Source organism: Chloroflexaceae bacterium, from assembly GCA_025057155.1.
Taxonomy (GTDB): Bacteria; Chloroflexota; Chloroflexia; order Chloroflexales; family Chloroflexaceae; genus JACAEO01.
Genome location: JANWYD010000004.1, coordinates 230687 through 288357, shown reverse-complemented (window position 1 = coordinate 288357; position 57671 = coordinate 230687). Strand labels below are relative to the sequence as shown.

Sequence of the window (57671 nt, the reverse complement as noted above, 5' to 3'; positions counted from 1 at the left end):
GCACCGCGAGCGTGCGCCGGAAAACCCTCCACCTGAGAACCCCTGGCAGGAAGGTTTGAGTGGATAGCGCGCGAGCGGGGTGCGGGCAATGGGCCCGCACCTCCTGGTTTTGTCAGACGAACGGGAGGCAAGCAACCTCTACCTGGCGCGCCTCCGGGACTAGACTGGCCTTAGACGAACGGCCGACAGTTCTGGAGGAGACGCCTGATGAACCTGCAGACGACCATACCCTCGCCTGAGACGAGTTCGATCCCCTCCACCGTCGCGCAACTCGATCTGATGGATCTGCCCAGCCTGGCCTGCCGCGCCTGGCGAGAGAGCCAGCGCTTTTACCGGCGCGAAGAATATGACCAGCGCTACGCATACGAGTTGTTCCGCCGCGCCCTGGTTGAAGGCGATAACGCCGCATGGGGCTGGATCTTCGAGCATTACACCCCCCTGGTCGAGCACTGGGTGCGGCGCACCGGGGCCTTCACTGTCAGCGGCGAGACGAGCGATTACTTCGTTGGCGCGGCCTTCATCCGCTTCTGGCGGGCCATTCCGCCAGAGCGCTTTAACACCTTCCCCACTCTGGCGGCGTTGCTCAACTACCTGCGCCGGTGCGCCGCCTGCGTGGTGATTGACGCGGCGCGCGGCCAGTCCTTTGCCGACGTGTTGCCCGAAGAGCAAATCAACTGGAACCAGCAGCGCCTGGGGCATATTGATGAAGAAGCCACCGCACGGGTCAGTCGGGAGGAGTTCTGGCAGTTGATTGATGGGCTGCTGACCGGCGAGGCCGAACGGGTGGTGGTGCGCTGCTCGTATCTGCTGGGCATGAAACCGGGCGAGATCTATGCCCGCTGGCGGAATCTCTTCGCCAGCGTCGAGGAGATCTACATTCTCAAGCGCCATATTCTGAGCCGGCTGCGCCGCAGCCCCGAGTTGCAGCAGTTGTATTCAGGCGCGGTTGCGATGTGATCTCCCGGGCCGGGGTATGAGGAAACCAGCTTTCCCAACGTTACTGAGGAAACCCGCCTTCCCCGCCTCCTGACCGGTAGTGGAACGCCTCACTCCTCGGCAGGGGCGTGGGGAAACTCGGTTTCTCCACATTTTTGTCGGCAGCGCAGCGTGCTACAATACTCAGGGTATTCATCTGCTGGCGGAGCAGCGCATGGCACAGGGAAATGGAGCCGCCCCGCTCATTGAAGCCACAGGCCTGCAAAAACGCTATGGCACAACCTTTGCCGTTAAAGGCGTTGACCTGGCCGTGTACGCTGGCGAAATTGTCGGCTTTCTCGGCCCAAACGGCGCGGGTAAAACGACCACAATCAAGATGCTGACCGGCCTGTTGCGCCCCAGCGCGGGCATTGCGCGCATCGGCGGCTTCGACATCCAGCGTGAGCCGTTGCGGGCGAAGGCGTTGCTCGGCTATGTGCCCGACCAGCCCTATCTGCCCGAGAAGCTGACCGCTCGTGAATACATCCAGTTGATCGCCGGGCTGTACCGCCTCGATCCGCGCCAGGCGGCGCAACGGGGGGAGGAGTTGCTGCACCTGTTTGGCCTGGCCGAACGCGGCGACGCATTGCTCGGCAGTTACTCCCATGGCATGCGCCAGAAAGCCGTGGTTATCGGCGCGTTGTTGCATAACCCGAAGGCTTTTTTTCTTGACGAACCCACTGTGGGTCTGGACCCGCGCAGCGCCCGCTTGATTAAGGATATCCTGCGCGAGACCGCCCACCAGGGCGCCGCCATCTTGATGTCTACCCACATTCTGGAGATTGCTGAACGCATGTGCGATCGCGTGGTCATCATTAATGAAGGGGTAATCGTGGCGGCGGGAACGCTCGAGGAACTGCGCGCTGGCGGGCAGGCTTCGCTCGAAGACATTTTTCTTGCCCTTACCGGCGGGGCTGAGGCGGCAGCCATCGCCGAGGCGCTCGGTTGACTCCGGGGAAAGGGACTTTCCCCATACCTCTGCCTGTGCACGCAACCTTCCAGGTTGCGTGCACGGGGAGAACCATGGCGCCCCTCTCGCATAGTATCCGGTGACGGTCATAACCATGCTCCAGGCCATCTGGGTGCTAGCGCGCGCCCGGACGCAGATCTGGCGCAACACCTTCTGGCGCGGGCGCCTCGTCAGCAAACTCGGGCTTCTCGCGCTGGCGGCGCTGATCAACCTGGCGGCGCTGGGGTTGTACAACTTCACCCGCTTTGTCATCGGCGGTCTGCGCGACCCGCAGTTTGTTGAGATGCTGCGGCAGGCCGCCGCGGAGAACCCGGATCTCCCGGCCGATCCCATGCCCGTGCTCACGGCGCTGCCCGGTCTGGCCTTGCTGGCGGCGCTCACGCTTCTGATCTTCTCCAGCTTCGGCAGTCTCCTCGCATCGCTCTACCTTTCGGGCGACCTGGATATGCTCCTGGTTGCCCCGATACCGATGCGGGCCGTATTCGTGGTCAAGTTCTTCGGCGGCCTGCTGCCTCAGTATCTGCTGCTCTTCGCTTTGCTCGGCCCGGTCCTGCTCGGCTATGGCCAGGGCATGGGCTACGGGCCGGGCTACCACCTGTGCGCAGTACTGGTGGTAGCGCTGCTGCCCCTGCTGCCCGCCGGACTGGGCGCGCTACTGGTGATGGCCGTGGTGCGGGTATTGCCCGCGCACCGGGCTCGCGAGATTGTGAGCGTGCTGGGCGGGGTGATCGCCGTAGCGTTTTATGTATTGAGCCAGTTCGTGGACGTCTGGATCCCCCAGGTATCCACGCCCGACACGCTGGCCGCGCTATTGCGCGCCGAGCTGCCAGTGCTGCCGTCAACCTGGGCCGGGCGGGCGCTGGTCGCCGTGGGTGAAGGCCGACCGGCGCCGGCGATCTTCTACGGAGGTCTGTTCGCGACGCTCTCCGTAGCCGTGTTCACGGCCTGTCTGGTGGTGGCGGAACGACTGTACTACACCGGCTGGAGCAACCTGGCCATCCAGCGAGGGCGTCCGCGGCGGCGGCGCGGGGCGGGCAAGGGAGAGGGCCGCCTTGCGCGCGTCCCCCGGCTGCGTGTTGTCGTCCCCCTGCCTCCGGAGGCCCGCGCGATCCTGGCGAAGGATGTGCGGCTGTTCTTTCGTGACCTGAGCAACCTCCAGGCGCTGATCTTTCCGATCGCCTTCGCGCTGATCTGGTTCTACCAGTTACTCGCAGACCGTCCCGACCCCCGGGCATCCGCCGATGGTCCGGCGTGGCTCGGGGAGACAGGCGGCATCGGCATGCTGGCAATCGTGTTCTTTATTTGCCTCAGTCTTTCCAGCGCGCTTGCCGGCGCGGGCATCAGCCGCGAGGGCCGGGCGTTCTGGATGCTCAAGATCGCGCCCATCAGCCCGCTGAACATCCTGCTGGGCAAATTCCTCCTGGCCTATCTGCCCTTCCCCACGGCCGGTTCGTTCTTCCTGATCGTTTTCGCTATAGCGCAGGGTAGTGATCTGCTCACGCTGGCGCGGCAGTGGGCGCTGCTGATTGTGGCCGGGTTGGGGTGCGCCGCCTTTGGCATCGGAGTGGGGGCGGCCTTTCCCCGCCTGAACTGGGAAAATCCGAAACAACAGCGCACCTGGGAGAGCGGCTGTCTCGGAGCCCTGTTTTACCCGCTCTACCTGGCGGTGGTCGTCGGACTGGTCATCGGCGCGGCGGCCCTGGGAACGCGTCTGACGGGCGCGGCGGGCCTGGGAGTCCGTCTTGCGGGCTGGACCGGCGCCGTGCTTGTTACCGGCGTCGTGGTCTGGTTAAGCGCGCTGATTGGGGTGCGCGGGCTGGAGCGGATTGAAGTGTAGGAACGAAGGGTTCCCGAGCAAGGGCGCCAGGAAAGCCGGTTTCCCATCGTTACTTCAGGCTAAACGCATCCACCTCCACGCCAGCGCGGGTTATAAAGCGGGCATGCAGGGCGGACCAGTCGGCTTGAACCAGCATAGCGCCGTGATCGGCATTGAAGAAGATCCGGCTGCCTTCGAGGCCGGTGAAGCCCCGGGCGTAGCGCGCGCCGCCGCCAAGGCCGTTAACGATATAGGTGATCCCATCACGCTCGACGCGCTCGTAGGTGTGGTCGTGGCCCCCCAGCACCAGATGCGCTCCCCACTCCGCGAAGGGCCAGCGCATCCAGGTTGAGGAGCCGTGGTGACCCGAGGAGTAGGGCGAGTGGTGCAGCGCCACAATGTTCCAGCGGGCGGTCGAGGCGGCAAGTTCACGCCGGAGCCAGTCGGCCTGCACGGAGTCGGCGCTGACGCCATCAGGTTCGCCGGGCATGCTATCGAGGGCAAAGAGACGCACCGGGCCGCGTTCGACGCTGTAGTAGCGCTCGTTGCCGGGCAGGCTGAAGTAGGCCAGATACGGCTCGGGATAGCCGACGCTCCAGTCGTGATTGCCAAGCACCGGCCAGAAGCGGTTCTCCGTGGCGCCCGGGCCGTAGGCCCCGCGGTAGGGGGCAATAAACTGGCTGTAGTACTGGCCGATGTTCCGGTCAATCGTCTCGGCGCGCCCGTCGGGGTAGTTGTTATCGCCAGTCGTGACAACAAAATCAGGCGCCCAGCCAGTGACCAGGGCAGCCACGGCCGCTGCGGCTTCGCCAGCCAGTCCGTAGTCGCCGATCACCGCAAAGCGCGTGGGCGGTTCGACCGTGGGCCGGGGCTCAGCCGTGGCGGTCGGCGCTGACGTCGGGGACATGGTTGGAGCCGGGACAGGTTCGGTCTGGGCCTGCAATGGAACGGACACGGGTTCGGTCGGACGTGGCGGCTGCCAGCGTGAGAGTTGCCGTTCTTCGGCGGGGGGTTGCAGGCCACAGGCAGCCAGCGCCGCGCTCACAGCGGGCAGGCCCAGGCCCAGGGCCAGGCCGCGGGCGATCAGCTCGCGGCGGCTGAGGCGCCGATGCAGCCCCTCTTCCACCAACCGGGCCAGGCGCTCAATCTGGTCGGGAGCGTCGCTCATAGGTTATCCCTGCCGCTGCCGATCAGTCTCATCCAGGGGAACCAGGCGCTCGCGAAGGGCGAGCAGGGCGGCCTGGGTGCGATCCTGCAAATGCAGCTTGGAGAGAATGTTGGAGACGTGGGTTTTCACCGTGCGCTCGCCGATAATCAGATGTTCGGCGATCTCGGCATTGCTCATGCCCCGCGCAATACAGGCCAGCACCTCGCGCTCGCGCTCGGTGAGCAGGTCGAGGGGAGAAGAGCGGGCGCCGCTGAGTTCCTGCATCAAGCGCGAGGCGACGCTGGGGTGCAGCGTCGCCTCGCCGCGGCGGGCGGCCCTGATGGCCCGCACCAGGTCATCGGGGCCTACGTCCTTAAGGAGGTAAGAGAGCGCGCCGGCTTTGATCGCCGGGAAAATGCGCTCGTCTTCGCTGTAACTGGTGAGCACAATCACCTGGGTGCTCGGAGAGACCTGCTTGATCTGGCGCGTGGCTTCAATGCCGTCCATTTCGGGCATTACCAGATCCATCAGGGCCACATCAGGAAGTACTCTGGCGACCAGGGCGACCCCTTCAGCGCCGCCACCGGCCTCGCCGACCACCTCGATTTCGGGGTAGGTGTCGAGAAAGGCCCGCAGTCCCTTGCGGACGACGGCATGGTCGTCAATCAACACAATGCGGATCGGTTCATTGCTCATAAGGGCTTCTCCAACGGAAAGGCTGCAGGCTTCTCGGCGACGGGCGCGCCATCACGAAAGCCTTCGCGCCGGGCGGGCAGGGTTACGGCGATGGTTGTGCCCTGGTTCGGGGCGCTGCGGATGGCGATCCGCCCGCCGAGGGCCTCGGCGCGTTCGGTCATACTGTGGAGGCCAATGGCGCGCGGGTTGCGCGCGGCGTCGGGATCGAAGCCGCGCCCCTCGTCGCGCACCTCAAGGGTCACCACATCGTCATTGTAGTGGAGAACGACCTCAGCCTCGCGCACGCCGCTGTGGCGGGCCACATTTGCCAGGGCTTCCTGCACAATGCGGAAGAGGGCCTGTTCGTGTTCCAGGGGCAGGGGGCGCTCGCCGGTAATGCGCAGCGTGACATAGAGACCCTGCCGCTCGCGCAGGGCGGGCACCAGGTCGCGCAGCGCCGGCGCCAGACCGCGCCCATCGAGAGCCGCGGGGCGCAGGGCGAAGATCAGGCTGCGCGTCTCCTCGAGGGCGCGCCGGGCGGACTCCTCGATCTCAACCAGGCGATCGAAGGTGAGATCGGGCCTGGTCTGGAGCGTGCGGCGGGCGGCGGCGGCGAGCATCGTCAGACTGAAGAGCTCCTGGCTGACGCTATCGTGCAACTCGCGCGCGAGGCGGTTGCGTTCATCGAGGGCGGCGAGCTGGGCGGCCTGTTCGGCCAGTTGAGCATTACGGTCGGCCAGGAGCCGCAGGGAGCGCAGGCTCTCGGAGAGTTGATCGGCCATGGCATTGAACTGGCGCCCGAGCTGGCCGATTTCATCGCCCGAAGGATCCTCGATGCGCCGGCTGAGATCGCCGTCGGAAAGATCAATGCTGGCCTCGGTGAGGCGGATGATGCGCCGGGCGAACCCGCGTCCGACGATCCAGGAATAGAACATGCCGATAGCGCCGCTGATCAGCAGCCAGGGCACGATGAAGCTGACCAGATAGGGCGCCAGGCTGGTCAGGATCAGGCCGATGGGCGGGAAGGAGGTTAGTTTCAGGAACAGGACTCCAGCCACGGCGCCATCGGGGTCAAAGACGGGGGCGGTGGCGATGGGCTGATGGTCAGGATGGCTCCACGCCGCCAGTTGCTCGGTATCGGTGATGCCACGCATCGCCCGCAGCACCAGTTCACCGGCCGGCCCGGGCTCGTTGAGCGGCTGTCCGGGCACATGGTCCTGGAGGTGGGTGCTGGTGATCACGCGCCCCTGAAGGTCAAGCAGCGTGATCAACACTTCGTCGGAGAGCTGCAGGGTTTCGGGCGCGGTTGTCTCGCTATCGCCGATGCCTGAGGCGTTGCTCGGGTCGTCCCGTAAGGATTGCGAGAAGTGTTTAAACTGGGCGATCAACTGATCGAGATCACCCTCAGGATCGGCGATTTCCTCGCTCACGATACTCGCCAGGTCGCGGGCCGACTGGGCGATAGCGCGGGGAATGAAGGGGGCATTGAAGATGTACACCAGCCCGGCGAGGAAGACAACGATCATCGTCAGGGCCAGCAGCAAGGAGACGGCCAGAAAGGCGCCGGTGAGCTTCCAGCGAATGGTCGAAAATCGTTTGCGCAGCGCCGATAGCACGAGATGTCTCCTCACGCGGAACTGAAGGCCCTTTCCGCCTCTGCCGGTTGTCAGGTTCATTATAGTACGAGCGGAGCGTTCCGGGGTGAGCATAGAGGGTCGGCAGTCCTCACCCGCCGGTCTCTCCTGAGCGCCCTTCTCCCAAATTTATCCACATGATGTCAACAATTATTCGCGTGTTGACATGGCGCTATGTCCGTGCTATAGTGCTCCCATCGCCAATAGACCAACATTTAGTGGTCAACATAAGAGATCGTTCCTATATGTAGTAGACAAGCCTTCCTGAACGACTATTTCGGAGCAGGCGGCTGCTGTCGCCAGTGAGAATAGCTTTACACAGATGGCAGGGCTGCTCTTCAAGCGGCCCTGCTGGAAGCAGGGGCCGGGGGAAACCAGGTCTCTCAAGAGTATCTGGTCACGGGAACGCTAACTGATTCCGAAAGGAGCAAGACCAATGGCCCGATCAACCGCTGATGCGCCAGCGGCACTCACTGAGATCGCCAGGACGGTGCTCAAGAAGCGTTACCTGATCCGTGACGAGCAGGGCAACGTGGTTGAGACGCCGGAGACGATGTTTCGCCGTGTGGCCGACACCATTGCGGCGGTGGAGCAGCGCTACGGCGCCAGCGACGAGCAAGCGGCGCGCTGGTCTGACACATTCTATCACCTGATGACCCAGGGCATCTTTGAGCCGAACAGCCCGACCTTGATGAACGCCGGGCGGCCACTGGGAATGCTGTCGGCCTGCTTTGTGCTGCCGGTGTACGATAGCCTCGAAAGCATCTACGATACGATGAAGCACGCCGCCCTGGTGCACCAGTCGGGGGGCGGCACAGGCTTCGCCTTCAGCAACCTGCGCCCGCGCAACGACGTAGTGCGCTCAACCATGGGCGTGGCCTCCGGCCCGGTCAGCTTTATGGAGGTCTACAATTATTCCACCGAAGCGATCAAGCAAGGTGGCACGCGTGGGTCATAGACTACGGCGCGTGTAAAATCTCGCGAATTGCTGGGACGCCCTGAGAGCTCTCTTGCCACAACGTAGCCGGCAACGGCAGGCGTGACGGCTGGAAAAGTAGAGAGATTGGGTTATCAGCAGCCAAGCCTCCGGGGCGACCCGGAGGAAGGTTCAGAGACTACCGAACGCCAGTGGGGTTGCCTTGCAACCAACGGAAGCTCCACAAGCCAGTAGGACTCGGTGAGGAGCAATCCTGCCGGGTGGCGCGAGACGGGGTCCATCGAGGGGCTCCCTGTTCATCACTCGATGGGCGCTGATGAGAGAGTCCGACCTCGCACCGAAAGGGCGAGAGCCAGGCAGAAATGACCTGGCCCCGCAACGGCGGAGTAACAAGCCGGCGTGGCGCAAATATGGGCATCCTGCGGTGTGATCATCCGGATATTCTGAGTTTCATCACATGTAAACTCGATATTACGAAGATCACAAATTTCAATATCAGTGTCGCGATTACTGACGCTTTTATGGACGCGGTGAAGAACGATGCCGTGTACGATCTGATTAACCCACGTACCGGCCAGGTGCATATCGCTTCCCGCGAAGGGCTGAAACACCCCCTCACCGGTGAACTGCTGGTCCCGCCGGGCCAGCCGATGCGGGTGCGCGCGCGGATGGTCTTCGATCTGATTGTGCAGTGCGCTCATGCCACCGGCGAGCCGGGGTTGTTCTTCATTGACCGGGCCAATGAGTACAACCCCGTGCCGCACATGGGCCAGTACGAGGCCACGAACCCCTGTGGCGAGCAGCCGCTCCTCCCTTACGATGTGTGCAACCTCGGTTCGATCAACCTGGGCAAGTTTGTTACTGCTCAACGAACAATTGACTGGGATGCGCTGCGCGAGGTCGTGCATCAGAGCACCCGGTTCCTCGATAATGTGGTGGATGCGAACAACTACCCGCTGCCGCAGATTACCGAAGTGAGCCAGCGCATTCGCCGCATCGGCCTGGGGGTGATGGGCTGGGCCGATATGCTTGTCCGTCTCGGCGTGCCCTACAATTCGAGCGCGGCCATCGAACTGGGGCGCGATGTGATGCGCTTTGTTGACGAGGAGGCCAAGGTCGCCTCCGAACAGCTCGCCGCCGAGCGGGGGGTTTTCCCCGAATGGGAGCGTTCCATCTGGGGCCCCGACGCCACCTGCGCCCGGCGCCCTGATGGGGCCCGCGTGCGCCCCGAGCGGCGCCTGCGCAACTGTAACATTACCACCGTGGCCCCCACCGGCACGATCAGCATGATCGCCGGTTGCTCGTCGGGCATCGAACCGCTCTTTGCCATCGCCTTCTGGCGCTACCAGGCCGAAACGCGGATGCTCGACGTGAACCAGGACTTCGTGGAGCAGGCGCGGCGCGAGGGCTGGTACAGCGAGGCGTTGATGGAGCGCATCGCCAATACCGGCCATATCCATCACCCCGAGGTGCCCGCCGAGGTGCAGCGGGTCTGGGTCACCGCCCACGACATCAGCCCCGAATGGCACGTGCGGATGCAGGCGGCCTTCCAGGAGCATACTGACAGCGCGATCTCGAAGTGCATCGCCGCAGGGACGCTGATCCCCACCTCGCAGGGGTTGATGCGCGTCGAGGAGTTTGCCGAGACGATGCAAGCCGACACCTTTACGCCCCTCGATGGTACGATCCTCACTGCCCAGGGCCACCGGATTACCCGGCACTACCATGCCGGCTACAAGCCTGCGGTCACGATCACCCTCGACAACGGCGCCTCGCTCACCGGAGCAACCGGCTCCCACCGTGTTCTCACTCCCGGCGGCTGGCGCGTGATGTCGGAACTGAAACTCGGCGATGTGGTGCTCGGGCGGCTGGCGGCCTCGCACGGTCCCGGCGGCGCGCCCATCGGGGGGCCAGTCAGGCCCTTCGCATCCGCCAACGGATCCATCCGGCTGCCCGAGCGTATGAGTCCCGATGTCGCACTCTTCCTGGGCATGCTGGCCGCCGCCGGCCACATCGTTGCAACAACCGGTTTCATTGGCCTTGCCTGCGCCGACGAGGGAGTCGAGCGAACTTTCGGCGAAGTGGTCGCGCGACTGTTTGGCGAGGCGCTCCGGGTGCTCGAAGACCGGCGCGCGGGGAGGCGGGCGCTTTACCTGACTTCGCGCGAGCTTGCGCGCGATGTCGCCAGCCTGATCGGCGACGACGCCAACAACCGGCGCATCCCCGACCAGATCCTGGTTGGCAGCGCGGGGGAGAAGCTGGCCTTTCTTGCCGGCCTGTCGCTGGGCGGTTACCTGGAGCCGCGCACGAACGTGCTCTACGTGTACGATGGCACATCTGAGCGGCTGGGCTATGAGGCGGCCGAACTGTGCCGCAGCTTTGGCCTGCCGCTGGTGCGCCAGAGGCGGCTGGAGGTTCCGGGGCAGGCGGTGAGGCACGGTGTTGCGGTCTCCAACGAGTTGCAGGGAGTGATCCGCTGTGTAGAGAGTCACAAGAACGCGCCAAAGCCAGCCGATCAGGAGTACATGGTGTTTGTGGGCGATCGGGCCAGTGCGCCGATTGCCGCCAATCACCCCGCCTTCGCCGCCATACAGGCGATGCGCGAACGTGGTTATAGCTGGTGCAATCGGAGCGTGGCCGAGCGCATGGGCTGGCCGACCGATGTGCTCGCCTACAGCGTAACGGCAATCGAGGACGCCGGTCTGGTTGATCTGTACGACATCGAGGTGGAGCAGGCGCACGAGTACGTGGTCAACGGGATCATCTCCCACAACACGATCAACTTTCCCCACGACGCCACGCCCGAGCAGGTGCGTGAGGCGTATGAACTAGCCTACAGCCTGGGGTGCAAAGGCATCACCGTGTACCGCGACGGATCGCGAGCAAACCAGGTGCTCTCGACCGGCACCACCACCACCCCGGCTCAGCAACCTGCCGTTCCGGCGCAACCGCCCGCCGAAGCCTCTCCAGCGCCCGCGGCGCCACTGGTGCTGGAGCCGCGGAAAGTGCCCGCCGAGGGCCTGCCTAGCCACTCCTACCCGGTAGTGACGCCCCTGGGCAAGCTGCGGCTGTTCGTCACCGAACTTGACGGCCAGCCGTTCGAGGTCTTCGCAATCATCGGGCGCGCCGGGAGTGATGTGCTGGCCTTCACCGAGGCGATCGGGCGTCTGCTCTCGCTCTCACTCCGTTGCGGGGTGCCGGTGAAGCTGCTGGCCGAGCAACTACGCGGCATCGGCGGGGCGCGCTCGGCCGGCTTCGGCCCTGACCGGGTGCGCTCGGTGCCCGACGCTATCGGCAAAGTCTTGCAGGACCACTACGTGCACAATGAAGAGCCCCGCGGCCCCAAACCCCTCAAGCCAGGGGTAGGCGGCGTCAGAGAGGCGACCAATGGCCATTATGGACCAGAGGCTGCCTCATATACGGAGCCTGGCATGCACACTGAGGCGGTCGCTACCGGCGAGATCTGCCCCGACTGCCAGAACGCCACGCTATTCTACGAGGAAGGGTGCCGTAAATGTTATACGTGCGGGTATACCGAGTGTTGAGGTGAAAGTATCCTCCCCCTCTCTCCCTGCCCCCTCCCTCTCCACAGCCGTGGAGAGGGAGGGGGCGGCGCGCCGTCCGGGGTTTCGGAGGAGACCCTACGTTCGCGAAGCGGCCAGCATGCTCGCCAGCATGCCCCCGGCCCGCTGGCGCGTCACATTCCACGAGGCGCGCAGGAAAGCAAATACGTTCACCGTCGCCATCAGGGCGAACTCTTCGAGCAGGGTCGTCTCTTCGTCCAGGAAGCGCAGCACGCGCTGCGGAGCGTTGCGGCTGAAGAGTTGCTCGAAGAAGGTGTGACCTCGTTCCAGACCCTGGTCAAGCACGTGCAGCAACACGCTGTCCATCCAGGCATGCCGGCTGAGGGGAGGCTCGGAGTAGAAGGGCTGTCCGGTGTGCCGGAGGCTGGCGGCAATCCGCGCCGACTGCCGCTGGATGCGCTGGAAGGTGTAGCCGGTAGAGGCTTTGGTCATGCCACCAGCAGTGCCGATGTTCATCACATGCGGGCTGGGCCGGCGCTCGAAGGGAATATCGGTCATAGGGATGACACCGTACTCTATGTGCTGGATAGCGTAGCTCTCAACTCCCAGTTGCTGGCTAATGTAGCGCTTGAGTCCGGTATCGTAGACCTCTTGCGGCTCCAGTTCAGGCGAGAAGAGAGTGTACTCCACCAGAGCCGTCCGCTCGTCATAGGGCAGGACATAGACAAACCGCACATCATTGCGCTGTTCCACCCGGAAATCCATAAAGGTTGCTGCGCCGGGGTCAAAGACCGGATGTGAGGTGGTGATCACCCAGCCTTTGAAGTGTTGGAGCCAGTAGGTGTGGCCAGGGGGACGCGGAGCGGGGCGGTAGATACTGTTGAAGGCCCAGGTCCCACGGATCTCCTCCCCGTCCACCCAGACCGCTACGCCGCCGGGGACCTCGGCGATCCGCTCAACCCGGCCCTGCAGGCGCGTGATGTTGGGCCGGGTAGCGATCCAGTTGTGCATGAAGCGGTAGAAGTCTCCGCCCTGGATCATCTTATAACGGTAGGGTCGAATGGCGATCCGTTCCGAGTAGCGCTCGCTGTGGAACCAGAGTTGATCCCAGCTTCGCGCTACCAGGGCTTCGAAAGGACCCGGGCCGACTTCCCAGAAGCACCAGGTGCGATCATTACGCTGTTTAGCGTCCTGATCAATGATCAGAACCCGACGATCGTGCAACCCCGCCCGATCCAGATGGTACGCAAGGCTCAATCCGGCCGCCCCACCGCCGGTAATGATATAGTCGAAGTGACTCACCGTCGTCTCTACCCTTCATCAATCCTGTTCCCGTGAGCAGTGTAACACAGGCTTCAAGCCATGGTTGAGGGGCGAGCGTCCCGTTCTGAAAGCTACGCCTTGCGTTTGTGGGTAAGGCGAGAAGGTAGAGAGGCACAGCCAGCACCAGCGAGCGCGGTTCGAAGGTAAACAAGATTGATGGTCCGGCGCTCACCTCCACATCTCCACTGCTCAACATCTCTACAGAAACCGGTCCATAGAGCCATAGCAGTTTGGGGCGTCTCTCCTCAGCAGGAGCGAAACGCTGTCCGACGCCGGGATCAGGTCCCGGGCGCGTGCAGGGCCAGATTCTCCAGCACCAGGTTGGGATTGGCGTTGTCACGGAGGTGCTGGGCCGCCTGGCCCAGCCGGGTGACGAAGGCGTAGATCTGGGAGAGGGAGTGGCGCCGCGCAATCCGTTCCAGGTCGGCCCGGCGGTCAATATTCACGACCCCTTCGGGGTTGCCAGCGGCGACGAGCAGCACGTCGCGCCACCAGCTTTGCCACAACTCCAGCCAGGCGAAGACGCTCTCCTGTTCGCCGCCACGGTACTCTCTGGCTCGTTGCTCGGCCCAGCGCATCGCCTCGCTGCGTCCCTGATCATGGACGGCGAGCAGGGCAGCGAGTTGCTCGTTGCGCCGGGCGAGCGCATCGGGCGTCTGCAGTAATCGCAGCGCCTGACCGATACGCCCGCCGCTCCAGGCAGCGAGCAACGCCGCAGTATCAGGATCGGCGCCCCGGCTAAACAGCGCCGCGACCACCTGAGGCCGGGGGAGCGGGCGCAGACGCAGGGTCCGGCAGCGGGATACGATAGTGGGCAGCAGATCGTGACTATCGGCCACCAGGATCAAGGTGGCGTAGGGCGGCGGCTCCTCAAGCGTCTTGAGCATGGCATTGGCGGCCTCGTCGCTGAGCCGCTCGGCATCATGGAGGATGAACACCCGACGCCGGCCCTCATACGGTCGGAGAGAGATATCGCGCTGCCATTCGCGGATGGTGGCGATCTTGAGTTCTTTCTGGCGGGCAGCCTCTTCCGCTTTGGCAGCGGCAGCCTGGCTCTCCATACTGGCAACGCGCACATCGGGATGATTGCCGCGCTCGATGCGCCGACAGGCGCGGCAGGCCATGCACGGGTCGCCGGCCCCGTGCTCGCAGTTGAGGGCCTGCGCCATCCGCAGCGCCAGCAGGCGCTTGCCCACTCCAGGCGGGCCGCTGAAGAGATAGGCATGGGCGTCGGCGCCGAAGCGGATGCTGATTCGCAGTTGCTCGACCGCCCATTCGTGACCGATAATGCCCCAGGGCATCCCACTACACCTTTCGCAGCACCAGCACCGCGTTCACGCCGCCAAATCCAAACGAGTTGGAAAGGGCGATCTGCACTTCAGCAGGGCGGCTGACATTGGGCACATAATCCAGGTCACACTCCGGATCCGGCTCATCGAGGTTGATCGTTGGCGGAATGCGGCCGTGGCGCATAGTCAACACCGTCGCAGCGGCTTCGACCGCGCCGGCGGCGCCGGTGAGGTGCCCGATCATAGACTTATTTGCACTGATTGGCACGCTGTAGGCGTACTCGCCGAAGACGAGCTTGATGGCGCGGGTCTCGGCCAGGTCGCCGGCCGGGGTGGCGGTGGCATGGGCATTGATATAGTCCACCTGTTGCGGATCGATGCGCGCATGATGGAGCGCCAGACGCATCGCCCGCGCCGCGCCAAGCCCCTCGGGGTCGGGCGCGGTGATGTGGTAGGCGTCGGCGGTGGCACCATAGCCGGCGACTTCGGCCAGCAGGGGCGCGCCGCGACGCCGGGCGCTTGAGAGGCGTTCCAGCACCAGCACCGCTGCCCCTTCGCCGGGCACAAAGCCGTCGCGACGGCGATCAAAGGGGCGCGAGGCCCGCGCCGGGGCAGCGTTATGGCTGGTGCTCAACGCGCGCATCACACAGAAGGCGCCCAGACCCAGTTCGGTGATCGGCGCCTCAGCGCCTCCGGCAAGCATGACCTCGGCGTCGCCGCGCTTGATAATCTCCGCCGCTTCGCCGATGGCCTGGGCGCCCGCCGCGCAGGCCGTGCTGATTGCCGAGGTGTAGCCTCGCAGCCCCAACTGGATGGCCACCTGACTGGCCGGCATATGGGGCAACGCCGCGGGGATGAAGAACGGGCTGATCTTCATGCCTCCCTGCCGCGCCAGGGTGAGCGCGGCCTGTTCCGCGTCGGGCAATGAGGTAGTGCCGCAACCGATAAGCGTGCCAATCCCCTCAGAGGTGCCGGCGTCAATGCGCAATCCAGCCATCTCGACCGCCATGCGCGCCGCGGCCACTGCCATCTGACTGGCGCGCGACATGCGCCGCGCCTCGCGAAGCTCCATAAACTGCTGGGGATGGAAGTTCGGCACTTCTCCGGCGATCTGGCAGGGGTAGGCGCTCGGATCAAAATGCGTGATGCGCCTGATCCCGCTGTGACCGGCCACCAACCCCTCCCAGAACGGCTCGATGCCGACACCGAAGGGCGAGACCACGCCCAGGCCAGTGATCACGACGCGTCGATCATCCTGTTCCTCATCAACGGACAGGGGCTGCGGCGCGGCGATCGGCGCCTCGTGGAGCAGGACGTCGGCAAGCAGTTCATTAATCTGCGCTTCGAGATCGTCAGTCTCGAACGCAGGGAGCAGGCCAAGCAATTCTCCTCGCGGAGCCGCCAGGGGGCTGATCGCCGTCCGCGCCATACGGATCTCCTTGGCATTGATTGGGCGCTATCGGCGTATAATAGCACGGCCTGGCGGCGGTCGCAATAAAGGGCGCGAAAGGGCAGCAGGCCCTCTCAGGCCTCCTTTTGCGAATAGGCGATATACAAGGCCCTCGGCTAAAAAAAGCGGTTTTCAGAGGAGCTTTGCTCCTCCGAAAACCGCTCATCTCGTATTAGACGCTCATTCGAGGGGCGCACACCGCCACGATGAAACCGCTGACAGCCGGCTATCGGCCAGTACCACATCAGCCCCCCAGTTCCGACATGCCGCGCAGGGTTGGCAGCACGCCTTCGGGCAGACCATGGCCCCAGGGCTTCAACTGCACCGCGTGGCGGATCAGTTGCTCCACCTCGGCCTGCGTCGCCCCGGCGCGGATGGCTGCCCGCAGATCCACTTCGTCGTCGCGGAGCAGGCAGAGGTGCAACCGCCCGTCGGCGGTGAGGCGCATGCGGTTACAGGTAGCGCAGAAGGGATCGGTCACGGCGCTGATAAAGCCAAGCTTGCCCGGCGCACCCGGGATGCGGTAGCGCCGCGCCGGGTCAGAGGGGTCCTGACCATAGGGGATCAGCGGGCCGAAATGGGCCTCGATGCGGGCGATCAGTTCGGCAGTGCTCACCACGCCCTCTTCGGCCAGGCCAGCCACGCCGGTCAGCGGCATCACCTCGATGAAGCGGAACTCCCAGGGGTATTGCGTGGTCAGGGCGGCCAGTTGCACCACCTCATCATCATTCATCCCGCGCACCACCACGGCGTTGAGCTTGATCGGGTGCAAGCCCGCCTCATCGGCGGCCTGAATGCCCGCCCAGACCTCATCGAGATTGCCGCCGCGGGTCATCTGGCGGAACTTTACCGGGTCGAGGCTATCAATGCTGATGTTCACCCGATCAAGCCCGGCAGCTTTGAGCGGCGCGGCAAGGCGCCGCAACCGCAGGGCATTGGTGGTCAGAGCGATCTGTTCGATGCCGGGGATGGCCTTCATCGCGCGGATCAACTCGACCAGATCCTGGCGCAGGGTCGGCTCGCCGCCGGTAAGGCGCAGCTTACGGAAGCCGGCGGCGGCGGCAGCGCGCACAACCAGCAGCAACTCGTCGTTGGTCAGCAACTCGGGGCGGGGCTGGAAGCGCATCCCTATCGCCGGCATGCAGTAGACACAGCGCATGTTGCAGCGGTCAGTGAGCGAGACGCGCAGGTAATCAATACGCCGGCCAAAGCTGTCGTGGGCGGGAACATCGGTCGGATAGCGCGGAAGGCGCTGCGGCTCGTAGAAGCTAATGGGGATGACGCCCTTCATCGGGTGTTCGTTGGTCATGGCACGCCTCATTGCGATGGGAGGTGTGGAGGTGTGGAAATGTGCAGGTGCGGGCGTTCCCCTGTAACTCCCCGCACCTCTACATCACATCGCTACAGCTCCACACCTCTACACCTCCACAGTCCCACAAACTACCTACGCAGCGGCGAACTTGAGTACACTGATCCGCGCGGCGAGCTGGCGCGCAATCTGGCGGAAGAGATCGGCATAGGCGTCGGGGGCGTCGCTGATCACTGCCGGCACGCCGCTGTCGCCACCCTCGCGCACGGCGATACCCAGGGGGATCTGGCCCAGCAAGGGTACGCCCAGGCGCGCCGCGAGGCGCTCGGCGCCGCCCACGCCGAAGATGTCATAGCGTTTCCCTGTGTCGGGGGCGACGAAGTAGGCCATGTTTTCGACGATGCCCAGCAACGGCACGTTCACTTTCTTGAACATCTCCATGGCCTTAATAACATCAGCGGTGGCCACGGCCTGCGGCGTGGTGACAATCAAGCTGCCGGTGAGAGGCAGGCTCTGCGCCAGTGTTAACGCCACATCGCCGGTGCCGGGCGGCAGATCGATGATCAGGTAGTCGAGGGGCGCCCAGGCCACGTTGTAGAGGAACTGACGGAGCAACTGGCTCACCATCGGTCCGCGCCAGATCACCGGCTGGCTCTCGTCAATTAGAAAGCCCACCGAGATCAGCTTGATGCCGTGGCCCTCCAGCGGGATCATCATTGCCTCGCCCTTCTCGTTCTGAAAGGCTTCGGGTTGCCCGCGCACCCCGAACATCAGCGGCATGCTGGGCCCGAACACATCGGCGTCGAGCAGCCCGACCCGCGCGCCCTCCAGGCCCAAGGCTACGGCGAGGTTAGCCGCGATGGTGCTTTTGCCCACGCCGCCCTTGCCGGCGGCCACGGCGATCACATTCGCGACGCCGGGAATGGGGGCCTGCTCAGGGATGCCCGCCGGGCGGCGCGTGTTGGAGGTAAACTCGATGCCGACCTCTTCCACCCCTGGCAAGGCCCGTACCGCCGCTTCGGCCTCCGCGGCGATCTGATCCTTGAGCGGGCAGGCTGGCGTGGTGAGTTCGATAGTGAAGCTCACGGCCCCGCCGTTGATCTTCACGTCCTTGACCATGCGCCGTGAGACAATATCGCCGCCGAGCTCCGGCTCCTGTACCTGGCTGAGGGCGGCAAGCACCTGCTGCTCGGTAATCTGGGGCGAGCCGCGCGTGAAAAGGCCCATGGACGTACTCCGGAAGTCTTGCTGGAGGTATCCGTTCCTGGCGAAATGGGATTGGCCGATTTCTATTATACCAGAGATTTATGAAAGATAAACCTGTCGAAAGTCTCGGGGCCGGGCTGGCGCTACTGCGCCTCTAGTAATGGATGTAGGACGGCTACGCCGCCGACCAGAACCCGGAGTTGAGAGCTTGCGCAGGATGATGTCGAACCAGCTCGGTGTCGTCTGGCGACCTCACGGGGCTTCAGGAGCAGCGAGGTCGTCACGCACAATTACCACCGCCTGTTCCGGGGTTACGTAGCTATAGCGACGGTTGCCGGGCTGCACCAGCAAGTTCGGGCCGCGATCGCAGCGGTCCTGGCACCCGCTGAGGTGCAGTTCGACGACGCCGTGCAATCCGGCTTCCCACAGAGCATTCTCAAGCGCTTCACGCGTGCCCGGGCCACGCGCCGCGCAATGAGGACCGGTGCAGAGGTACAGGCGGCAGGGCATGACTGCTTTTCTGGCGGGGAGCAGGGAGTGGGGAGCGGGGAATGCTAGAGGCGTCGTTCCACCTTCCTGCTCGCTACTCCCTGCTGCCCACTCCCCGCCCCTCGGTCGCTCTCAGGCTCGATATGCCTCAGGCTCGGTGCGGCCACACACCCAATGAGAGGGGCGGCGCCGCCAGAGACACCACGTTTTTGCCGCGGTAACCACCGGACTCGTAGGCGATCTTGCCGATGGGAACGGTGTTCGTCATAGTAGCACCGCAACGCGCGAGATTCAACTTCCCTTCACCTGTTAACGGTCGTGCAATAATCGTGCAAAGGCCGGCGCGATGCATGGGACGCTCCCGAGGAGTCAGGCGCGGAGAGATGAAGCCAGGAGCAAGAAGTTCTGTATGGGCGCCCCGGGATCCCAACCCGTCAGTGAGGCCGCTACCGCCAACTGACAACCTGGAAGCGGCGGCAAAATTTCAAGCCGCCGTGACCTGCTCGCGTTGACGCTGCCTCTCCGCCGTGGTACAATTGACTGCGATCGTCGGGGTAGCTCAGCGGTAGAGCAAACGGCTCATAATCGTTAGGTCGCGGGTTCGAATCCCGCCTCCGACACCACCGGGCGAGTGACACCAGCAGGTTGTCACTCGTTAGTTTTTTTCTGTACGATGAACGATCTCCTTTCACACCTCCGCGCGGTGCTGCAACGCCACGGACTGCTGCGTCCCGACGCCCTGATCCTGGCAGCAGTGTCGGGCGGCCCCGACTCGCTGTGCTTGCTGCATCTGCTCTGGCGGCTCCGCGCTGCCGACGGCCCACGACTGCACGTGGCCCATTTCGACCACGGGCTACGCCCCGAGTCGCTCGATGAGGCGCGTTACGTCGCCGATGTGGCAACGGCCTGGGGCGTACCGGTGAGCGTCGGGCGAAGTGACGTGGCCGCGCTGGCGGGGGCCAGCGGCGACAACGTGATGGCGACCGCCCGGCGCGCCCGCTACGCCTTCCTCGCGGCCACGGCCCGCGCCATCGGCGCCTCGGCGGTTGCGGCGGCCCATCAGGCCGACGATCAGGCCGAAACGGTGCTACTCCACCTTCTGCGTGGCGCTGGCCCTGCCGGGTTGCGCGGCATGCGCGAAGCGACTCCCTGGACCGAATGGGCGGTCGAGACCGTCAAGGTCCCGTCGCCAACCTCTCTCCACTCTGCGGGTGCACCTCCGCCAACCCTTGTTTCTGCCGCTGAAATCGCAATCCAACCGCCAGATCTCACGGGACCAGCGGCAACTCCAGGGCCGCCACTCGTACGACCCCTGCTTGGCATCACTCGCGCCGCGATTGAAAGCTACTGCCGAGAACACAACCTTGCGCCGTTAGAGGATCCCAGCAACCGGGCCGAGCGCTACGCTCGCACGCGCGTCCGGCGGCTGCTGACCGCCCTCGCCGCCGAGAACCCGCGCATCGTGGAGACACTGGGCCGAACCGCGGCAATCTGCGCCGCCGACTATGATTTTCTGCAAGCTCAACTCGACGCCGTCTGGCCGACGCTTACCGTGGAGACCCCCACGGCGATCATCCTGCGCCGCTCCGCGTGGGAGCGGCTCCATCCCGCGCTGCGGCGCTACGCAATGCGGCGCGCGGCGGCGCGGCTGGGCCTGGAGGAGGTAAGCCAGCCGCAGATCGAGGCCGCCTGCGCTCTGGCGGCGCATCCCGGCCGGCGTTTGCGCCTGGGCGCCACCCTGCGTCTGGAGGTGGAGCAAGAGCGCCTGATCCTGGCCCCCCTCTCCGTCTCTCCGCCCGGCGATGCGCCGCAACTGGCCGTGGACGAACTACCTATTGCGTTGCCAGGGCGTCTCGACCTCGGGGGAGGCTGGATGTGCATCGCGCAGACCGAGCCGCCCGTCACTCCTTCTGCCTGGTGGGTGGCCCTCGATCCGCAGGCTCTCGACGGCCCTCTGGTGCTGCGTCGCCGCCGACCCGGCGACCGCTTCCGGCCCCTCGGCGCGCCCGGAAGCCGCTTGCTGCAGGATTTCTTTGTGGATCGCAAAGTGCCACGCGGGCTGCGCGATGCCTGGCCCCTCCTTGCCACCCCGACCGCGGTGGTCTGGGTGCCAGGCCATCGCGCCGACCGGCGTTTCGTCGCCACGGAGCGGAGTCAGGGTACAATCTGGATCGGGATGATCACGACACGGGAACCATCAGCGCAACCTGGCTGGCGGCGGGGTCAGCGAGCAGTAGAGGGGCGTATGCACCGAGATATCGCCAGAGTGCTCATTTCGACGGAGGAACTGCAGACGCGCATTGCCGAGTTGGGGGCGCGGATCACCGCCGATTACGCCGAGGCGGGGGATTTGCTCCTGGTTGGAGTGTTGAAAGGCTGCGCCATGTTTATGATGGATCTGGCCCGGAGCATCGAACTGCCCGTGGCGATGGATTTCATTGCCATAGCCAGCTATGGCGCCTCGACCGAGTCAAGCGGCGTGGTGCGGCTGCTGAAGGATCTGGACACCGACATCGCCGGGCGGCATGTGCTGATCGTTGAGGATATTATTGATAGTGGCCTGACTCTGGCCTACCTGCGCGGGCAATTGCTTCGCCGCAACCCCGCCAGTCTGCGTATTTGCACCCTGTTGAACAAACCTGAGCGTCGTGTTGCTGATGTGCCGGTGGATTACCTCGGCTTTGACATTCCCAATGAGTTTGTCGTCGGATATGGCCTGGACTATGCCGAACGCTACCGAAATTTGCCCTACATCGGCATCCTCAAGCGCGAGGTCTACGGAGCATAGCATTGGTGCAACGCCCCAGGCGTAAGGTTGCCCCTCACCCATGCAGACATCTCTGGCAGAGGGAAGGGGGCAGGAAATCCATGAACTTCCAGCAACTCCCCGTTTGTGAAGTGAGCCAGATTACAATCCACGTGTGATCTGGTTCCCTTGAAGGGGGAGATCGCATTTGGTATAATTTAGCCACGGCGTCCGAATGCGCGGCGCTAAGGCGGTGCATTCGCGTTGTCTATAGACGCCGCCCCACGTGCGTTCCCCGAGCGCAGCGATGAATGCGCTTATGGCCGCTCCGCACTGCTGTCGCTTTCAACCCGTAGTAGAGGGACAACCCTAGAGGGATGGACACAACGAATGGGCGATAATCGCTGGTTAAAGAATAGCTTTGTGTATCTGATCATCCTGGTCGCCGCGCTTGCGCTGTTCTTCCAGTATTTTGGGCAAAACTCGACCCAGAGTAATGAGAAGGGCATCGCTGAGGTCATAGCCGACGCAAAGGCCGGTCGGATTAAGCAAATTGCTGCGCAGGCCGGCGATGAGCAGATCATCGTCACCTACACTGATGGCACCGAGTATCGTTCACGCCTGGAGTCGAACGATAGCGTGATGGGTCTGCTTGCGGATTGGGGTGTGCCGCTTACGTCCTCTGACGGCAAACAGCTTATCAATGTCCGGGTCAGCCCTGCTCCGGCATGGGGCGGGCTGTTAAGCATCTTCACCATCCTGTTGCCAACCCTCTTGCTGATCGGCTTTTTCGTCTTTTTCATGCGCCAGGCCCAGGGATCGAACAATCAGGCCCTTTCCTTCGGCAAGAGCCGTGCTCGCATGTTCTCTGGCGATAAGCCGACGGTCACATTTGCTGACGTGGCCGGCCAGGAGGAAGCCAAGCAGGATCTGACGGAGATCGTTGAGTTTTTGAAGTATCCCGACAAGTTCGCCGCCCTCGGCGCGCGCATTCCGCGCGGCGTTCTCATGGTTGGCCCGCCCGGAACGGGTAAGACGCTTCTCTCCCGCGCCGTGGCCGGCGAAGCGGGCGTGCCCTTCTTCAGCATCTCCGGTTCTGAGTTCGTTGAGATGTTCGTTGGCGTGGGCGCCTCGCGCGTGCGCGACCTCTTTGACCAGGCCAAGCGCAACGCGCCCTGCATCGTGTTTATTGACGAAATTGACGCTGTCGGTCGCCAGCGCGGCGCCGGCCTGGGCGGCTCCCACGATGAGCGTGAGCAGACCCTCAACCAGATCCTGGTGGAGATGGACGGGTTCGATACGAACACCAACGTAATCGTGATCGCCGCTACGAACCGCCCCGATGTGCTCGATCCAGCACTGGTGCGTCCGGGCCGGTTCGACCGCCAGGTGGTGCTCGATGCGCCCGACGTTCGCGGTCGGATTGATATTCTCAAGGTGCACACTAAGGGCAAGCCGCTGGACGAAGACGTCAATATTGAGGTTATTGCGCGTCTTACACCGGGCTTCTCCGGGGCCGATCTGATGAACGCCGTGAACGAAGCCGCCATCCTCGCCGCCCGGCGCTCGAAGAAGAAGATCAGCATGGCCGAACTCCAGGATGCCATCGAGCGCGTGGCTCTCGGCGGCCCCGAGCGGCGCTCGCGGGTCATGACCGACCGCAAGAAGCTGGTCGTCGCCTACCACGAGTCCGGTCACGCCATCACTGGCGCGGCGATGCCGCGGGCCAACAAGTTGCAGAAGGTGACGATCATCCCTCGCGGACGGGCCGGGGGCTACGCCCTGTTCCTGCCTGACGAGGACAACCTTGGCCTGCAGAGTCTGGCCTACTTCAAGGCAGAGATGGTGGTCGCCATGGGTGGCCGCGCCGCCGAGGAAATCGTCTTTGGCCCCGAGGAGATCACCACCGGCGCCTCGCAGGATCTGGTCTCGGTGACCCGTACCGCCCGTGCGATGGTGACGCGCTACGGAATGAGTGACAAGCTCGGCCCGCTGGTGTTCGGCGAGAAGGAAGAGTTGATTTTCCTTGGCCGTGAGATCAGCGAGCAGCGCAACTACGGCGATGAGGTTGCACGCCAGATTGATGAGGAGGTGCATCGGCTGGCCGTTGAGGCCTACGAGACCGCCATGCAGATCCTGATCAACAATCGCGCGGTTCTCGATGATATGGCCAATGCCCTGCTGGAATTCGAGACCCTCGAAGGCGAGCAACTGGCCGAACTGCTTAGCCGCGTCAAGCCGCTGACGCTTGATATGAGCCGCAACGGCAAGACTGCCGAGAAGCCGGCTTTGCCCACGCCTCCGCCAGCGGCCGGGCCGCTGCCGGCTTGATACGCCGATTGCCAGACCAGAGGGGCGAGCCACGCGCTCGCCCCTTTGCTGTCAGGTAAACGGTCAAGCCCTAATCCGCATTATCAATCTGCGCCCGCTGCAGCGTCCCGCTGTAATCTACGTATACGCTCTTCCACTCGCTGAACACGTCGAGCATCGTGGGCCCGGCCTCGCGATGGCCATTACCCGTGGCTTTGACCCCGCCGAAGGGCAGATGGATCTCCGCGCCGATTGTGGGGGCGTTGATGTAGACGATTCCCGCTTCGAGTTCGTGCATCGCCCGGCAGGCGGCGTTGATGTCGCGGGTATAGATTGACGCCGAGAGACCATAAGCCACGTCATTCGCCACTTCCAGAGCTTCGTCCAGGCTGGCTACTTCAATGACGCTCAACACCGGGCCGAAGATCTCCTCGCGGGCGATGCGCATCTGGGGGGTGACTCCGGTAAAGACGGTCGGCTGCACGAAGAAGCCATGAGCGTAAGCGCCTTCGATCAGGCGCGCGCCGCCGCAGCGCAGGGTCGCGCCCTCGCGCTGGCCAAGCTCGATATACGCGAGGACGCGCTGGAGCTGCTCCTCGTTGACCAGCGGCCCCATTTCCGTCTCGGGATCCAGTCCATTCCCGATGCGCAGGCGGGTCGCCCGGTCCACGATGCGTTCGACCAGGGTCGCCGCGACGTTGCGATGGACGATCAGGCGGCTGGTGGCGGTACAGCGCTGCCCGGTGGTGCCAAAGGCGCCCCAGATCACCCCCTGCAGCACCAGGTCGAGATCGGCGTCGTCCATGACGATCAGCGGGTTCTTGCCCCCCATCTCCAGACTGACGCGCTTGAGTTGGCGCGCGCCCAGTTCGTAGACCAGGCGACCCACCTCGGTGCTGCCGGTGAAGGAGATCACCGGCACGTCGGGATGCTCGACCAGCGGCTGCCCGGCGCTCGGCCCGAACCCGGTGACGATGTTGACCACGCCGGGGGGCACGCCGGCTTCGACCAGGCACTCTACCAGGTTGTAGGTGCTCACCGAGGCGTCCTCGCCGGGCTTGATAACCACGGTATTGCCGCACACCAGGGCCGGGAGCATTTTCCAGGAGGCGATGGCCATGGGGAAGTTCCAGGGGGTGATCAGTCCCACCACGCCGATGGGCTGGCGGATGCTCATCTGGAACTTGTTGGGCAACTCCGACGGCGTGGTCACGCCGTGCATGCGCCGGCCCTCGCCACCGGCGTACTGGGCCATGCCGATGGCCTCAACGATGTCGCCCCCGGCCTCGAAGAGCGGCTTGCCCATCTCGCGGGTCAGGTCGCGGCTGTAGCGCTCCTTGCGCGCCTGCAACAACTCGGCGGCCTTGAGCAGGATCTCGCCGCGCCTGGGAGCCGGCACCCGACGCCAGCCCGGATAGGCCGCCTTCGCCGCGGCCACGGCGTCGTTCACGTCATCGGCGTTGCTATCCTGAAAGATGCCAACAACCTCACGCTGATCGGCGGGATTGCGCCGCTCATAGGTCTTGCCGCTGCGGCTGGCAACGAATTCGCCGCCGATGAAGTTCTTAAAGATCCGCGCGGACATAGCCGTCCTCCCTTCCCCGGTGGGGCAGGCTGGCAAGGTTGCCCCACGCGTAAAAGTCTCACGTCCTTCCAACCGGCTGTTCCACGTGAAACACATGTTCGGATTTAAATTGCCCTACCAGGATCAGGCGGCGCCCCCCGGTTCTCCTAATCAAGCGACTATGTTCATCTCAGAGAGTTGCGCTTGCAGGCCTTGAGTCGCCGTGCCAAAACCCGGCGAGCCTGTCACCATTGTAGCGCATCGAAGGGGGAAAGGACCGGTCAGTCCTGAGGTTCGCGGTTGGCGGGCGTTGATTCATATATCAAAGGACCTGTCCACAGATGCGGATGGCGTCTGGCAGGATCGGCGCTGACACCGCGCTCTTCCAGAACTTTCAAGAATGCTGCATCACTCATCCTTGCAATCAATTCCAGATTGTCAGACTGGCCGAGCCACTGCGCTAACCGCGTGCGTTCTTCGGGGGTAAATCTAGCGCGGCGCAGCGAGCGTTCAAAAGTCCATTCCGAAATCGGCAGGCGAACGAAATCGGCATTCTTATACCTGAATAGGCAGAGCGTGCGAGGTAAAGGGATATTATCCGATTGCAGATCGATCAGATACAGAAGGCGCCGGTTCAGACGACTACTCTTGATCCATTGCGCAACTACTGGGGAGCGATAACGGGCGCCTGCCTGCTGCACCAGATTGACCAGCGGCAGCCATCGCATTTGTTCAGGCGAGGGTCCGGCTGCCTGGAGTCTGGATAGTTGGTTTACCACCTGCGTGCGAATGGCTGCCAACTCATCCGCCATAGCCGTGTCCTGCTTCTCGAGCCAGCCTGGTTCCGCATCGCCTGCCTGACCTGCGACACGTTCGATCCCGTTCCAGAACTGCTGGATACGTCCAATCAGCGTCTCCTGATCCCTGGGAAAGAGCCGTTCCCAGAGCCAGGCCAGGCTAAAGAGCAGCGCTCCAATAATGAGGATCATTACCGCGATGGCTACGATGATCATGGTCACTTGCTCTACCGTGACGAGTGGAATGATAGCCTGCAGCCACGCAGGATAGGTTTCTTGATTGATTACTGAACCAGGAATGAATTGTGGCAGGGCGATGACCAGGGCAGTAAGGGCCGCCAGGGCGCCGAGAATGCGGGTCCAATATTCCAGGCTTTCGCGAGCGATCCGGTCGGTCTCCGTGAGCAGCGTTTCGAGGGCATTTGCCACTCCGGCGATGTTTTCGATCAGCACTGGCACCTGTGACCGCAGTGATTTCATCGGCTGTTGCAGGTAGCTATACGGGTATGCTGCCATAAGCGCCTGGTTCAGACCGATCGTCTGACTGTTCAAGGGTTCGGAAATAGTGAATTGACGCCGGAAATAATCATCGGCGCCGTCAATATACCCTTCGAAACGGCTCTGCAATTGCTCCGTCCGGCCGCTAAGATTAACCATGCGTCCCTGCAACTGAGCTACCGGCATCTTAATCGCGCGTAATTCATGGGTGAGGCGCTTCTGGTCGCCGCGGCTCAGGGAAGGCAGGAGTGCGACCATCCTTGAGAGATCGAGACTTAATGAGTCGACGGTGCCGCCCCACACCGCGCGCAAGTGGGCCAGTTCCTGATAGTCGGTGTGGATGTCGCGCGCTTCGTTCGAGATTGAGAACTCGAGGAAACTGAGCTGAGTGGTGATGAAGTCGATGTCGTGCTCAAGATCGATCGCGCTTGCCGGACGCGAACGGGTCGGCAGTAAGACGTAATAGGCTTGGTAGGAATTCTGCCTGATAACCTCCCGGCGAGCGGCTAACAGATCCCCTTCCAGAACACCCCAGGACACCTCTTTTGACAGAGGATCGTCTGAGCCAAGACAGACCCTGATGATCTGGCTGATGCCAGGATCGTCTGCGATACGTCTCTGCTCGATCAGAGGGTCCTTGGAGGCGTAGTCCAGAATGTAAAAAACTGCTGGCATTCCATCGAGTCCGGCAAACCGGGGCGCTGCGCTGGGGATGCCAAAAAAGCCAAGGAGGTAACTCTTAAGATTGGTCAACTTGTTCCTGTAGAATTCTTGCAGAATCCACAGTGCATTATTAATGGAGAGCGAGGCGGGGATCGCTGGCTCATCAGGCGTTGGAGGCGCAGCGCGATTCGCTTCCGGCCAGCCGCTCCAGATGGTCAACATTGGTTTGCAGATGATTTCGTTGCGACTGATGGCGAACTCGACCAGACGCCAGGAAACGTAAAATGGCAGCGTTTTTTCCGCCACGCTGCCCATAAACTGGTCTATTGCCGATCCGATCTTAGGGTCAGGCGCGCCTTGGATCAGTTCATTGATCGTGAGCGCAGCAAAAAGCGTACAGCGATGGCGAGAGAAGAGTTGATAAAACGGCCTCTCATCACCGACCATTGCCATTCGTTTCGAATAATCATCAAACGCACGCTCCATCAGTTCTGCCCACCAGATCCCCTGAGTTCCGCGATACCAGACGTACTGCCGGTCGCGACCCTCAGCAGCGCGCACCACAGCGATCAGGTTCTCTAAGTACGGTTCGCAAAGTTCCCTATCTCCCTTTCGGCTGGAGATCGCATCCGGTGAGATTCCCAACTTCTGGAGACTGAACGCCAGTTCTGGTTGCCTGTCAATTTCCGCTGTTCCGAGGACGCTTGACACGATCTGCCCTGCACCGATTGCATCGACTCCCAGCCAGGCCTCAGGCAGATGGAGGAACCAGCGGATAAGAGATGGCAGACCTTCCGAATGGCGCAGGCCTTCGTCAAGGTTGGTTTGCCAGTAGAATGGCTGTCCGACCACCAGCCCGACACGGTTGACGTTGCCCTGCTCCAGGCGGTCCTGCTCAACGGGTTGAGGTGTCATTGTGAACTTCTTTCGCAAATCATTTGTCGATTGCGATAAGTGTAACACAAAACTTCTCTCTAATTCATATATATATTTACTTAAATATGGCGACGCACTATTAATTTTCTCTTCAGACGTCTTTGCCAGGGTCGTGGAGTTCTTGCCACACGATGATGGGTGACATCGCACGGCTTTCGGGAGCGCCAGCACGCCTCGCGCTCGCAGGTCGCCAGTCCGGGCGCCCAGGAAGAGGCTAACGCCCTGAGCGCGTCACCTTTTGCTGGCGGCCTTGATGCAATCGCCGGGACGTTGGGCGAAACGGAGAACTTTTCGTCAAGCTCTCGCCGCCCCCCCTACCACTCACGGTTATGATATGCTTTATACTAAGAACCGTATACTACGAGCGCAGCTGACACTGGCGCATCGCGCGCCCCAGGCTTTCCTGGCTGCGCCAGTGCGACAGAGGCTAAACATCGAGGAATGCGATGCTTGAAATAGAAGTTGCTGTCGCGAAAGTGGCTCACCACGGCAGTGGCGAGAGCGGCGATACCCTGGAGATGATCGAGCGGCCCGGCGGCGGCTTCTCGTTTGTGTTGATTGATGGCGAGGGGACCGGTCGCGGCGCCAAGACGCTCAGCAATCTCCTTGCAACCCGCGCGATTGCCCTGCTGAAAGACGGCGCGCGCGATGATGGCGCCGTCGCGCGCGCCGTGCATGACTATCTGTACACCTACCGCGCCGGTCAGGTGGCTGCAACGTTGAACATTCTATCGGTGGATTATCAGAGCGGCAAGATCTTAATGTCCCGCAACAATCCGGCGCCGTTCTTTGTCATTACGCCCCAGGGCCTGCACAGCTATAGCGAACCTTCGACGCCCATCGGTCTGCAGCCGATGACAAAACCGATCATCACTGAATTGCCGGTTGAACCGTACACCTACATTGTGGTCTTTACCGATGGGTTGACCCGTGCCGGGGAGCGCTACGGCGAGGATCTGGCGCTGGGCAACTTCCTCTCCGGCTGGCCCGCTGCGGCGGGGCGCTCGGCCAGCGAGTTGACCGAAGAGTTGTTGCGCCGGGCGTTGGAACTGGATCGTGGTGAACCGGCCGATGATATGAGTATTCTTACCATGGCCGTGCTCCCGCGCCCGGCCACGCTTAAGGTCCGCCGTCTCAGGGCCAGTCTGCCCTTCGAGGCGCCCGCCGGGACCGCTCCCGATGTGCGTGCCGCCGCTGCAGATGAGGGTTGATGCCTGCATATGAAACCGCCTTTCTCCCCTGGACGGCGCCCCTACCGCACGGCGCGCGAACGGGTGGCGGCCCGGCGCATGCTGCGTGGTCAGGTTGCTCCTCGACGGAGGTCGCTGGTGCTTCCTGGGGTGGCGCTCCTGCTGGTTGCGCTCCTCGCTGTCGGCCTCTGGAGCTGGATCGGCAGCGCCCTGCGCGGCTTCCAGCAGGAGGATCCCCGCCGATCGGTCGCCGATGCCGGCAGCACGGACTTCGACGCCAGAATGCTGCCTCGCGATCTGCGTAAGCCGTTCAATGTACTGCTCATCGGCGTTGATCGCCGGCCCGACCCGGAAGAAGGCGCCCGCAGCGATACGCTGATCCTTGTGCACGTTAACCCTGCCGAAGAGTGGGCGGGAATGCTCTCCATACCCCGCGACTCCGTGGTGCAGATCCCCGGTCTGGGCATGGCCAAGATCAATGCCGCCTATGCCTACGGATACAATAATCCCGAGGCCCTCTACGGCCGCGGCGTTGCGCCCGAGGCCGCAGGGGGCGCTCTCGCCGCTGAAACCGTCGCCGGCTTCCTCGGTGTCGAGGTGGATTATATCGCCCAGGTTGATTTTCAGGGCTTCCAGCGTCTGATAGACACCCTCGGCGGCATTCCCATCAATGTTGAGCGCCCGATCTTCGATGCCGCCTATCCCTCTGAAGATTACGGCTACGAGCGTCTCTACATCCCCGCTGGTCTACAGGTGATGAATGGCGATCTGGCCCTGCGCTACGCGCGCACCCGCCACGCCTCCAGCGACTTCGACCGCTCGCGACGCCAGCAACAGGTGCTCCAGGCCATGCTGCACGAAGTGCGCGCCCGCGGTTTGCTGAGCCAGGTCACGCTGTTGCCGGATCTGGTCCGTGATTTGCAGGCGAGCGTCCGCACAACCATACCCCTGAGCGACATCGAAACCCTCCGCGGGCTGGCCGCCCTGGCTCAGCGCCTCGATGCAGAACGTATTCTGACCCTGAGCATCAATCCCGACGAGGTGGGCGTTGTCTGGGAGAATGGCTCAGATGTCTATTGGGACCCCGCGGACGTCGCGGCTCAGGTGGCCCGATTACAGGCCGGCCCTGACGCCGCGGTCGAACGGGCTCGCGTTCAGGTGCTCAACGGCGCAGGCGTGCCCGGACTGGCAGGACGGGTGACGGCCTGGCTGTCAGCGCGCGGCTTCAGTCTGGCAGCCCCCGATGACGCCCCGCGCGTCTACAAGCGCAGCCAGTTGATCGATTACCGTGGCCGACCCGAGACCCTCCGCCGCCTCGCTGAGACGCTTGGCCTCGATCCCGGCGATGTGTATGCCGTGCCGCCGGCTGGCTCGCCGCCCGCTGACGGGGTGGACCTGGTGCTCATTCTTGGCGAGAATTATCAGCCGGCATGGGCCGGTGAGTAGCTCTGTCACCTGGCTCCGAGACTCCAGGCAAACTGGTTATCTGTGGCATTGCGCATGAAGCCTGAGCCGCGCTCCTGAGCACGCGCGGTTTGCAGGCCGACGCGAAGGCGCAAAGCCGCAACAGGAAGCGCCCTGAGTTGACGCGCTAACCTATGTGCGAACTTTGCGTCTCTGCGGCCTGACTTCTCAGACTATTCGAGCAATGCCGGGTGTGCTACAGCGACAGACGATCAAGGAACTCGAGCAGCGCTGCGTTGAAGGCCTCAGGTTGTTCCAGGTTGCTCAGGTGGCCGGCGGCGGGGATGCGTCTGAGGGTGGCGTCGGGCAGCGTCGCTGCCAGACGTTCGGCTTCAGCGGGCGGAGTCAGACCGTCCTCCTCACCCACGATCACCAGCGCCGGCACGTCTATGTCAGGCAGGTCGGAACTTGAGTCGATCCGCAAGGCCATGCCGCGCAATGCGCCAGCGATGCCATCGGGGCTGTTGGCCGTGATAAGCGCCCGCAGCGTGTCACGAACCTCGGGCGCCGCGCCTGCCGCGACCAGATTGGGGATCATCTTATCAGCAATCGCCCCGGCGCCCTGCTCTTCAGCCAGTCGCGCATTGGTCTCGCGGGTCGCGCGTCCCTCCTCGCTATCGGCGCCGGCGCGCGTATCGGCCAGCACGATGGCCGCCACCTTGTCGCGGTGGCGGCGCCAGAAGGCGAAGGCAATGTATCCCCCCATCGAGAGGCCTACCACTACCGCTCGCGTCACGCCCAGGTGTTCCAGCAGGGCTGCTGCATCGTCAGCCAGCGTGTCCATCAAGTAAGGGCCGGGCGGTGCATCGCTGCCTCCAAAGCCCCGCAGATCCGGGGCGATAACCCGATAGCGGTTCCGCAGCGCCTCGATCTGCGGTTGCCACATCGCGGCGCTGAGCGGAAAAGCGTGCAGCAGCAGCACCGCCGGTCCCGTCCCTACATCGTCGAAGCGCATGCGGATCCCGTTGAGGTTGGCCTCCATGCGATCCTCTCCTTCGTTACTTCCTCATCAGGCATGATTTCGCTGCGCGGCCTCTCGGGTCGCCGTTCGGGGAGGTGTGGAGAGCATAACCCTCCACGATGGGTTGCTTCCGCCCACGACCGGCGCACTCTGACCGGGCCAGGACCCATCCGCTGCCGCAGGCGGAACAGAGGAGTGCGGACACGCTACGCTTTCCGCCAATTTTACAGCAGCGCCTCAGGTAGGAGCCAGGCATCTGTTACAGTACAATGATATTCGTTATGAACCTTGATGCCAAACTGGATTTGCTGACTGACGCGGCGCGTTACGACCTCTGCTCCTCTAGCGCGGGGCCGGGGTGGCGATTCGCGCCGCGAACCGCCGCGGGCGATCCCCTCGATGACGGCCTCAGCCGCCAGGCGCGACCACTCTTCCGGGTGCTAATGAGCAGCGTCTGCGCCTGGAACTGCACCTACTGCCCATTACGAGCGGCGAGCGACGTTCCCCGCGCCAGTCTGGAACCAGAAGAACTGGCCGCCGCCTTTCTGCCGCGCTACCGCGCTGGCGCGGTTCAGGGCTTGTTCGTCACCACCGCGGTGCACGGTGATGTCAGCGCCGCCATCGGGCGCTTGCTCGATGGGGTCGAGGCACTGCGCGTACAGCATGCCTATGACGGCTACGTGCACGTCAAGCTGTTGCCCGGCGCTTCCTTCTCCGACGTTGAGCGGGCCTCACGGCTGGCCAATCGGCTCAGCCTGAATCTCGAGGCGCCCTCCGCCGAGCATCTGCGGCGCATCTCCCCGGAGCGCCTGTGGCATACTGACGTGATCGAACGCCTGCGCTGGGCTCGCGAGAGGCAGCGCGCTGGCGCCTTGCCCGCTGGTACAGCGACCCAGTTTGTGGTCGGCGTTGCCGGCGAGCGCGATCGCGAGCTTCTGGAGACCGGAGCCTGGCTCTACCGCGAGCTGGGGCTGCGCCGGGTGTACTTCGGAACCTTCCGGCCCATTGCCGGCACGCCTCTCGCCGAAGCTCCCCCCACGCCTCTGCTGCGCGTCCGGCGGCTTCAGCAGGCCGACTGGATGTTGCGCGGCTACGGTTTTTCGCAGAGCGAACTGCCCTTCAACGCTGCCGGCGACCTGCCCCTCCACCTCGATCCTAAACTGGCCTGGGCGCTGGCAAACCTCGCCCGCTTCCCGGTGGAACTGAACACCGCCGACCCGGAGCAACTCCTGCGCGTGCCCGGCATTGGCCCCCGTAGCGTTGCACGCATTGTGCGCCTGCGCCAGTTGCATCCTTTTCGCGAGTTGCGCCACCTCACCAGCCTTGGCGCCCAGGCAAACCGCGCGCGCGACTTCGTCACCCTCGATGGGCGCTTCTTCGGGCGAACGCCTGCCGAGTTGGCGCGCCTCTATGCCCCTCGGCCCATTGTCGAGCAGTTGTCCCTCTTCTGAGGTGAAAAGCCGGAAACCGGGTTTCCCAATCAGCCCCTTCTGTCTTTTCCCAGCACCTCCCGGAGAGCGGCGATAAAGCCCCGATTCTGCTCTTCCGTACCGAAGGAAACCCGGATGACCCCGGGCACGCCCCAACCCGCCAGCGGCGTTACGGTGAAACCACGGGCGCTCAAGGCTTCGCTTACCATCGCGTCGTCACCTACCGGCACCGCGATGAAGTTCGTCCGGCTGGGAACAGGCGCCAGCCCCAGGGCCTGCAATTCCTGCATAAAGAAGGTCCGGCAGTTGTCGGCGTGTTCCCGGCTGCGAGCCACGTGCTCCTCATCCTCCAGCGCGGCCAGGCCGGCGAGCTGGGCCAGCAAGTTCACGTTAAAGGTCGGTCTGGTCCGTTCGAGGTACGCGATCACCTCGGAGTGGCCATATGCGTAGCCCAGGCGCAGCCCGGCCAGACCGTAGATCTTGGCGAAGGTGCGGAGCAGGATCAGGTTTGCCCGTCCCCTGCGGATTTCCGGCAGCAGGTCGGGATACTCCGGGCCTGCGGCGAACTCCGCGTAGGCTTCGTCCATCACGATGAGTACGTCGTCGGGCACGCGCCGCACAAAGGCGAAGACCTCCTCGGCGTTCACAGCAGTGCCGGTGGGGTTGTTGGGGTTACATACGAACACCAGCCGGGTACGCGGCGTGATCGCTGCCGCCATCCGCTCCAGGTCGTAGGTGTAGTCGCGCAGCGGCGTCCGCACCGGCGTGGCCCCCATTTCCAGCGTCCGCAACAGGTAACTGATGAAGGTGCCCTCGGCCAGCACCACCTCGTCGCCTGGCTCAAGAAACGCCAGACAGAGCAGCAGGATCAACTCGTCTGAACCATTGCCGCAGATCACCTGGGCTACGTCCAGACCGGCCCTGGCGGCGAGGGCCTGGCGCAACGCCAGACTCGCCGAGTCGGGGTAGCGGTGGGCCTGGAGGATGGCTTTCTGGAGGGCCGCCAGGGCCTTCGGCGAAGGACCGAGGGGGTTCTCGTTAGACGATAGCTTGACCATCGCCGTTGTCGGCCCTCCAAGCAGCCTGGCCGGCTTATATGCAGGCAATCCACGAATGTGCTCTTTGAAACGCATGCCGCTCCTTCTTCCCGTTATCGAGAAACCCGGGGCGTTCCGCACTCTTCCCCCGTGCAACCTGCTTGTCACCCGCTGTTCTGGCTGGCCGGGGCTTCACGGTCTGGCTTCTGGTGCAGCGGCAAGGTGAACACGAAACTGCTCCCGGCGTCTTTGACGCTTTCCACCCAGATGCGCCCGCCGTGCATTTGCACGAATTGCCGGCTCAGATAGAGGCCGAGCCCCAACCCCTCGGCGCGGCTGTTGCGCCCGCGATAGTAGCGCTGGAACAGCCGCGCTTGCTGCTCGGGAGGAATGCCGGCGCCCTGGTTCGTCACCCGCACCAGCACTCCTGGCCCGCCAAGCGCCCGCGCCTCTTCACTTTCGGGATCAAGGAGCCGCAGGCTGACGGTAATCTCGCTCTCCGGAGGACTGTACTTGATCGCGTTTCCGATCAAGTTGGTCAACACCTGCCTGATTCGCAGCGAGTCGCACTCGACGAAGAGATCCTCGGCGTCGTGCAGCAGCACCAGGGTGCGGTTGCCAGCCGCGGGGCGCTGCTGATCGAGCACCTGGGTCGCCAGGTTCAACAGGTTCACCCGCTGGATCTGCAGATCCAGTTGTCCGGCATCAATGCGCGACACATCGAGCAGGTTGTCCACCATCCGCAGCATATGCGTCACCTGCTGCGACAGAATGGTCAGACCATGGAGATCACGGGGATCAGCCTCGCTCCGCTGCTGCTCGCGGCGCAACAGCAGGTCGGCGTAGGAGCGCACCGCGGCGAGGGGGCTGCGCAGTTCATGGGCTGCCACCGCAAGGAACTCGTCCTTGGCCCGTTCGAGCTTCTGGCTGGCGGTCACATCGCGGAAGACCACTACCGCCCCCTCGATCGTGCCATCGTCGGCGCGGGTGGGCGCCCCGGAGAAGCTCATGACCGTCTCGTCGCCGCTAGCCCCGCGGAGGATCAGGCGATAATCCTGGAACACCTCGCCAGCGAGCGCCCGCGCGAAGGGCAGTTGGTCGAGGCGCAGGGGCCGGCCCTCCATATCGCGCATGCGGTAAAAATCGGGCATCTCGGCGAGGGGTTGTTCGAAGGGCGGCGAGTCGAGGCGGAGCAACGTGAGCGCGGCGTCGTTGGCCATGGTCAGGCGGCCGCGCGCATCGCAGAGCAGCACCCCTTCGGCGATGGAGGCGATAACCGTGTTGAGTTTGCGCCGCTCGCTCTGGCTGTCGGCGTAGAGACGCACATTGGCGATGGCGAAGCCGACCTGGTTGCAGATCGGCATCAGCATCTCCTTATCGGCGTGCCGGCTCAGGTCACAGTCACTGTACAGGGCCAGCACCCCCGCCACTGTACCGCCCGCCAGTAAGGGGAAGTAGGCGCAGGAGTTCAGACCATGGCGGAGAAAAACCCCTTCGCCGCGCTCCTCGAGCAGGGGCCGCTGCATCGGCTGCCCGTAGTGGACCACTTCGGCAAATGGCGCCTCGGCCACGGGCAGGCTCCTGAGCGCTTCAACACAATCCGCCGGCAGGCCCTGCTGCGCGGCGAGGTCGAGCCGGTCGAGGGCCGGTTCACGCAGCAGCAGCGCGCCACATGTACCGGGCAGCAGATTCACTACCACATCAAGCACGCTGCGTACCAGGTCATCGAGGTCGGCAGCCGTGGAAATCGCGGTGACCACGGCGTCAAAGGCTTTCAGGCGCTGCTCGTTGCGCTGGGCCTCGGCGTACAGTTGCGCATTCTTCAGCGCCGACGCGACCAGGTTGGCGAAGGTTTGCAGCATCGGGAGATCGGCACGCTCCAGAGGCCGCCAGGTTGTCTCGCTCGTAGTGCCAAGGTTGAGCAGTTCCAGCACGCCGAGCGTCTCAGCGCCCACGCGCAGGGGCACCGCGACAACGGTTAGATTGCGCGGCAATTGTTCTCCCAGTTGTTGAAACAGGACGGCATTGCTGGAGGTGGACACGACCTGCTCGACAGTGGCGCGATAGCCCAGAGGCGTCTCGACGAACTGCGGCTCCAGACGCTGGAAGGCCAGCCCGGCGATGCCCTCGCCGGAACGCAGCGAGGAGGCGGCCAGCAACTGCGCGGTTTGTGGCTCTAGCGGCAGTCCTGCGAAGGAACAGGGACGCAGGCGGCCATTGTGGTTGAACCACAGAATAGCCGCCTGCACCGAAGGCAGCGCCTTGATCACGCGCGCTACCAGACCGGTCTGGATTTCCTGCGGGTCCAGCACGGCGACCAGATACGAAGAGAGTTGCAGCAGGCTGCTGACCTGGTCGGTCGTCGCCGGGGGTGGAGCGGAGCGCTGAGGTGTGGATGACGCCTTCGCCTCGCGCGCTTGCCGCTCGCGCCGCCGAGTTGGCTGCCGTTCAGTCATCGGTTAGCCCTCCCCCCGTAGCGACCAGGCAACGGCGCGGCGCACCCCTTCCTCAAGCGGCACACGAGGGATGAACCCCAGCAATTCGCGCGCGAGGGTGATGTCGGCGACGTAGTAGGTGACTTCCCCCGGTCGCTTCACCGGCTCGACAATAATCTGCGGCTGCACTCCCAGCGCCCCGGCGATCAGTTCGGCGAGCCGCACCAGGGAATTGCCCTGCCCATAGGCCAGATTAATCGTCCGGTTGACCACCTCGCCCGCCAGCAGCCGGTGCATGCCCCGCACGATCCCGTCTACACAATCGTCCACATACGTGAAATCCAGCACCTTCTCGCGGCCATAGACCGTTACCGGTTCGCCCCGGCTCAGGCGCCGAATGAAGAGCGGGATCACGCGCTCCATCCGCTCGATGTCGGTATCGTAGCGCCCGTAGACGTTGGAAAAACGAAACACCAGATAGCGCACGCCGTAGCAGCGGGCATATGAGTAGATCAACGCCTCGCCAGCGATCTTGGAGGCTGAGTACGGACTTTCGGTAAAGCTGAAATCGGCGCTACGCTCCTCGGTCAGGTAGCGCCGGATGTCACCATACACCTCCCGTGAAGACGAGAAGATGATCGGCAGGTTGTTGGCCCGGCAGTATTCCAGCACGTTAAAGGTCACATTGATGTTTTCGAGCGCCCGGTGAGGTTGTTCAACCAGATCGTACACTTTAGCGTTGGCCGCCAGATGCACCACAATGTCGCAGGGAGGGTAAGGCGCCCCTCCGATACCGCCGCGAAACTCGCGCTGAGGGACGGCTAAATCCTGGAGCAGCGTGGGGAACGCGCTGGTCCAGGGATTAATGCGGCGGTCAACGCCAAACACGCTGTGCCCCTCGGCCAGCAATCGCAGCGCCAGATTGGTGCCGATCTGCCCACTGGATCCGGTAATGAGGACGCGCATAGGCAATCACAACGCTGGGTGGGGATCGCGCCGGAATGAGCGAAGCGCCCTGCATTTGCCGGGCAAAGCCCAGACTCCAGTATACCAGCTTTATGGCGGGCCGTCGTTGGAGACGGGGGGCCGCCCTTCTTCCGCGCCTGGTCAGAACCCGTCCCCACCGGCTGAAACAGGACGGCAGGGAGACTGCCATGTCTCCCTGCCGTCCTCCAGGACCGTAACGTAGCGGTGAACTCTAACTTGCCGCGGCCGGCCTCGCCCCCGGCCAGGGGAACCAGATGGCACAGGCCAGTTCAGGCGCGCCGTAAGGGGGGATACGTGTCAGCCAGCGGTGTTTGATGCGCCGCACGCCCGCTGTTGCTCTTGCCGTTCGTCTCGACCACCCCGTTGCCGGTCGCGCCGTTGCCGTTGAGCAGCTCGTTGATGCCGCTGAGCAACTGGCACAACAGTTGCTCAAGCGTGACCACCTGCTCGTCGGAGAAGCTCCGCAGCATGCGTTCCATATCCTCGCGCCGGGCCTGCTCCACCCGCGCCAGTTGCGCCTCCCCCTGCGGCGTGAGCGTGACCTGGACCACGCGGCGATCGTCCAGGTCACGCACCCTGCCCACCAGGTGCTCGCTGATCAGACGGTCCACGATTCCTGTCAACGTGCCCGCCGATTGCTGGGTGATCTCGGCCAGTTCGCTCATACGGCAGGTGCCCGCGTTGCGAATGGCAAAGAGCGTCACCATCTGCGGCAGGGTGAGACCAATGTCAGGGCGACTGAGGGTTTGGAGCAACTGCTTGTGGCTCTGCCAGATGAGCTGGCGAACGAGTTCATCGATCGCGGCGATGTGTTGCGAACGCTCGTCTTTGGTGTACATAGGACCCTCTGCACCCAGGTGGCCGGTGCGGGGCGCGGGCGGCGCGCCGTCGGTCCCTGAATTATTCTTGCAATAAATATTTAAATCCTCCTGTATTTTATCCTAATAGCAATGATTTGTCAATATCTTGCACAGAATGAAACATGTTTTTGCAAAGCGCCCGGCTGCGAGGAAGGGCGGCACGGGTCAGGCGCCCTCAGACGCCCCTCCTGTCCTGCCCTCGGGTTGATGCTCCATCTCCGGGCCACGGGCCCCGGCCTCCGGATGATTCGTTGGCGCGAGCGGCTCCATCGCCCTGCCGCCCGTCGCCGGAGACGAAATCCAATTCGCGCATCTCGCTGGCCCGAATCTTGTGGTACAATACAACCATGCTTACGGGCGAACCGGTTTACCGCACCATTAGCATTGACAAAGTCCCCCGCAGGTGGTATCATTATCTGTCGCGATTGGTCAGCCAGGGCGTGTCTCCCCAAGGTGGCGGACGAGCGCTCCCTGCCAGCACGGATTATTATTGACTATTTTTGCTTGTTCACCACGCGCCGCACCAGATGGTGCGCGCCGCTAACTCGCCTGCGATTGTCACGCCAGTTCTGAGACCGCCCCCCGGTCGGGGGGTCTCCAGGACCGGCTATTCTGCTTTTTACCCGCGCCTGTCCACAGCGTCGCCGAGTGTACGCTGTCGCCCGATGATCGCCCGCCAACGAACGATTGATGAAGAGGTGAGTATGCCCCCGTTGATTGAGTCTGTGGTGCTTCAGCCGCTGATCGCGCCAATTGATCAGGGTGTTAATGGGCGACGCCTCCGCCGCATCGAACGCCGCTCCTTCGCCCGCATCCACGACGCGATTGAGTTGCCGCGCCTGATCGAGACCCAAGTCAACAGCTTTGAGTGGTTCCGCCGCGAAGGTCTGCGCGAACTCTTCGAGGAGATCTCGCCCATTACGGACTTTACCGGCAAGAACCTCGAATTGCACTTTAAGGACTACCAGTTCGGCGAACCGCGCTACGATGAGTTCCAGTGCCGTGAGCGCGATCTCACCTATGCCGCTCCGCTGCGCGTCAATGTCGAGTTGCGCATCCTCAGCACCGGCGAGATCAAGGAGTCGGAGATCTTTCTCGGCGATTTTCCGATGATGACGGATAACGGCACGTTCATCTATAACGGCGCCGAGCGCGTTGTGGTCTCGCAACTGATCCGCTCCCCCGGCGTTTATTTTAAGGACGAGAAGGAGCCGACCAGCGGCCGCTTGCTCCACTCGGCCAAGTTGATCCCCAATCGGGGCGCCTGGTTGGAGTTTGAGACGAACAAACGCGATGTGATCAGCGTCAAGGTTGATCGCAAACGCAAGATCCCCGTGACCATCCTCCTGCGGGCTATTATGGCCTGGCAGGCCGATGAACATGGCAATGGCCGCTGGGTTCCTGATAATGAACTCGACCGGTACGGCCATAATGAGCATATCCTGGAACTGTTGCGCCACGTGGACACTGTGCCCGAGCACCCCTATGTCCAGGCAACCCTGGATAAGGACCCTGTGCATAATAGCAAAGAGGCGTTGCTGGAATTGTATAAGCGCCTGCGCCCTGGCGACCCGCCGACGCTCGATAATGCCCGTTCGTTGCTCGAGTCGCTGCTGTTCAATCCGCGGCGCTACGACCTGGCGAAAGTGGGACGCTACAAGCTCAATAAGAATCTCTGGGAGCGCGACGGGCGCCGCGATGGCGTCTCCACGCCGCCCGATCTCCACGTGCGCGTCCTGCTGCCTCGCGATATCTTCAAGATCGTAGAGCAGATGATCCTGTTGAACAATGGCCATGGTCGCGCCGATGATATTGACCACCTCGGCAATCGTCGCGTCCGCACGGTCGGCGAACTCATCCAGCAGCAATTCCGCGTGGGGCTGTTGCGCCTCGAGCGCGTGGTCAAGGAACGCATGTCCCTCCAGGACCCCGAGAGCGCCACGCCCAACGGCCTGATCAATATCCGCCCCGTCGTGGCCGCAATGCGCGAGTTCTTCGGCGGTTCGCAGTTGAGCCAGTTTATGGATCAGACCAATCCCCTGGCTGAACTGACCAATAAGCGCCGCCTGTCCGCCCTTGGTCCCGGCGGGCTTTCCCGCGACCGCGCCGGCTTCGAGGTGCGCGATGTGCACCATAGCCACTACGGGCGCATCTGCCCGGTGGAGACCCCTGAAGGCCCGAACATCGGTCTCATCGGCACGATGTCCACCTTCGCGCGGGTCAATGAGATGGGCTTTCTGGAGACGCCCTATCGCAAGGTGTACAACAGTATCGAGAATGCGCCGGTCTGGAAGGAACGCGGCCTGTTGCTGCGCGATGTGCGCGATCTGCGCACCGGTGAACTGATCGCCGCTAAAGGCTCGCGGGTGGACGATGCGACCGCGAGGCGCATCGCCATCGGCTTGCTGCGCGGTCAGATCCTGCGCGAAGACGTGGTCAATCCGGATACGGGCGAAGTTGTCGCCGAAGCCGGCACCGAGGTCAATCGCGCCCTCGCCGAGAAGATCGTCGAGCTGCCGATCAAAACCATTCGCATTCGCCCGGTAGTGTCTCAGGAGACCGAGTATCTCTCGGCTGATGAAGAGGATCGCTTCGTGGTCGCCCAGGCTAACGCGCCCCTCGATGAGTATAATCGCTTCGTCCAGCCGACGGCGTCCTGCCGCTTTGCCGAGAAGTTTGTGCAGGAGCGGGTCGAACGGATTGATTATATGGACGTGTCGCCCAAGCAGGTGGTCAGCGTCTCGACGGCGCTGATCCCCTTCCTGGAGCACGACGACGCCAACCGCGCCCTGATGGGGTCGAATATGCAGCGGCAGGCGGTGCCCCTCCTGCGACCGGACGCGCCTATCGTCGGCACCGGCATGGAGTATCGAGCCGCTCGCGACTCCGGGCAGGTGGTGGTGGCCCGCAAGTCCGGGGTGGTTGTCGCCGCGACTGGTGATCGCATCGTGATCCGGGAGGACGACGGCTACGAGCGCGAGTATCGTCTGCGTAAGTTTATGCGCTCGAACCAGGATACCTGCATCAACCAGCGGCCCGCCGTGGTGCGCGGCCAGCGGGTGGAGGCCGGTGAGGTGATTGCCGATAGCTCCTCCACCGATAACGGCGAACTGGCCCTCGGCCAGAATGTCCTGGTGGCCTACATGCCCTGGGAGGGCGGCAACTTCGAGGACGCCATCCTCGTCTCTGAACGCCTGGTGCGCGAGGACATCTTTACCTCCATCCACATCGAGAAGTATGAGGTGGAGGCCCGCGACACCAAGCTCGGCCCTGAGGAAATCACCCGTGATATTCCCAATGTCGGCCAGGACAGCCTGCGGAACCTCGATGAACGCGGGATTATCTACATCGGCGCCGAGGTGCAACCCAACGATATTCTCGTGGGCAAGATTACACCCAAGGGCGAAACCGATCTGACCGCCGAGGAGCGCTTGCTCCGTGCCATCTTCGGCGAAAAGGCCCGCGAGGTCAAGGATAGTTCCCTGCGGGTGCCTAACGGGGTGCGCGGCAAGGTGATTGATGTCAAGGTCTTCTCGCGCAGCGAGGGCGCCGACCTGCCCGTCGGCGTCAACCAGACCGTGCGTGTGCTGCTCTGCCAGAAGCGCAAGATCAGCGCTGGCGACAAGATGGCCGGCCGCCACGGCAACAAGGGCGTCGTCAGTCGCGTGCTGCCGGTGGAGGATATGCCCTTCCTGCCCGATGGCCGCCCGGTGGATATTATTCTCAACCCCATCGGCGTGCCCTCGCGTATGAATATCGGGCAGATCCTCGAAACCCACCTGGGCTGGGCCGCCGCTCGCCTGGGCTACCGCGTGGCCACGCCGGTTTTCGATGGCGCCCATGAGGACCAGATCAAGGCCATGCTCCGCGAGGCCGGCCTGCCTGAAGACGGCAAGGTGACCCTCTACGACGGGCGCACCGGCGAGAAGTTCGATCATCCCGTCACCGTGGGTTATGCCTACATGCTCAAACTGGCCCACCTGGTAGAGGATAAGATCCACGCCCGCTCGACCGGCCCCTACAGCCTCGTCACCCAGCAGCCACTTGGCGGCAAGGCCCAGTTCGGCGGCCAGCGCTTCGGCGAAATGGAAGTCTGGGCCCTGGAGGCCTACGGCGCCGCCTATACCCTCCAGGAGATGCTCACCGTCAAGTCCGACGATGTGGTTGGCCGGGTGAAGACCTATGAGGCCATCGTCAAGGGTGAGCCGATCCAGGAGGCCGGCGTGCCCGAGAGCTTCAAGGTGCTGATCAAGGAACTGCAATCCCTTGCCTTGAGCGTCGAGGTGCTCAGCGAGGACGAGAAGCCGGTGGAACTCACCGAAGATATTGACGGCGATATGGCCGCCCTCGATGGCATCAACCTGTCGGGTATGGAACGCGGCGAGTTCTAAAATGAGGGGGCAAGCGGGCTTCGCCCCGACCCCTGCCGGAACGGAGGGTTTGGGAGCGCCACCGTGCTCCCAAACCCTCTCCTGACGTAAGCGCGGGAGGGTTGGCAGAGGTTGCGCCTTCCCGGGAACGCTCCGTGGCACTATCACCGAGGCGCTGCGCGCGCTTTGCGGCGTATCCGCCGCCAGAGGAGTGACCCGATGCTTGAGATTAACGATTTCAATGCGATTCGCATCAGCCTGGCCTCGCCTGAGGATATCAGGGGTTGGTCGCATGGTGAAGTTACTAAACCCGAAACCATTAACTATCGCACGCTCAAACCTGAGCGCGATGGTTTGTTCTGTGAACGAATATTTGGACCCACGAAGGATTGGGAGTGCTACTGCGGCAAGTACAAGCGCGTCCGCTATAAGGGCGTGGTCTGCGATAAGTGCGGCGTCGAGGTCACCCGCGCCAAGGTGCGCCGCGAGCGCATGGGGCACATCAACCTGGCCTCGCCGGTGAGCCATATCTGGTTCGTGAAAGGCACGCCGAGCCGCCTGGGCCTGCTGCTCGACATTTCGCCGCGCAACCTGGAGCGGGTGCTCTACTTCGCGTCGTATGTGATCGTCGAGGTGAACGAGGAAATGCGCCAGTTCACCCGCGAGCAGATCCAGGCTGAATACGCCGAGAGACGCGAGAAGTTGCAGCGCCAGGCCGAAGAGAAGCGCATCGAGCTTTCTACGCTGCTCACACAGGATCTCGGCGGCATGGAGAGCGCCCAGGTCTCGACCCAGCGTCGGATCGAGGAGGATTACAAGCGCCTGCGCGAGGAGATTGTCGCCGAGGCCGAGAAGCTGCGCGAGCGCCTCGAAGAGCTGAGCGGCGAGCCGGCTGATGAGGATGTCATCTTCCGCGGCACTGTGATCGTCGAGGAAGGCGAGATCATCACTGATCGCGTGCTCGATCAGCTTGATGAACTGGTTGATCAGGAGCTTGACGTGCTGGAGTCCCGCCGCCAGCGCGAACTGGCCGATGCCGAGTTGTATACCGACGCTGAGCGCGAGCGCAAGGAGTACGAGGCCACCCAGGAACAGGAGAAGCTCCACGAGCGCCTGCAGCGTGAGCTGGACCAGCTGGTGCGCGAGGAGAAGGAGAAGCTCGATCAGCTCGATAGCCTCAAGGTCTGCCGCATCCTCACCGAGATGGAGTACCGCCAGCTCCGCGACATCGCTCCCGGCGTCTTCCGCGCCGATATGGGCGCCGGCGCGGTGCGCGAGTTGATCGAGCGCACGATCAACCTCGATAAACTGGCCGAAGAGTTGCAGATGGAGATCCAGTCCAGTCAGGGCCAGCGGCGCAAGAAGGCCACCAAGCGCCTGCGCGTGGTCGAGGCCTTCCGCAAGAGCGGCAACCGCCCTGAATGGATGATCCTTACCGTGTTGCCAGTGATCCCTCCGGATCTGCGCCCCATGGTGCAGCTCGACGGCGGGCGCTTCGCTACCAGCGACCTCAACGACCTCTACCGCCGGGTGATCAACCGCAACAATCGCCTCAAGCGCCTGATGGAGTTGAACGCGCCTGAGATCATTGTGCGCAACGAGAAGCGCATGCTCCAGGAGGCTGTGGATGCGCTGATTGACAATGGTCGCCGCGGGCGCGCCGTGTCGGGCAAGGGCAAGCATCGTCTCAAGAGCCTTAGCGATATGCTTAAGGGCAAGCAGGGCCGCTTCCGCCAGAACCTGCTGGGCAAGCGCGTGGACTACTCGGGCCGCTCGGTGATCGTGGTCGGTCCGAACCTGTTGCTGCACCAGTGCGGCCTGCCCAAGAAGATGGCCCTGGAGCTGTTCAAGCCCTTCGTGATGCGCCGTCTGGTCGAAAAGGGCTTCGCCCATAACATCAAGAGCGCCAAGCGCATCGTTGAGCGTGTGCGCCCTGAAGTGTGGGACGTGCTGGAGGAGGTGATCCAGGACTATCTGGTGCTGCTCAACCGCGCCCCCTCGCTGCACCGGCTGTCAATCCAGGCCTTTGAAGCGAAACTGATCGAGGGCTCGGCTATTCAGTTGCATCCGCTCGTCTGCGCCGCCTTCAATGCCGACTTCGACGGCGACCAGATGGCCGTGCACGTGCCCCTCTCGCGCAAGGCCCAGGAGGAGGCGCGCACGCGCATGCTGAGCAAATACAATCTGCTCAGCCCGGCCCACGGCGACCCGATCATCACACCTTCGCAGGATATCGTGCTGGGGTGCTACTACCTCACCATGGTGCGCGACGGGGCCAGAGGCAGCGGTAAGAAGTTCGCCTCGATTGATGAAGCTATGCTGGCCTACGACAAGGGCCTGGTGGATATCCAGGCGCCGATCTGGATCCGCATGGAGGGGGAGCTTTCGGGCAAGAACGACCGTGACGGGCAGGTGCGGCGGTTGCCCCCTGCCGAGGACGGGACGCCGCGTATGCTGCTCGAGACGACGATCGGGCGCGTGTTGCTCAACAACCAGTTGTTGCCGCCCTTGCGCTTCCGCAACCGCTTGATCGACAAGAAGGGTCTGAAGGAGATCATCGCCGATTGCTACCACTACTACACCAGCCTGAAGAACCTCACTGAAGCCGATCTCAATGAGGTGCGCGCGGCTCACGGCAACAAGTCCCGCGACGAACTGGCGCGCATTTACGGCTCGGAGAAGACGGCGCAGCAGGCCGATAAGATTAAGGCCCTGGGCTTCAAATACGCGACTCTTGGGGGTATGACCATCGGCATTGATGATATCGAAGTGCCCCAGAAGAAGTACGACATCGTGCGCGAAGCCGAGGCTGCCGTCCTCGATGTTGAGAAGCAGTTCCGCCGCGGTCTGATCACCGAAGAGGAGCGTTACCAGGAGGTGGTGCGGATCTGGCAGGAGGCCACCAAGCAGACCATCGCCGCGGTAAAGGAGAACCTGAACCCCTTCGGGCCGGTGGCGATGATGTCCACCTCGGGGGCGCGCGGCAACATCAACCAGATTTCGCAGATGGCCGGCATGCGCGGCCTGATGTCCGATCCGACCGGCCGGATCATTGAGTTGCCAATCAAGGCCAACTTCCGCGAGGGTCTCTCAGTGCTCGACTACTTCGTTTCCACCCACGGCGGGCGCAAGGGTCTGGCCGACACCGCCCTGCGCACCGCCGACGCCGGCTACCTCACCCGGCGTCTGGTGGACGTGGCCCAGGACGTGATCGTCACCGTTGAGGATTGCGGCACCGAGGACGGCATCTGGCTCCACGCCGCCGATGACGACGAGTTGATGGAGCGCCTGCAGGTGCGGATGATCGGGCGCGTGCTGGCCGCGCCGGTGGTTGATCCAGAGACGGGCAAGGCGCTTGCCGAACGCAACCAGGAGATTGACGAGGAACTGGCCGCACTGCTTATGGCTAAAGGCGTCGCCTCAGTCTATGTGCGGTCGCCGCTTAACTGCCAGGCCGAGCACGGGATCTGCCGGCTATGCTACGGGCGTAATCTGGCGACAGGCAAGCTGGTGGATATTGGTGAAGCGGTGGGCATCATCGCCGCCCAGTCCATCGGCGAGCCAGGCACACAGTTGACCCTGCGCACCTTCCACACTGGCGGCGTCGCCTCCGCCGATGACATCACTCAGGGTTTGCCTCGCGTGCAGGAGATTTTCGAGGCCCGCGTGCCTAAAGGCAAGGCCCTGCTGGCCGAGATTGACGGCGTGGTGCATGTCTCCAAAGACGAAGAGGGCGTGCGCACTCTGCGCGTGGTGGCGACCGAGGTCTACACCGATGAGTACGTCATACCTGAAGGCTATGTCGCGACGGTGGAGAACGAGAGCGAGGTGGTCGAGGGCCAGGTGATCGCCGAGAGCAATCGCGCCGGCCACAGTGATGGCCAGATCGTGGCGCGCCTGGCCGGACGCGCCTTCGTCTATGCCGACCGCATCGTGATCAGCCAGGAGGACCGCGAAGAGCGCGAACTGGTGGTGCCGCACACCGCGCGCCTGCGGGTGGAAAATGGCGAGCGCGTCGTGGCCGGGCAGCAACTGACCGACGGCAGCGCCAATCCCCAGGAGTTGCTCGAATTGCAGGGCAAGGAAGCCGTCCAGCGGTATCTGGTCAACGAGGCGCAGAAAGTGTATCGCAGCCAGGGCGTGAACATCAACGACAAGCATATCGAGGTGATCGTTCGCCAGATGTTGCGCCGCGTGCGGATCGAAGAGCCCGGCGATACCGGCCTGTTACCGGGCGAGCTGGTTGAGGCCGCCGAGTTCCGGCGCCTGAACAACGACATCGTCAGCCAGGGCGGCGAGCCGGCGACGGCGGCCACGGTGCTGCTGGGCATTACCAAGGCCTCGCTGAACACTGACAGCTTCCTCTCGGCAGCTTCGTTCCAGGAGACCACCCGCGTGCTGACCGACGCCGCCATCCACGGCAAGGTTGATTACCTGCGCGGCCTGAAGGAGAACGTGGTCATCGGCAAGCTCATCCCCGCTGGTTCGGGGATCGAGAAGCGGCTCCTGGACGGCAGCCGGCGCGATGATCTGGTGGGGGAGATGGCGCGCATGATGGAAGAAGCCGCCGCTGCACCGCCCGCCGAGCCGCTGTCGCCTGAGGTGCAACGGGCCGAGGCCTTGCTGGGCATGCGCGAGAGTGAGACGCACGCCGCCACCAGCGACGCCGAGGAGAAGGTGCGGGCGCGCCTGCTCGAATTGATCGGCGAGGGGCCGCCGGACGGCGGTGAGGGCGACTTTGGCGATGAAGAGCAGTCTGGCGAGAACGACCCCGACGGCGTGGACGGCGACATCCCGCCTGACGGCGATGTTTGATCGCTGGTCGTGACTGCCCCATAGCGCAACCCTCCGGGTTGCGCTACAGCGTCGGGGCGTCGGAGGCCCTGCCGCGGGCAGGGCCTCCGGCATTTAGGGTATAATCGGCCCTATGGGCATGCCAAAGATCGCACCGCCCCGAGCCGCCGCCCCATCTGCCGGCAGCGCTGTCCTGGCCCGGCTGCGCGCCGAGGCGCTCGGTCTCCTGCACCCGTACCTGGGCGTCGTCCTTGCGGCGCTGACATTCGTATTTCTCCTGGTTCCCCACCTGCCGTTCCACTACCGCATTGCCGCCGGTCATGAAGAAGGCGTTGGGAGCGACCTGCCCTTCCTGCGCGGATTCAACGGCGCCGAGCGCGGCGACTATGGCGCCTTCCGCTGGACGACCGGACAGTCCACCATCGAGGTGCCGGGAGTGGGACGGCGGGGTCTGCTGGTATCGCTGAGGCTGCTGCCGGTCGCGGCTCCGCCCGGACCGCGGGAGGTGACCGTTTTCACCGGCGGCCAGACGTTGGCCACGCTGCCTTTGCGCCCCGCCGGGGGCCGCTACTGGCTGATCGTGCCTCCGGCAACCCTCCCCGACGGGACACTCCATTTGACCCTGTACAGCCCGACCTTCAGCCCGCCTGATGATCCCCGGAACCTTGGCGCACCCCTGGGGCTGGTCACGGTCACGGCGCTGCCGGCAGGCCTCGTTGCACCTGCCTGGGCGCCGTCAGTCCTCTGGCTCATCGCAACAGCGCTGGCATGGATGAGCGTGCGTCACGCCCTGGGAGCGCCCTACCCGATGCCTGACCGGGTGAGGGGAGTGCCACCCGGCCATACCTTTCTGGCCGTTGGTGTGCTGGGCGGGCTGCTGGCCCTGGCAGCGCTGCTTGACCCGCCGCGCTGGGCCTTCGGTGCCGGAGCGGCGCTGATCGCCTGTGCGCTGGCCTATCCTCTGGCCGTCACCGTGCGACGCGCCCTGCCCTGCCTGGCCAGACGCGCCGACGCGCCCATGGACGCAGTGAGCCTGAGCTGGCTGACGTTGTTTATTGTCCTGAGCTTCGCCCTGCGCTACGGCGGACGGCTGTACCCCGACAGCATGCACGGCGATATCGGCTTCCATCACAATCGCTTCAACGATATGGTCTGGGGGCTGATCTTCATCGTCTCCAGGAACCGGGGCGTTGACTTTCCCTACCCGCCGGGCCCCTACACCATCGTCGCGCCACTGACGCTGATTGGACTGCCTCCGCGCACGCTGCTGCAACTCGGCGCCGCCCTCGCCGACGCTCTGAGCGCGGCGATAGTCTACGTCATTGCGACCCGCGTCACGGGGCAACGCACGGCGCTGCTGGCTGCCGGGATCTACGTTTTCACCGCCGCCACTTTCATGACCGCCTGGTGGGCCTTCATGACCCACATTTACACCCAGTTCTTCCATCTGCTGCTGATTGCCGCCCTGGCGCTGGCGCTGACCTCCTGGCAGAGCGAGGCGCCGCCCGCGCGGCATCGGTGGACGCTGGGCATAGGTTTGCTGTTGAGCGTGGTCTTCCTCGGCCACTTTGGCTTTTTGATCAACACCGCGCTCCTGGTCATAGGGCTGACGCTGGCGATCTGGGCCGCAAGCCGGCGCGCGAACCGGGCGCGCTCCGTGCGCTGGCCCCTGACGCTGGCGGTCGCCGGGGCCGGGGCGCTGGCGATAATCTTCTTCTACAGCGCCTACACGCCGATGTTTCTGAACCAGTGGCAAACCGCCCGCGAGGGCGGGTTGGCCGCCGTGGCGGGGCGCGAACCGGCAAATCGGGCGCTAATGTGGCAGAACCTGTGGCGCAACGGCTTCATCATCCACTTCGGCCTCTTTCCGCTGCTGCTCATGCCCTGGGGCATCTGGCGGCTGTGGCGTCTCGCTCAGAGCGACACGACGGGGTTCGGCCCGCGACGAGCGGTGCTCTGGCTGGCCCTGGGCAGCCTCGCCGTGGCCCTGGTCTTCGCCGTGTTCCCATTCATCGCTGGCGTCACCAACAGTCCCCGCTGGCTGATGTTCATTGCCTGGGTGGTGGCCCTGGGCGCGGCGCTGGCCGTGGAGGACCTGTGGCGTCGCGGATGGCCGGCGCGCCTGCTGGTCACGCTGATGGGCGCCTTTACCCTGGCCAACACCGCCTGGTTCTGGATCGCCCCGATGCTCTGGCGCGTCCGTCCGCCGGAGCCGTTTTGACGCCGGTCGGCGCGCGGTTGCGCCGCGCGCCAGCGGAAATGCAGCAGGTTGTTTCCGAGCGGGTGCGGCCCGCCCCACCCCTTCCGGCGAGGCGCAGATCCGTGTTGTATTGGCATTCATCGCACAGAACGAGGAACCCGATGGTCACCGCATTTGTGATGATCCGCTGCGAAGCGCAGCACATCAGCGAGGTAGCGCAGGCCGTGGCCGAACTGCCGCACGTCGCCGAGGTGTACTCCGTCACCGGGGACGTGGACATCATCGCTGTCTTGCGCGTAACGGCCTACGAATCGCTTGACGAGGCCGTGCCCGGAGGGATTGCCCGCATACCCGGCGTCACCAGCACACGAACGGTGCTGGCCTTTCGCCGCTTCGCCCGGCGCGATCTCGAGGCAGGCTACGACATTGGCCTGTCCTAGCCGCTGACGGCGCCTCTTGACGCGCACAAGTTTTCGTGTTATAGTTGCGAACACTAGTTCGATTCACTCGGTCGCTCGGTACGTGTCGGGGCGAGTGTCTACGTGTTACGAGGAGGTCGTCCATGGCGAAGGATCTGAACAAAGTACAGCTCACCGGGCATCTCGGAGCCGACCCGGAGATGCGCTACACGGCGCAGGGCAGCGCGGTCACAACGTTCCGCGTCGCCAGTAATCGCACCTGGAAGGATCGCGACGGCGGCACCCGCGAAGATACAGAGTGGTTCCGCATCGTCGCCTGGGATAAACTCGGCGAGATCTGCAACACCTATCTCACCAAGGGTACGCGCGTCTACGTCGAGGGCCGGCTGCAAACCCGCAAGTGGACCGACCGGGACGGACAGGATCGCTACATCACCGAGGTGGTGGCCCAGGATATGATCATCCTCTCCAGCCGTGGTGAACGCGGCCCTGCGCCCGAGGCGCTGCTCCAGGTCGAGGAACCGGAAGAGGACGCTCCTCCGCCCGCCCCCTCACGCCGCGCTCCCGCTGCTGCCCCCGGCGGCAACACAGTTGAGCGCCCCTCAGGCGCCTCCACGCGTCCTGCAGCGCGGCCGGCTGCCCGCAATCAGCCCCAGCCGATCGAGAACGACGACGATATTCCATTTTGAGGGATAGCGCGTCAGTATTCCCGGAAAGGCGCGGGGAGGGGTATGCTCCTCGCGCCCCTTCTTTCCATTACGGCCGGGGAACCGGGTTCCCCAGCCGTGAGCGCTCAGCCTTGCCGCCGAGCATGCACAGGCAGCTGGTTTACTTCTCGTACACCGGCGTGCACCAGTGGCGGTACGCCGGAACCTGCCCCCGCACCACCCGGGCGTAGAGGCGCGCCAGTTCGCCGCTGATTGGCCCGACCTGGCCATCGCCGATCATCCGCCGGTCAATCTCCACAATCGGCTTGATCTCGACCCCCGTTCCGCAGAAGAAGGCCTCGTCGGCAACGTACAGCTCGGTGCGGTCAATCGGTCGCTCAACTACGCTCAGGCCCAGTTCGTCGCGGGCCAGTTGCACCACTACCTGCCGGGTAATACCCTCCAGCACATCGCTGGTAAGGGGCGGGGTGATCAGCGCCCCGCCACGCACGATGAAGAGGTTTGCCGCGCTGGCCTCGGAAACCTGCCCGTCGCCGCCCAGTACAATCGCCTCATCGTAGCCGTTCAGCAACGCCTCGGTTTTCGCCAGCGCCGAGTTGAGGTACGCACCGCAGGCCTTGGCCCGCGAGGGGATGATGTTGTCGTCAATCCGCCGCCATGACGAAATGCACGCCCGCACTGTCGGGCTGGCGATATACTGGCCGAAGCCAACGGCGAAGAGCGAGAAGGAGTCGGTCAGGCCATTCATCTGTACGGCGATGGCCGGATCGCTCTTGTACACCAGCGGGCGAATATACACATCTTCGCGAAAGCCTTCGCGGCGGAGCAATTCGACGCAGATCGCGCACAACTCGTCCACGCTGTAGGGCAGGCGCATGTACAGGATGTGGCATGAACGCCGCAGGCGATCCATGTGGGCGCGCAACTGAAAGACCAGCAACTGTTCCTCTTCCGGAACCCAGTAGCCGCGAATGCCCTCGAAACAACCCGTGCCGTAGTTCAGCGCGTGCGTCATTACGCTGACACTGGCCTGCTCGATAGGGACAATCGCGCCGTTGAAAAAGGCATAGCGGTTGTTTGGTGCGGGCATGGCTGGCTCCTTCGCAGAGTAAGTTCTGTTCTGAACCCTGGCTTCCGGCGTAAGCCTTGCTTTACCTGCCTCCCATATCTGGTCTGTGGAGGCGTGGAGGCGTAGAGGTGAAGGCCAGACAGGTGCCAGGTTGAAGTACAACTCCACACTTCTATACCTCCGCATCTCCACAGAACCAGTTGTGCGCATCTGCAGCGTCAGCAAGGAACCCCGGTCGGCCTGTCAGACGGGGCTGGAGCGCTCCTGATACGCCGGGTTGCGCTACGGACGTTCTGGCTGGATGGCGATGACCAGATGGGCGGTCGAATGGCGACGCTGCAAGTGCTCCGCGAGCATTGCCATGCCGATGGCGCTGCCCAGTCCCAGCAGGGCAAAGGTCAACCATGGCAAAGCCGGCTGCCCAACCCGTTGCGCGGCGTCGGTCAACGTTCCCCCCGCCAGGCTGCCCAGCGCGCCTCCAAAGGCCAGCGCCAGGGCATTGACCCCGAAGTACGATCCCAGGGCGCAAGGATTGGCCAGGGACGCCGTGATACTTTGCTGGGTAGGGGCCACCAGTATCAAGCCAAGGGTGAAAATGACCACACATCCCAGCAGGAAGCGGATGTCGCCGGCAGCCGCTACCGCGCCGAGCCCCAGCGCCATCAGCGCCATACCGATGATCATGATTGGCAGAGGTCGCAGGAAACGCTCGACATAGCGCAACACCGGGTACTGGAACAAGACGGTCATCCCGGCGTTTAGCGCATACACCAGGCCAACCGTCTCAGGGTTGCCCGTGAGTCGCTCGGCGGCCAGGGGCAGGCTCAGGGTCAGCTGCACCCACATGAACCAGTACCCCATCGTCAGGCCGGTAAACGTGAGAAAGGCGCGATCGCGCCGTACCAGGTTCAGCCCGGAACCAAGGGATAGCCGCTCGTCTGCTACTCGAACCGGTGGCAGTAGCAGGCACACAATCAGAAAGACCAGCCCAAAACAGGCCGCCGCGCCAAGCGCCACCGCCTGAAAGTTGAACCGCAGCAGCAGCGCCCCCGTCAGGGGGCCGAGGGTCATGCCCAGGCCGCTTATCACGCCGATAACGGAATAGAAACGCGCCCGCTCGGCCTCGTGCGTCAGCGCCGCGACTGCCGCCCGGCTCGGCGACTCGAACAGCGCGCCGCCAAGCGCCGAGAGGATCATAGCGACGAAGAGTAACACCGGCGAGGTTGCCCAGGCGAGGCTGATGAAACCCGTTGCCCGCACCAGCACCCCCACGCCAATCAGCCGCCGCGCCCCGAAGCGATCTGCCAGCACGCCTCCGACCAGCGTGCCGCCCTGTTGCAATAACTGCCGCACGGCCAGCGCCACGCCCACCAGCGTCGCTGCAAAGCCCAGGCGCTCGATGTAATGGACGGACACGAGCGGGATGACCATGAAGAATCCCGCGTACATCAAGAAGGTTATCGCCATCAGGGCGATCAGCCCGCGCCGCCGGCACGCAACGGGCCTGTCCATATCCGGGTGTCCGCTGTGTATACTGATACTTGACTGGTCCAACATTGCTCTACTGTACCACATGTGCATCGATGGCGCACTGGCCGCTTCCTGGGGCTGATGCAACGTCCGGGGACAAACTCCAAACCCCGGTTTGTCCGTTGGCAACGAACAAACCACGGTAGCAGGGGCCGCGCAACTGCCCTGATCCCCCGCTGCTGGAGATGATTCGGCGCATCGGCCCTGTCTCTTACACGCACGGTCGGAGAAAAGAATCGCCGGGAGAGCACAGCCTTCCCAGCCCCTCCTCGTCGAATAGCGCGTTGAATTTCTATCGCAGAGGTATAGGCGCATCGCAGATCAGCGCCGCAGGGCGTCCCCGCACCTGAGTGAGCGCCACGACAAGGGGGCGCGCCCCGGCGCCGCTGAGCTGGCGCGACAGCGCATCGCTGTTGAGCGGCGAACCGCGCTTCTTCACCGTGACCGGGCCGGCCCGGAGTTCGCGCAGCCGCGCCCGCAGGCGCTTCAGACTGAAGGGAAACCATTCCAGTACTGGCCACGCCCGGGCAAAGGGCGTGGCTATGCAGGTCGGCGCCGTCAGGTAGGCGATCGTCGGGTCAAGCTGCGCCGCGCCGATCTGGAGGGCCAGATCGGCAACCAGCCCGGCGCGGATCACCGCCGGGTCGGGTTCGTAGAGAAAGGCGTCCGGCTCAACCAGCGGCGCGGTCAGGCGGGCTGTGCCGTGCCCGGTCCAGAGAGTATGGGTGGCGACCTCGCCGTTCGCCCCGGCACGTAATACGCTGGCCCGCCGCGCCGCCCGCGCCAGCGGCCCGCACCAGATCACCGCCTCCTTCAATTCGCCGTCGAGCGATACAAACTCTACCTCGACGTCGGCGGGCAAGGCGGCAAGATCGATGCCCGGCGCGACCTTCACCACCAGTGCGGGGTTGTGATCCTGCCATGCCAGCACCCGGCTCAGAGGAGGGTCATAGCTCTCGACGTCAAAGCGCCGCCGCCCCCCCGCACGCCGTCCCGGATCGCTGAAGAGCGCATCGGCCAGGGGCGGATCTTCGGCGCCCAGATCGGACAGGCGCCAGTCAATCCGCTCACCGAGGCCGAGGGCCTCGGCGTTGGCGCGAGCCATAGCCAGGCGCAGCGGGTCGCGCTCCACCGCGGTCACTCGCGCGCCAGCCGCCGCCAGCGCCAGCGTGTCGCCTCCGATGCCGCAGCCCAGATCAGCGATATGACCACAGCGCGCCAGCCGCGCGGCGCGATGGGCGGCTACCGGGGCGGCGCTGGCCTGCTCCAGCGCGTCGCGAGTGAAGTAGAGCCGCTCGGCGGCAGGGAACTTCGCAACAGCCCGGCGTCGCAATCGGGCCAGTTCCAGTATGGCGCGGGCCTGTTCCAGAGGAACATGCCGGCGTAACCACTCCATCTCGCGCAGCATGTCACCTTCGCGCAGCGGGCGAGCGGCAAGTTCCGCCAATAACGCCTCGGCCTGCGGCGAACGGAGCCAGTCAAACATCTCCAGGTCCACAGAACGCCGCGCTCCTGTGTGATGGACATTGCCTCCTGGTTCTCATCCCTGGCCTTTGTTCTCTTGCAACTCTTGCAACGCAGCGCGCATCACGGCGAGGGGGGCCGGGCGCCCGGTCCAGCGGGTGAAGGCCAGGGCGCCCTGGTGCAGCAGCATGCCCAGGCCATCGCGGGTGGCGGCGCCGCGCGCCGCGGCCTCGCGCAGCAGGCGCGTGGGGCGGTAGACCATGTCGTAGACCAGAGTATGCGGCCCGACCGGGGGATCGGGCAGGGGCGTCTCTCCCTCGTGCCAGCCGAGGGCCGTAGCGTTGACCAGCAGGTCGCAGGCGGCAAGATGCTCGCGCAGGTCGGGGTCGCGCAGGTCAAGGGCGATCAGGGTGGGCGGCGCCTCGCCGGAGGCGGTCAACCCCTGCTCGTCGGTGATGGCGATAAGCAGGTCGGCAAGCAGCTCCTCGGCGCGCTCAAGGGTGCGGTTGGCAATCACCAGGCTGCCAATACCGGTTCCGGCCAGGGCGAAGGCGGCCGCGCGGGCCGCGCCGCTGGCGCCGAGGATCACCACGCCGCGCCCGGCCAGGTCAACGCCGGCGTCGGCCAGATCGGCGAGCAGCGCCGGGGCGTCGGTGTTGGCCCCGACGAGGGCGCCGGCGTCTTTGTAGATCGTATTGACCGCTCCGATCATTGCGGCCTGCTCCTCAAGCCGGTCGAGGAGGGGGATAACCGCTTGCTTATGTGGCAGGGTGACGTTGGCGCCGAGGTATTCCGGGCCGCGCAGGGCTGCCACTCGCGCCGGAAGCTCAGCCGCAGTGGTGCGCATCGCCTCGTAGCGCGCGGCGATGCCGAGGTGCTGGAGGGCGGCGTTGTGCATGTGCGGCGAGCGGCTGTGGGCCACCGGATCGCCGATGAGAATGATGCGCTGCATAGGTGTGTTTCTCGCGCGCAACCCGAGAGGTCGCGCTCTCATTGCTCCCGACGGGCAGAGGAGGCGGGGAAATCAGGTTTCTCCACCTCCTCTCAGACCCTCTTTACAGGAGGCTCCCGCACAGGCGCCTACTGGCAGGCGAGCCATTCGGCCTCGTAGCGCTGAAACTCCTCGTAGGTGGCGGCGAAGTTGTGGCTGCCGTCTCTGGCGCAACTGGCGACGAAGAATAGATAGCCAGCGGCGGTGTCGGGCTGTGCGGCGGCCTTCAGGGCGGCGAGGCCAGGGGCGGCGATCGGGCCGGGCGGCAAGCCGGGGTTGAGCCGGGTATTGTACGGGCTGGCAATGCGCAGATCGTCATCAGTCAATGTCTTGCGCCACCAGGTGCCTTCTTCGGCGCTGTAGCCCGCGGCATACTGCACCGTGGAGTCGGCGCCGAGAATGCCGCCGACAATTGGCGCATACTCGGGCTTGAGCCGGTTCCAGAACACCCCGGCGATCAGCGGCATTTCATCGAGGCGCGCGGCCTCGCGCTGGACGATGGAAGCCATCGTCACCAGGTCGTGAACCGTAGCCCCCGGCACCTGCACGCCGCGTTCGATAGTAGCGTACTGCTCGACGAAGCGGTTGAGCATGGTGCGAATGATCTCCTCGGGACGCGCCTGCTCGGGAAAGCGGTAGGTATCGGGGAAGAGGTAGCCCTCGAGCGAGGCGCCATCGGGCAAGCTGCTTAGAACAAAGAACTCCTGCCGGAAACGCGCCCCGTCGCGGGCAGCGGCCAGGAAGTCCGCCGCGCCGGTCACCCTCGCTGCTTCCAGCGTAGCGGCGATCTCTTCCAGCCGCATTCCCTCCAGGACGGTCACCTGCACTTCAGCCATTCGGCTGTTCTGCAGAGCGATCAGGATCTGGCTCATAGTCATGGTCGGGCTGAGGACGTAGCGCCCGGCCTGCAATTTGTTCTCCAGCCCCTGGCTACGCACCAGCAGTGTAAACAACGCGGGCTGGCGGATCAGGCCCTCGGCCTTGAGAGCCGTAGCAATATCGCTGGCCGAAGCGCCCGGCTCAACGATGAACTCGACCGGGTCGCCCACCGCCGCTGCGGGGGCGCGGATCTCGCTCAGGATAACATAGCCGCCGCAGGCGATTACCAGAGCGAAGAGGCTGATGCCCAGCATGAAAGCGCGCACATGGCGCATCAACGTGAACCTCCTCGGTCAACGCCGCGCGACCCGCCCGCCAGGCGGCGCGCGTTCTTTCTCGATGCGGGCCATTATACCATTCGCCTCCCTGATGAAGATTAAGAATATAAACCGCTATTCGCCCTGCAGCCCGGCGGCTGAAGCCGTGGGCTGCCGATGCGAAGTCCGCCTTTCGCGGGCGATACCGGATTTTTTCATTAATGATCATCAGGGAGACGGAGAAACCGGGTTTCCCCATTCCCCTGCCTGGGGGCTATGCATTACCGGCAAGTCGGGAGGGGCGAGGGCGAATGGGAGCGGGCAGCACTCTGTGCGCCTTGAAGCGGCAAAGCCAGGCCCGGTTACATGCGCATGCTACAATTCATTAACTTTACTTTGTCACTTGCT

The 57671-nt window shown here is 63.9% G+C and carries 36 protein-coding genes, 1 tRNA gene and 1 pseudogene; 17 read left to right on the top strand and 21 right to left on the bottom strand.

Translation table 11 applies throughout. The features are described 5' to 3' along the window. Nucleotides 1-207 precede the first annotated feature (207 nt). The 3 genes from NZU74_05090 to NZU74_05080 all read left to right on the top strand — a co-directional run bounded on the left by NZU74_05090 (nt 208) and on the right by NZU74_05080 (nt 3782). Nucleotides 208-957, top strand: a complete 750-nt coding sequence (locus NZU74_05090; GenBank protein ID MCS6880685.1) for a sigma-70 family RNA polymerase sigma factor — start codon at nt 208-210, stop codon at nt 955-957. A gap of 193 nt (nt 958-1150) precedes the next feature. Continuing rightward, nucleotides 1151-1924, top strand: coding sequence for an ABC transporter ATP-binding protein (locus tag NZU74_05085; protein MCS6880684.1), 774 nt, complete (start codon nt 1151-1153; stop codon nt 1922-1924). Nucleotides 1925-2039: 115 nt separating this feature from the next. Next, nucleotides 2040-3782: a hypothetical protein gene (locus NZU74_05080; GenBank protein ID MCS6880683.1), complete on the top strand. Its 1743-nt coding sequence runs from the start codon at nt 2040-2042 to the stop codon at nt 3780-3782. Between the two features lie 49 nt (nt 3783-3831). Here the strand turns inward: NZU74_05080 and NZU74_05075 are convergent, their stop codons facing one another. The 3 genes from NZU74_05075 to NZU74_05065 are packed head-to-tail and all read right to left on the bottom strand — an operon-like array spanning nt 3832 to nt 7199. Continuing rightward, nucleotides 3832-4929, bottom strand: a complete 1098-nt coding sequence (locus NZU74_05075; GenBank protein ID MCS6880682.1) for a metallophosphoesterase — start codon at nt 4927-4929, stop codon at nt 3832-3834. Between the two features lie 3 nt (nt 4930-4932). After that, nucleotides 4933-5604, bottom strand: a complete 672-nt coding sequence (locus NZU74_05070) for a response regulator transcription factor (protein ID MCS6880681.1) — start codon at nt 5602-5604, stop codon at nt 4933-4935. Then, nucleotides 5601-7199 (bottom strand): histidine kinase, encoded by a 1599-nt coding sequence (locus NZU74_05065; protein ID MCS6880680.1) that lies wholly within the window; start codon nt 7197-7199, stop codon nt 5601-5603. Before NZU74_05065 ends, NZU74_05070 begins: the two co-directional genes overlap by 4 nt. 454 nt (nt 7200-7653) lie before the next feature. On the opposite strand from NZU74_05065, the gene NZU74_05060 reads away from it, so the two are divergent. After that, nucleotides 7654-8175: a hypothetical protein gene (locus tag NZU74_05060; GenBank protein MCS6880679.1), complete on the top strand. Its 522-nt coding sequence runs from the start codon at nt 7654-7656 to the stop codon at nt 8173-8175. Between the two features lie 341 nt (nt 8176-8516). Further along, nucleotides 8517-11699 carry an adenosylcobalamin-dependent ribonucleoside-diphosphate reductase gene (locus tag NZU74_05055; GenBank protein ID MCS6880678.1) on the top strand — a complete coding sequence of 1061 codons (3183 nt, stop codon included), beginning with the start codon at nt 8517-8519 and terminating at the stop codon, nt 11697-11699. Nucleotides 11700-11795: 96 nt separating this feature from the next. Here the strand turns inward: NZU74_05055 and NZU74_05050 are convergent, their stop codons facing one another. The 6 genes from NZU74_05050 to NZU74_05025 form a co-directional block, all read right to left on the bottom strand. Continuing rightward, nucleotides 11796-12980, bottom strand: a complete 1185-nt coding sequence (locus NZU74_05050) for a lycopene cyclase family protein (GenBank protein ID MCS6880677.1) — start codon at nt 12978-12980, stop codon at nt 11796-11798. 299 nt (nt 12981-13279) lie between these two features. Then, the gene (gene holB / locus NZU74_05045; protein MCS6880676.1) at nt 13280-14302 is read right to left on the bottom strand and encodes a DNA polymerase III subunit delta'; all 1023 of its coding nucleotides are present in this window, start codon (nt 14300-14302) and stop codon (nt 13280-13282) included. A 4-nt stretch (nt 14303-14306) separates the two neighbouring features. Continuing rightward, the gene (gene fabF, locus NZU74_05040; protein MCS6880675.1) at nt 14307-15719 is read right to left on the bottom strand and encodes a beta-ketoacyl-ACP synthase II; all 1413 of its coding nucleotides are present in this window, start codon (nt 15717-15719) and stop codon (nt 14307-14309) included. A 265-nt stretch (nt 15720-15984) separates the two neighbouring features. After that, nucleotides 15985-17049, bottom strand: coding sequence for a GTP 3',8-cyclase MoaA (gene moaA, locus NZU74_05035; protein MCS6880674.1), 1065 nt, complete (start codon nt 17047-17049; stop codon nt 15985-15987). Nucleotides 17050-17184: 135 nt separating this feature from the next. Next, nucleotides 17185-18276 carry an Mrp/NBP35 family ATP-binding protein gene (locus tag NZU74_05030; protein MCS6880673.1) on the bottom strand — a complete coding sequence of 364 codons (1092 nt, stop codon included), beginning with the start codon at nt 18274-18276 and terminating at the stop codon, nt 17185-17187. 231 nt (nt 18277-18507) lie between these two features. Further along, the gene (locus NZU74_05025; protein MCS6880672.1) at nt 18508-18765 is read right to left on the bottom strand and encodes a (2Fe-2S) ferredoxin domain-containing protein; all 258 of its coding nucleotides are present in this window, start codon (nt 18763-18765) and stop codon (nt 18508-18510) included. Nucleotides 18766-19292: 527 nt separating this feature from the next. On the opposite strand from NZU74_05025, the gene NZU74_05020 reads away from it, so the two are divergent. The 4 genes and pseudogenes from NZU74_05020 (at nt 19293) to ftsH (ending at nt 23821) form a co-directional block, all read left to right on the top strand. Continuing rightward, nucleotides 19293-19367 (top strand) — tRNA-Met (locus NZU74_05020). 50 nt (nt 19368-19417) lie between these two features. Further along, nucleotides 19418-20893, top strand: a pseudogene (tilS, locus tag NZU74_05015) (tRNA lysidine(34) synthetase TilS). Nucleotides 20894-20989: 96 nt separating this feature from the next. Beyond that, nucleotides 20990-21532 carry a hypoxanthine phosphoribosyltransferase gene (gene hpt, locus NZU74_05010; GenBank protein MCS6880671.1) on the top strand — a complete coding sequence of 181 codons (543 nt, stop codon included), beginning with the start codon at nt 20990-20992 and terminating at the stop codon, nt 21530-21532. 348 nt (nt 21533-21880) lie between these two features. Continuing rightward, the gene (gene ftsH, locus NZU74_05005; GenBank protein MCS6880670.1) at nt 21881-23821 is read left to right on the top strand and encodes an ATP-dependent zinc metalloprotease FtsH; all 1941 of its coding nucleotides are present in this window, start codon (nt 21881-21883) and stop codon (nt 23819-23821) included. A gap of 70 nt (nt 23822-23891) precedes the next feature. Here the strand turns inward: ftsH and NZU74_05000 are convergent, their stop codons facing one another. Further along, nucleotides 23892-25385: an aldehyde dehydrogenase family protein gene (locus NZU74_05000; GenBank protein ID MCS6880669.1), complete on the bottom strand. Its 1494-nt coding sequence runs from the start codon at nt 25383-25385 to the stop codon at nt 23892-23894. A 260-nt stretch (nt 25386-25645) separates the two neighbouring features. Further along, nucleotides 25646-28237, bottom strand: coding sequence for a hypothetical protein (locus tag NZU74_04995; GenBank protein ID MCS6880668.1), 2592 nt, complete (start codon nt 28235-28237; stop codon nt 25646-25648). A gap of 467 nt (nt 28238-28704) precedes the next feature. On the opposite strand from NZU74_04995, the gene NZU74_04990 reads away from it, so the two are divergent. Then, complete coding sequence (locus NZU74_04990) at nt 28705-29469, top strand: serine/threonine-protein phosphatase (GenBank protein ID MCS6880667.1); 765 nt, start codon at nt 28705-28707, stop codon at nt 29467-29469. 9 nt (nt 29470-29478) lie between these two features. Beyond that, nucleotides 29479-30894, top strand: coding sequence for an LCP family protein (locus tag NZU74_04985; GenBank protein ID MCS6880666.1), 1416 nt, complete (start codon nt 29479-29481; stop codon nt 30892-30894). Between the two features lie 214 nt (nt 30895-31108). Here the strand turns inward: NZU74_04985 and NZU74_04980 are convergent, their stop codons facing one another. After that, entirely contained in the window at nt 31109-31894 is a 786-nt protein-coding gene (locus NZU74_04980; protein ID MCS6880665.1) for an alpha/beta hydrolase, read from the bottom strand. Nucleotides 31895-32154: 260 nt separating this feature from the next. On the opposite strand from NZU74_04980, the gene NZU74_04975 reads away from it, so the two are divergent. After that, a complete protein-coding gene (locus tag NZU74_04975) occupies nt 32155-33324 on the top strand; it encodes a radical SAM protein (protein ID MCS6880664.1) in 1170 nt (389 codons plus the stop codon). A 29-nt stretch (nt 33325-33353) separates the two neighbouring features. On the opposite strand, the gene hisC is transcribed toward NZU74_04975, so the two are convergent. The 4 genes from hisC to NZU74_04955 all read right to left on the bottom strand — a co-directional run bounded on the left by hisC (nt 33354) and on the right by NZU74_04955 (nt 38601). Next, on the bottom strand, nt 33354-34436 hold the full coding sequence (gene hisC, locus NZU74_04970; protein ID MCS6880663.1) for a histidinol-phosphate transaminase: 1083 nt from the start codon (nt 34434-34436) through the stop codon (nt 33354-33356). A gap of 68 nt (nt 34437-34504) precedes the next feature. Continuing rightward, on the bottom strand, nt 34505-36796 hold the full coding sequence (locus NZU74_04965; protein MCS6880662.1) for an ATP-binding protein: 2292 nt from the start codon (nt 36794-36796) through the stop codon (nt 34505-34507). A 3-nt stretch (nt 36797-36799) separates the two neighbouring features. Further along, a complete protein-coding gene (locus NZU74_04960; protein ID MCS6880661.1) occupies nt 36800-37741 on the bottom strand; it encodes an NAD-dependent epimerase/dehydratase family protein in 942 nt (313 codons plus the stop codon). Between the two features lie 290 nt (nt 37742-38031). Further along, on the bottom strand, nt 38032-38601 hold the full coding sequence (locus NZU74_04955; GenBank protein MCS6880660.1) for a MarR family transcriptional regulator: 570 nt from the start codon (nt 38599-38601) through the stop codon (nt 38032-38034). A 725-nt stretch (nt 38602-39326) separates the two neighbouring features. Here NZU74_04955 and NZU74_04950 point away from each other — a divergent pair. From NZU74_04950 to NZU74_04930, 5 genes are all read left to right on the top strand, one after another. After that, complete coding sequence (locus NZU74_04950) at nt 39327-43013, top strand: DNA-directed RNA polymerase subunit beta (protein ID MCS6880659.1); 3687 nt, start codon at nt 39327-39329, stop codon at nt 43011-43013. Between the two features lie 198 nt (nt 43014-43211). Next, nucleotides 43212-47807, top strand: a complete 4596-nt coding sequence (rpoC, locus tag NZU74_04945; protein ID MCS6880658.1) for a DNA-directed RNA polymerase subunit beta' — start codon at nt 43212-43214, stop codon at nt 47805-47807. Nucleotides 47808-47925: 118 nt separating this feature from the next. After that, on the top strand, nt 47926-50007 hold the full coding sequence (locus NZU74_04940) for a hypothetical protein (GenBank protein ID MCS6880657.1): 2082 nt from the start codon (nt 47926-47928) through the stop codon (nt 50005-50007). Nucleotides 50008-50147: 140 nt separating this feature from the next. Next, nucleotides 50148-50426, top strand: a complete 279-nt coding sequence (locus tag NZU74_04935) for an Lrp/AsnC ligand binding domain-containing protein (GenBank protein ID MCS6880656.1) — start codon at nt 50148-50150, stop codon at nt 50424-50426. Nucleotides 50427-50548: 122 nt separating this feature from the next. Then, nucleotides 50549-51094, top strand: coding sequence for a single-stranded DNA-binding protein (locus NZU74_04930; protein MCS6880655.1), 546 nt, complete (start codon nt 50549-50551; stop codon nt 51092-51094). 139 nt (nt 51095-51233) lie between these two features. Here the strand turns inward: NZU74_04930 and NZU74_04925 are convergent, their stop codons facing one another. The 5 genes from NZU74_04925 to mltG all read right to left on the bottom strand — a co-directional run bounded on the left by NZU74_04925 (nt 51234) and on the right by mltG (nt 57281). After that, a complete protein-coding gene (locus NZU74_04925; GenBank protein MCS6880654.1) occupies nt 51234-52163 on the bottom strand; it encodes a branched-chain amino acid transaminase in 930 nt (309 codons plus the stop codon). A 261-nt stretch (nt 52164-52424) separates the two neighbouring features. Beyond that, entirely contained in the window at nt 52425-53654 is a 1230-nt protein-coding gene (locus tag NZU74_04920) for an MFS transporter (GenBank protein ID MCS6880653.1), read from the bottom strand. Between the two features lie 310 nt (nt 53655-53964). Beyond that, the gene (locus tag NZU74_04915; GenBank protein MCS6880652.1) at nt 53965-55170 is read right to left on the bottom strand and encodes a methyltransferase domain-containing protein; all 1206 of its coding nucleotides are present in this window, start codon (nt 55168-55170) and stop codon (nt 53965-53967) included. 42 nt (nt 55171-55212) lie between these two features. Further along, entirely contained in the window at nt 55213-56088 is an 876-nt protein-coding gene (aroE, locus tag NZU74_04910; protein MCS6880651.1) for a shikimate dehydrogenase, read from the bottom strand. Between the two features lie 128 nt (nt 56089-56216). Continuing rightward, entirely contained in the window at nt 56217-57281 is a 1065-nt protein-coding gene (mltG, locus tag NZU74_04905) for an endolytic transglycosylase MltG (protein MCS6880650.1), read from the bottom strand. Between the last annotated feature and the right edge of the window lie 390 nt (nt 57282-57671).

Bases quoted from the DNA above. Each gene is read 5' to 3' on its own strand.
- NZU74_05090 (MCS6880685.1), top strand. From the start codon at position 208: ATGAACCTGCAGACGACCATACCCTCGCCTGAGACGAGTTCGATCCCC.
- NZU74_05085 (MCS6880684.1), top strand. From the start codon at position 1,151: ATGGCACAGGGAAATGGAGCCGCCCCGCTCATTGAAGCCACAGGCCTG.
- NZU74_05080 (MCS6880683.1), top strand. From the start codon at position 2,040: ATGCTCCAGGCCATCTGGGTGCTAGCGCGCGCCCGGACGCAGATCTGG.
- NZU74_05075 (MCS6880682.1), bottom strand. From the start codon at position 4,929: ATGAGCGACGCTCCCGACCAGATTGAGCGCCTGGCCCGGTTGGTGGAA.
- NZU74_05070 (MCS6880681.1), bottom strand. From the start codon at position 5,604: ATGAGCAATGAACCGATCCGCATTGTGTTGATTGACGACCATGCCGTC.
- NZU74_05060 (MCS6880679.1), top strand. From the start codon at position 7,654: ATGGCCCGATCAACCGCTGATGCGCCAGCGGCACTCACTGAGATCGCC.
- NZU74_05055 (MCS6880678.1), top strand. From the start codon at position 8,517: ATGACCTGGCCCCGCAACGGCGGAGTAACAAGCCGGCGTGGCGCAAAT.
- holB (MCS6880676.1), bottom strand. From the start codon at position 14,302: ATGCCCTGGGGCATTATCGGTCACGAATGGGCGGTCGAGCAACTGCGA.
- fabF (MCS6880675.1), bottom strand. From the start codon at position 15,719: ATGGCGCGGACGGCGATCAGCCCCCTGGCGGCTCCGCGAGGAGAATTG.
- moaA (MCS6880674.1), bottom strand. From the start codon at position 17,049: ATGACCAACGAACACCCGATGAAGGGCGTCATCCCCATTAGCTTCTAC.
- NZU74_05030 (MCS6880673.1), bottom strand. From the start codon at position 18,276: ATGGGCCTTTTCACGCGCGGCTCGCCCCAGATTACCGAGCAGCAGGTG.
- NZU74_05025 (MCS6880672.1), bottom strand. From the start codon at position 18,765: ATGCCCTGCCGCCTGTACCTCTGCACCGGTCCTCATTGCGCGGCGCGT.
- hpt (MCS6880671.1), top strand. From the start codon at position 20,990: ATGCACCGAGATATCGCCAGAGTGCTCATTTCGACGGAGGAACTGCAG.
- ftsH (MCS6880670.1), top strand. From the start codon at position 21,881: ATGGGCGATAATCGCTGGTTAAAGAATAGCTTTGTGTATCTGATCATC.
- NZU74_05000 (MCS6880669.1), bottom strand. From the start codon at position 25,385: ATGTCCGCGCGGATCTTTAAGAACTTCATCGGCGGCGAATTCGTTGCC.
- NZU74_04995 (MCS6880668.1), bottom strand. From the start codon at position 28,237: ATGACACCTCAACCCGTTGAGCAGGACCGCCTGGAGCAGGGCAACGTC.
- NZU74_04990 (MCS6880667.1), top strand. From the start codon at position 28,705: ATGCTTGAAATAGAAGTTGCTGTCGCGAAAGTGGCTCACCACGGCAGT.
- NZU74_04985 (MCS6880666.1), top strand. From the start codon at position 29,479: ATGAAACCGCCTTTCTCCCCTGGACGGCGCCCCTACCGCACGGCGCGC.
- NZU74_04980 (MCS6880665.1), bottom strand. From the start codon at position 31,894: ATGGAGGCCAACCTCAACGGGATCCGCATGCGCTTCGACGATGTAGGG.
- NZU74_04975 (MCS6880664.1), top strand. From the start codon at position 32,155: ATGAACCTTGATGCCAAACTGGATTTGCTGACTGACGCGGCGCGTTAC.
- hisC (MCS6880663.1), bottom strand. From the start codon at position 34,436: ATGCGTTTCAAAGAGCACATTCGTGGATTGCCTGCATATAAGCCGGCC.
- NZU74_04965 (MCS6880662.1), bottom strand. From the start codon at position 36,796: ATGACTGAACGGCAGCCAACTCGGCGGCGCGAGCGGCAAGCGCGCGAG.
- NZU74_04960 (MCS6880661.1), bottom strand. From the start codon at position 37,741: ATGCGCGTCCTCATTACCGGATCCAGTGGGCAGATCGGCACCAATCTG.
- NZU74_04955 (MCS6880660.1), bottom strand. From the start codon at position 38,601: ATGTACACCAAAGACGAGCGTTCGCAACACATCGCCGCGATCGATGAA.
- NZU74_04950 (MCS6880659.1), top strand. From the start codon at position 39,327: ATGCCCCCGTTGATTGAGTCTGTGGTGCTTCAGCCGCTGATCGCGCCA.
- rpoC (MCS6880658.1), top strand. From the start codon at position 43,212: ATGCTTGAGATTAACGATTTCAATGCGATTCGCATCAGCCTGGCCTCG.
- NZU74_04940 (MCS6880657.1), top strand. From the start codon at position 47,926: ATGCCAAAGATCGCACCGCCCCGAGCCGCCGCCCCATCTGCCGGCAGC.
- NZU74_04935 (MCS6880656.1), top strand. From the start codon at position 50,148: ATGGTCACCGCATTTGTGATGATCCGCTGCGAAGCGCAGCACATCAGC.
- NZU74_04930 (MCS6880655.1), top strand. From the start codon at position 50,549: ATGGCGAAGGATCTGAACAAAGTACAGCTCACCGGGCATCTCGGAGCC.
- NZU74_04925 (MCS6880654.1), bottom strand. From the start codon at position 52,163: ATGCCCGCACCAAACAACCGCTATGCCTTTTTCAACGGCGCGATTGTC.
- NZU74_04920 (MCS6880653.1), bottom strand. From the start codon at position 53,654: ATGGACAGGCCCGTTGCGTGCCGGCGGCGCGGGCTGATCGCCCTGATG.
- aroE (MCS6880651.1), bottom strand. From the start codon at position 56,088: ATGCAGCGCATCATTCTCATCGGCGATCCGGTGGCCCACAGCCGCTCG.
- mltG (MCS6880650.1), bottom strand. From the start codon at position 57,281: ATGCGCCATGTGCGCGCTTTCATGCTGGGCATCAGCCTCTTCGCTCTG.